Below are 57671 nucleotides of genomic sequence, written 5' to 3'. Positions count from 1 at the left end.
CGGTCAAGGTCGCGGACGACGGCGAGCTGCTGGTCAAGGGCGTCAACGTCCTGCGGGGCTACTTCAACAACCCGGCTGCGACCGCGGACTGCCTGGACGACGGCTGGTTCCACACCGGCGACCTCGGCGAGATCGACTCCGACGGGTACGTCCGGATCACCGGGCGCAAGAAGGAGATCATCGTCACCGCGGGTGGCAAGAACGTCGCCCCGAGCATCCTCGAGGACCGGCTGCGCGCCCACGCCCTCGTCTCCCAGTGCATGGTCGTCGGCGACCAGCGCCCGTTCATCGCCGCCCTCGTCACCCTCGACGCCGAGATGCTGCCGACCTGGCTCGCGAACAGCGGCAAGCCGCCGATGGACGTCGCCGCCGCCGCCCAGGACCCCGACGTCCGGGCCGAGGTGCAGCGCGCGGTCGACCACGCGAACCAGGCCGTGAGCAAGGCCGAGTCGATCCGCTCGTTCATCGTGCTCGACACCGACTTCACGGAGGCGGGCGGCCACCTCACCCCCAAGCTCAGCCTCAAGCGGCAGGTCGTGCTCAAGGAGTTCGCCGAGCAGATCGAGAAGATCTACTCCTAGCGGTGCGCCGACTCGCCCCGTTTCGTCACGGTTCGCGCCGCTTATCACAATCACCCTGACTCCGACAAGACGACGGACAACCACTCCCCCCGTGAGGCACACTGTCGGCGGATCACGGGGGCGTGTTCCAGGCGCGGATCGTGAAGAGCGGGTGACGACGGATGGGCCGCAGGGGTGCGTTGCGGCGTGGCTGCTGTGCTGCCGCGCGCCGTGACCGCGGTGCCGCGGCGGTCGAGTTCGCGCTCGTGGCCATGCCGCTGTTCGCGCTCGTCTTCGGGATCCTCCAGTACGGCTTCCTCTTCTTCGAGGTCCAGGGCGCGGCGGCCGCCGCCAAGGACGGCGCCCGCGCCGCGTCGCAGGGCATATCGAGCTGCGCCGCCTGGCGGACCTGGACCTTGGCCCGGGCGTCCGGCAACGGGGTCACGAGCGACCTGTCACCGACGGTCACCGCCACCTTCCAGCGCTTCGACACCGGGGATCCGGTCGTCACGGTCACCTTGCGCTTCCTGCCGCGCAAGCTCGTCCCGCTGGTGCCGGTGCCGACGACCGTGACCCGCACAGCCGTGACCGATGTCGAGAACGTGCCCGCCGGCGGCGTCACGAGCGGGTGCCCGTGATCAGGGCCATGTCCCGTGGGCGCGCGGACGGCGAGGACACCGGCGCCGTCGCCGTCCTCGTGGCGATCCTCATGTCGGCGGTCCTGCTCACCGCCGGAGCGCTCACCGTCGACCTCGGGTCCGCGTGGGCCGAACGAGTCGGCCTGAAGGGTGTGGCCGAGGCTGCCGCGCTCGCAGGCGCCGCGCTGCTCCCCGAGGACCCGACCGCCGGCCCCCAGATAACCTCGCAGCTCAGGGACGACGTGGTGAAGGCCGCCGTGGCCGTGCTCTGCGAGCCCGGGAACCGGCGCCCGCAGTGGGACACCGCCTGCGCGACGGCGTCGTCCCCGGCCTGGGCCGCCGACCTCGACCCGGCGGACGGCGAGGTCTTCATCGAGGTCGCCGAGCCGAACGCGTACCCGGACGGCGAGGACGCCCGGCTGCCGTGGGTCGTCCGGGTCGTGACACCACCGGTCCGCGTCGACTTCGGCCTGGCCCGGATCTCCGGCACCGACCACACGGACATCCAGACCTCCGCCGGCGCCCGGCGTGGTCTCCCCTGGCCGGCCGCGGAGAAGCCGTTGCCGGCGTCTCCGTACTACGTGACCGTCGACGACCTCGAGCACAACGACACCGGGTCTGTGTGCCTGCGCACGACACCGCGGCCCAGCGCCTCGACCTTCACCGAACCGGCAGCGACGTCGGGCTTCGTGTTCGGCGACTGGGAACGTGGCAGCAGCGGCGCGGTGATCGGTGACGGGGACGGCAACGGCGACCCGGACATGCCGGACAGCAACTCCCGGCAGTTCACGATCGTCGGCGCGACGTTCCCCGACCCGCCGGTGACCGACCCTCTCGCCGTCACGCCCGCACAGGTCACCGTGTACGTCGGGGTCGGGGACACGTCGCACGCCGCCCGGACGGACTCGGTCGAGTACGACTCCGCGACCAGCACCTGGCGCATCCGGATGACCACACCTGACCTCCGGACCCAGCCGCTCTACGGCAAACAGGTCCCGGTCTGGTGGGTCTACGACGACGGCTCCGGCACCATGGCGGGCCGCGGGACCTCCGACCACCGGCACCTGGACTTCCCACCGGTGCCGGGTGTCCCGCCGAGCGACTGCGACGCAGCCGCTCCCGCAGGCCGGGGCCTCGTCGACTCCACGAGCCTTGCGGGCCAGGGGGTGCGTGCGTCGGTGCGGGACGGGCTCGCCACCCCGCTGCGCGCCTTCGGGTCGTGGCCCTACGCCCAGGTGGGCCCGGACCACGACGACGACTGCTACTCGGTCGACACCGGTGACAACATCGCCCCGGCCGATCCCGGGGACCCTGCGACCGAGGCCAACTGCGTCCCGCTCCGCAGCGCCGGGTCCATCTCGACGCAGGAGCTGACCGACGCGTGGCTGGGCACCGAGATCCCCGACGACCCCCTGGGAAGGCTCCAGTCGACGTGCTCGACGCAGGTCGGCTCCCTCTCCGGCCGTACCGGCCTGTTCGACCAGACCAGTCTGTTCCGCCGGACGAACGGGCTCGTCACCGCCACCGTGGACACGACGTCCCTCCGCAACCGGATCGTGGCGGGCGAGGCGGCCGACGCGACGTTCCGCGGGCAGATCACCCGGAAGATCTTCGAGTGCCCGCGACTGCTCCTCGTCCCGGTGCTCGACACGAGCAGACCACCGAGCCCGTCCGGTCACTACGCCGTGGCCGGCATGACGTACTTCTGGGTCTCCGAGAGCTTCACCTTCCGGCCGCGCCCGCTGCGGGGGCTCATCACGGACTCCGCCGGCCAGGTCGTGGGGATCAGGGGCTGGGTCGTGGACCCGGCCTACGTCCAGGGCGGCGACTGGGTCGCACGGACGACCGATCCGGACACCGCACTGCCGATGTCGGTGCCCAAGCGTGCCGTCCTCGTCAGGACCCTGGCCTGCAACGACCACCCCGATGCCCCCGTATGCCCACCGTGACCGGACCGTTACGCGAGTCCGGTTGACCGTCGCCCGTTCGCGATAGCGTCGATCCGGCCGCGGAGACGGTCACCTGACGCCGAACAGCCCACCGCCCGAACGCCTTGACCGACCGAAGAGGAACCCCGATGGGACGCCGTACCCTCCTGCTCGTCGCAGCCGTGCTGCTGGCTGCGATCGGCACCGGTGTGCTCTTCGTCTACGTCAACGCGAAGCAGAACTCGCTCGGCGCGGTGGGCAACGGCGAGGCCGGCATGACGGCCGTCCTCGTCCCCGTGCAGGCGGTGCCCGCCGGAGCCCGGATCTCCGCCTCGCTGCGCAGCCAGTTCCAGTCCGTCGAGGTCCCGGTCGGGCTCGTCGGGCCCGGCCGGCTCGTCACGAAGTTCGACGACATCCAGGACAGGGTGACCACCCAGGCGCTCCCCGCCTTCGTCCCGGTCTCGCTCGGTCAGTTCGGCGGAGCGGTGAAGCAGGGAACGGAACTGGAGATCCCCAAGGGCCAGATGGCACTCACGATCGACGTCGACGACTCCGCCAGGGTGTCCAGCTTCCTCAAGCCCGGCCTCGACGTCGCTCTCTTCGTCGTCGACCCGGACACCCGACCCGGCACGACGAAGCACCAGGCCCGCCTCGTCCTCCCGAAGGTCACCGTGCTCACGACGGGGACGAGCGCCACGATCCTCCCGGAGGGCACCCCGACGGCGGGCACCGCCGACGAGCGTGGGGCCCAGTCACTCGTGACCCTCCTGGTCAACCAGGAGGACGCCGGCGCGATCCTGGTCGCCCAGGCGGCCGGCGAGCTGCACCTGGCCCTGCTGGGCGCCGGGACCACCCCGCGTCCCCAGACGTTCAACGACGACGTCATCGACGTCGGCTGACACCGGACGACGTGCACCGCACCCACCACCAGCCCACCGACGACCTTCAGGAGCCGCCCGCATGACGACGATCTGCGACCTCGACCCGACGACGGCCGACGCCCTTCGTGGCGCCGTCGGGGAGGCGCGCGTCGTCACGTCCCTGGAGCAGCTGCGGATCGTCCTCGACACCGACCCGTACGAGGACGTCGTCGTCCTGGGGCCTTCGGTCGACCCCGGCTCGGCGTTCCGGCTCGCCGCGGCGCTGCGGATCTCCAGGCCGACGCTGTCCCTGATCCTCGTGCGGCAGCGGATCGACACGAGTCTGCTCGCTGAAGCGATGCGCGCGGGCTTGCGCGACGTCGTCGACGAGCGGGACCTCTACCGGCTCAACGCGTCGGTCCGGCAGTCCCAGTCGTTCTCCGCGGCCCTGCGTGAGTCGGCCGCTCCGTCGGGCGGTGACGGCGCCCCCGGTCCGCGCGGAAAGATCGTCACGGTGTTCTCCGCCAAGGGCGGCTGCGGCAAGACGACGCTCGCGACGAACCTCGCCGCGACGCTGGCCGACCGCGGCCGCCGTCAGGTGTGCCTCGTCGACCTCGACCTGGCCTTCGGCGACGTCGCGATCGCGCTCCAGCTCTTCCCCGCGCACACGATCGCGGACGCCGTGCCGCTCGCGGACGTCGACTTCACCGCCGTCCAGGCGCTGCTCACGCCCCACTCCCCCGGGCTGACGACGCTCGTCGCCCCCGTCGAGCCGGGCAGTGCGGAGTCCATCCCGGCGTCGCTGGTCGCACACATCCTGGAGCTGCTCCGCCAGCACTTCGACTACGTCGTCGTCGACACCCCGCCGGCGTTCGACGACCAGGTGCTCGCCGCGTTCGACCTCTCCGACGTCGTGGCCCTCATCGCGACCCTCGACATCCCGGCGCTGAAGAACCTCAAGCTGACGCTCGAGACGATGGCTCTGCTCAACTACCCGCGCGAACGCTGGCGCATCGTCCTCAACCGGGCGGACTCCAAGGTGGGTCTGGCGATCGGCGAGGTGGAGAAGACGCTCCGGGCACCGATCTCGGTCGAGATCCCCAGTTCCCGCGACGTCCCCGCCTCGATCAACCGGGGCGTCCCGATCGCTCTCGACGACCCGCGGCACCCGGTGAGCCTGGCCATCAAGGAGTTCGCCGACCGGCACATCCTCGGTGGATCGGCGTCCACGAACCGGGACGCCGCCGTCCCGCCCGACCTCCGCACCGATCGCCGTGGGTTCTTCCGTAGGAGGCCGCAGTGAGCCTTGCTGATCGGCTCGCACAAGCCAGGAACGACCGCACCCAGGTCGCCTCGCCCGTGGGCACAGTCAACGGTCCGGCCAAGGGTGGCCGGCCGGTGAGCTCGGACGCCTTCGGCGAGCTACGGCGCCAGGTGCACACCGCGCTCCTCGAGACCCTCGGCCCGACGCTCTACGACGCCAAGATCCAGCCGGACGAGCTCGAGCAGCGGGTCCGGCAGACCCTCCAGGAGGTGCTCGCCACCGGCGACACCCCGCTGACCGCCGCGGACCGGGCCCGGATCGCCCAGGAGATCGCCGACGACATCCTCGGCTACGGGCCGATCGAGCCGTACCTGCGCGACGTCGACGTCACCGAGATCATGGTCAACGGGCCGCACCAGATCTTCGTCGAGCGCGGTGGTCGGCTCTACCCGGTCCAGGGCCAGTTCACCGACGAGGACCACCTCCGCCGCACGATCGACAAGATCGTCGCCCGGGTCGGCCGACGCGTCGACGAGTCGAGCCCGATGGTCGACGCACGTCTGCCCGACGGCAGCCGGGTCAACGCCGTCGTGCCGCCGCTCGCCGTCGACGGCTCGCTGCTGACCATCCGCAAGTTCGCCGCCGAGGCGCTCCAGGTCGACGACCTCATCTCGTTCGGAACCGTCCCCCGGCACGTCGCGGTCTTCCTCGCGGCGTGCGTGCTCGGTCGCTCGAACATCCTCGTGAGCGGCGGCACCGGCGCGGGCAAGACGACGACGCTCAACGTGCTCTCGAGCTTCATCCCCGCCGACGAGCGGGTCGTGACGATCGAGGACGCCGCCGAGCTCCAGCTCCACCAGGACCACGTGCTCCGGCTGGAGTCCCGGCCGCCGAACATCGAGGGCAAGGGCGAGGTCAAGATCCGCGACCTCGTCCGCAACGCCTTGCGGATGCGGCCCGACCGGATCGTCGTCGGTGAGATCCGGGACGCCGCAGCCCTCGACATGCTCCAGGCGATGAACACCGGCCACGACGGCTCGATCTGCACCGTCCACGCGAACAGTCCGCGCGACGTCGTCTCCCGCGTCGAGACGATGGTGCTCATGGCCGGGATGGACCTGCCGATGCGGGCCGTCCGCGAGCAGATCGCCGGTGCTGTCGACCTCATCGTGCACCAGGCCCGGTTCCGGGACGGCTCCCGCCGGGTCACGCACGTCACCGAGGTCGTCGGGATGGAGGGCGAGGTCATCACGCTCCAGGACATCTTCGTGTTCGACCACCGGGCCGGGGTCGACGAGCAGGGCCGGGTGCTCGGCGAGCTCCGAGCCACCGGGCTGCGGCCGACCTTCATGGAGGAGCTCACGGCGCAGGGCATCCAGGTGGACCCGGCGACCTTCATCCCGCCGGGCGGCCAGTGGTGAGCGCCGCCGCGCCGGGCTCGCTGGCAGCAGCTTTCCTGGGGCCGTCCCCGGACGACCGCAGCGTCCTCGTCGCAGCCCTGATCCTCGTCTTCCTCGGGCTCACCACGGCCATCGCGGTGATCATCGGCATGGTGACCCGGAGCCAGAGCCCCGGCGAGCAGATGCAGCGCAGGCTGTCGATCTACACCCTGACCGGTCGCCCCACGGCCCGTCGTGGGCCCAGCGCAGCACCCGCGGCACCGTCGGTCCTCGGGGACACGGCTCTCGCGCGTTCAGCCGTCGACCTCGCCGGCAGGGTGACCCGCAGCCGTGGACTGGACACCTCCGTCGACGCCCAGCTCGAGGCCGCCGGCCTCCCCCTGCGCACCGCCGAGTGGCTGCTCATCCAGGTCGGGATCGCGGTCGGGATCTCCGTGGTGTTCCTCGTGATCTCCGGCGGCAGCCTGCTCGCCACGGTTCTGGGGCTCGTCATCGGTCTGACCGGTCCGTGGATCCTCCTGACGATCCGGCGTGACCAGCGCGAGAGCGCCTTCCTCGCACAGCTGCCCGACACCCTGCAGCTGATCGCGGGAAGCCTCCAGGCGGGCTACTCGCTGCCGCAGGCGCTCGACACCGTGGTCCGGGAGGGCCGCCCGCCGATGTCGGCGGAGTTCAACCGGGCACTCATCGAGACCCGGCTCGGCCGCACCGTCGAGGACGCGCTCGAGGGCATCGCGTCCCGCACGGCGAGCGACGACTTCTCCTGGGTCGTCATGGCGATCCGCGTGCAGCGCGAGATCGGCGGGAACCTGGCTGAGCTGCTCCAGACCGTCGGCGACACGATCCGGGAACGCCAGCGGCTGCGCCGGCAGGTCAAGGTCCTCTCCGCCGAGGGCCGGCTCTCGGCGTGGATCCTCGGCTCTCTCCCCCTCGTCTTCGGCGTCTACCTCGTGCTCGTCAAGCCGGAGTACGTGCGGCCGATGTTCGGCAGCCCGATCGGGCTCGCGATGGTCGGTCTCGCGGCGCTGCTCCTCGCCGTCGGCGCGTTCTGGATCAGCCGCGCCGTCAAGGTGGAGGTCTGATGTCCGCAAATGTCCTGCTGGCTCTGGGCCTGCTCCTCGTCTTCCTCGGCCTCGCCTGCGCCTTCGCGTGGGTCGCGCTGCGACTGGTCGGCCCGACGGGGGTCGAGAAGTCCCTGGCCGCGATCGGCGAGGTCCAGGTCGCCTCGCGCGACCTACGTGCCCAGCAGCTCCAGCGGCCCTTCTCCGAGCGGGTCGTCGACCCGCTGCTCTCGTCGTTCGTGCAGGTCGGGCGCCGCTTCACTCCCGACGAGCGGATCCTGCGGATCCGCCGCCGGCTGGACCTCGCCGGCAACCCGGTCGGGTGGGACGCAGACCGGATCCTCGGGCTCAAGGCTTTCGGCGGTCTCGCCGGCGCGGTCGTCGGTCTCGTCGTGGCCCTCGTCTTCGGTGGCGGACCGTTCTGGGTGCTCGTCGCGAGCGTCCTCTTCGGTCTGCTCGGGTGGGCGGTTCCTTCGCTGTGGCTGTACCAGACCGCCTACGACCGGTCCGAGCGGATCCGCCGCGAGCTGCCCGACGCGATGGACCTGCTGACGATCTCCGTCGAGGCAGGAATGGCGTTCGACGCAGCGGTCGCCCAGGTCGCCCGTAAGACGACGGGTCCGGTCGCCCAGGAGTTCACCCGGGTCCTCCAGGAGATGCAGATCGGGACAGGTCGGGTCCAGGCGTTGCGTGCCCTCGCCGATCGCTCGGACGTCCCTGAGCTCCAGTCCTTCGTGGGCGCTATGGTCCAGGCAGACGCTTTCGGCATCCCGGTCGCGAGCGTCCTGCGGGTCCAGTCGAAGGAGACACGGACCAAGCGCAGCCAGCGCGCGGAGGAGGCGGCGCAGCGGGTGCCGATCAAGATCCTGCTCCCGCTCATCTTCTGTATCCTTCCGTGTCTGTTCATCATCATCCTGGGCCCGGCGGTGATCACCATCCTGCAGAACCTGAAAGGTCTCTGATGGCTCGGCTCCTCGTCGTGTCCCGGTCCATGGCGCTCGCGCTCCGACTGGCGGACTCGCACGAGGTCGTCGAGCACCCTGCCGAGGCTCTGGACTCCCTCGACCCCGACGGCCAGATCGACGTCGTCGTCCTCGACGTCGGCGAGCCGGCGACCGCGGTGTCGGTGCTCGACACCCTCCGGCGGCGCGGCACCGCCGTGCCGGTCCTCATCGTGTCCGGGTACCAGCCGGCCTGGGCCGGTCTCGCCGCTCTCGACCTCCCCGGGGTCGTCGTCGTGCCCCTGCCGATCACCCGGACGGCGCTCCTCACCGGGATCGAGCGTCTGGAGTCCGGCCGTCGCGCCCGCTCCGGTGTTCCCGCCGCCGGGTCCGTCGGCGTGGGCCGACCGGTCGCGCCGCCCGCCGACGAGCTCCCGACGATGGTCGTGCCCGCTCCCGAGACGCCTGCGTCCACGCCCGCCCCGTTCCACGGCCCCGGCCTGCCACCACCCGGGTACTACACCGAGACCGGTCAGCCGGTGCTGCGCGCGGCGGCCGAGACCCCGGAGCCTGCAGCCCCGGTGCTGACCGCGGTCCCCGCCCTGACCGACGACGCCGACGACGCCGTCGACGCCGCGCCCGACCTGCCGGCGCAGGTGGCGCACCCGCAGGAGGAGCACGAGCCGCTCGTCATGGATGCACCGACCCCGGACGCCGAGCAGCCCGCCGAGGTCGAGCACTCCGTGGAGGTCCAGGGCACCGCTGACGTCGCCCCGTCGGCCGATGCGGAGGAGCCTGCCGCCCTCACGGACGCAGTGACCACGTCCGACGAGCCGCAGGCGTCGTCGGCGTCGCCCGGCACCGCCGAGGCGGACGCCCCGGACGAGCGCGGTTCCGCCGACGAGGACGGGGCCCCGGCGACGATGTCCGAACCCGCCGCGTTCACCGTCGAGGCGGACCAGGGTCCGCTCGTCGTCGAGGCGCAGGTCGACGACGCGCCGCCGCCGCTGCCCGTCCGCTCCGCCGGCGCGGCCCTGCGCGCGGAGCTCGCACCGCCTGCTGTGCACGGCGGGCAGTTCAGCTGGTGGCCGTCGGACCGCGGCCGGCCCGAACCGGCCGACCTCTTCGTGCCGGCCCGCCCGATCAGCCCGCACGAGGCGCTCACCGAGGCCTTCGACCTGTCGTCGCTCCAGGCGGCCGCGGCGGCCGCCGGGATCCGGCTCGGAGCCGGCACCCGCGACGAGCAGGAGCCGGCGCAGACCTCCGGCCACGCCCCGGCCGTGTCCGAGGCGCCGGGCGACGGCGCGCCGGAGACACCCGACGCCGACGCCCCCGTCGGAGCTGCCGAGACCACCGACGTGGACGCGGTGGCGGACCTCGACGAGCGCGACGACGTCGTCGTGGAGCAGTCCGTCGGAGCCATCGACGACGCCGACCTGCCCGAGGGCGGCGACGACCCGGACGACGCCCCGGAGCAGGACCTGCCCACGCTGGTACCTCCGGTGGCCGCACCACGCCGCCCCGAGGTCGTCGACCTGCCGTCGACCTTCCTCACCCCGGGTGAGGCGACCGTCGACTGGGCCCCCGTCAACGGCGTCACGCACCACGCACCCCCTGTCGACGTCCCTGTCGTGGCACCCGCCGAGCAGGTCGTCGACCTCGGGCCCGCCCAGCCGGTCGAGGCGGTCGACGCCTCCGACGAGGAGCCCTCCTCGACCGAGGCGGCCGAGACTGCGGCCGCCGCGCACGAGGTCCCGTCGCCCGCCGAGGACGCCGGCACCACCGGCACCACGGACGGCACCGTCGCCGTCGGTGGTGACACCACGGTCGAGGAGCCGCAGGGCGAGGCAGCGGCCGCCGCTGGCGACGAGCCCACTGCTGCCGACGAGCCCGCCGTGGTCCCTCCGGAGCACCTCCTGCCGGAGTCCGGCACGCCCGGTCCGGAGCCCGGCGAGTCGGTGTCGGCCGTCGCCGGCGGGGCCACGCCCTCCGTCGACGCCGGACGGACCGGCTCGCCGTCGTTCGACGACGTCCTGTTCGGCACGGCACCGCGGACCCGCCGCGCCGCCGCTGCCGCCCGGCACGCCTCGGGCGAGATCCCGCTCCCCGGCGGCCCGGCCGAGCAGGACCTCCCCGCGCCCGTCGGCGCCCACCGCGATCCGCAGGGTCTGGTCGACGAGCAGGCCCCGGTCGCCCCGGCGACGTCCCCCGAGGCATCCCCCGGGGCACCGGTCCACGCGCCCGTCGCCGCAGCCGTCCCGCCGCCGCTGCCGGCGTACGGCACCCCGCCGCCCCTGCCTGCCGTCGCGGGCCCGTCACCGCTGCCCGCCTACGGGACGCCGCCGCCGCTGCCCACGCGCCGCGGTCTGCGGGCCGACATCCTCGCCGAGGTGCTCCCCGGCGCCGGCCGCCCGCAGGAGCAGCGTCGCCCCGAGCCGGTGGACCTCGTCCCCGAGGCCGTGCCGCAGCCTGCCCAGGCGGCGGAGGCCGCCGCACCCGCCGCACCCGCCGCACCCGCCGCGGTCGTCGGCGGGAGCGGCGCCGGGACACCGACCGTCACCGTGGAGGCGCCCGGCGCGCGGTCCGCGACCGACGGCAGCGGCCCGGGCACGACCGTCGACCTGACCGACGCCGCGGCCGACGAGACCTCCTCCGCGCAGACGGACGACGACGGCACCGTCATCGACGTCCGCACCGACCACACCGCCGGCACGACCGGCTGGACCCGGGAGCGTCCCGACGAGGAGGACCACTGGTCGCGGGAGGACACCGAGGCGATGGTGGCCCGGCGCCGGGCCATCCTCGGCCGGGAGGCTCCTGCCCAGCAGCCGTCGGCGCTCCAGCGCCGGCTCGGCGACCGCCGCGTGAGCACAGGGCTGTCCACCGGTGGCGCCTCCCCGGAGCTCGTCGCGCTGAGCCGCACCGTCGAGGACCGCACGGTCCCGCCGACGCGGCGCAGCCTCTGGGGCAAGCAGGGGGGCGACGTCCCGGCACCGCCCGCTGGACCGCCCGGCGACGCTGACCGCCCCGACACCCCGGACCTCGCGGACTCCGCAGACGCGACGGACGCGGCGGAGCTGCCCGTTGCCGCGACGCCCGCGGAGGCCACGGAAGCGGACAGCGCTCCCGGCCCGTGGGGCGCCGTCCCGCCGGCGCCGCCGGCACCTGCTGCACCGTTCGCGCCCGTCGTCGACAGCTCGCCGTGGCCGCGACCGGCCGCGTTCCAGCCGCCGCCCCCGCCGGCCTGGGCACCGCCCGCGCCAGACCTGCAGTCCGCCCCGCCGTCGGGGGCACCGGTCGCGCTGCCGCCGCCGGCGTCCTCGCCGGCCGCCGCGCAGGCACCGTCCGCCGTCCCTGCGGCGACCATGGCACCTCCGCTGCCCACGGTCGACCGCGCCCCGGGGCCGCTCGACCGGCTCCCGGCTCCTCCGCTGCAGCCGTTGCAGCGTCTCGAGCCTCCCGCCGGGCTCGCGGGGCCGACGGTGCCGCTCGCACCGGCGCTCGCCGTCCCCGGTCCGATGCTCGCGCCGCCACCCGCTGCCCTGCCCCCCGCTCCGACCGAGATTCCGACCGAGGCGCAGCCGGAGCAGGCTGCGGCCGCACCGGTCGCAACCGCCGGAGCGCCGTACGGGACCGGGCTGAACGGCAGCCCGAGGAACGGCACGGAGCACCCCGGCCCGGAGCTCAACGGGCACGCCCTCAACGGCAACGGCTTCCGCGCGACGCCTCTCGACGCCGGGCCGGAGTCGGCTCCCGCCGACGAGGAGCCCGGGCTCGACGAGCTCCTCGTCGTCGACGCCGCGGTCGAGCGCCGCTCCGCGCCGTCCGTCCGCGAGCTCGTCCGTGCGCTCAACGAGCGGAGCATGGAGCTGTTCGGGGTCGCCGACACCTGCCAGGTGCTCGCCCAGGAGGTCGTCGAGCGGGCCGGGGCGGACGCCGCCGCGATCGTCGTCCCCGACGGGTCGGTCTGGCGCGTCAACGGCGGTGTCGGGCTGCGGCCCATCGAGCGCCGGCTCGTCCTGGACGCCCGGCACTGGCTCGTCACCGAGGTCGCGATGGGCGGGCGCGCCCTCGTCGTCGGCGACTCGGCGAGCGTCCGGCCGCGGCTGGCCGGCGCCCCGCTCGCCGGCTGGGAGCACCTGCTCGCCGTCCCGGTGCCGGACGTCATGGCCGCCGTCGTCGTCGCCCGGTCCCGGACCGGGCGGCCGTTCACCGAGGACGACCTCGCCGCCGTCGTCGGCCCCGTCCACGAGGCCGCGGGCCTGCTCTCCGCCGCGATGGCCACCCGACGCCTCGCCCGCGTCCTCGCGCCGCTCACGGAGGACGACGAGACCTGATCGTCGTCCGCCGCTCGGCCCATCCGGGCATGGGCCGAACGACGGGGACAAAACGGCAAGGGTCCGGCCCGGACGCCTCCCGGTGTGGGAGATTGTCCGGGTGATGCCGCGGCTCAGGGTCGACAGCGTGTACGTCCCGCTGTTCGTCCGTGCTGCGCTCATCGGGCTCTGCGGGCTCGCGACGACGTTCGTCGAGGACCTCGGGCCGCGCGGCGCCATCGTCCCGACGCTGCTGCTCCTGCTCATCGCGGGGCTCGCGTCGATCCCCCTGCCCGAGGGGCTGCCGCGCGCCGTGCAGGCGCTCGCCGAGGGGATCGGCGCGGCGATCATCGTCGGCGCCCTCGCCGGCAAGGCGGACCTGTTCCTGCCGTACCTGCTCGTACCGCTCGTCATCGCCGGCCTCGGCGCGGGGGTCCTGGCAGCCCTTGCCGTGGCCGTCACATCGTCGCTCGTCCTGTTGCTCGTCTCCCAGCTCGCGACGACCACTGTCGAGGCGGGCACAGCACTCACCCCGACGCTCCTCGTCTGGTGGATCCCGCTGTTCCTCGCGGTCGGACTGGTCTCGGCCTGGGTGCGACGGGTGATCTTCCCCTTCGCCGACTCCCCCGAGCCTGCCTACGCCGACGCCCACCGGCTCCTCTCCGAGCTGCACGTCGTCGCCCGACAGCTCAGCCTCGGCCTCGACCCGCAGACGCTCGCCGCGGCCCTCGTCGACGAGAGCGTCCGCGAGGTCCCCGGCTCGAGCGGGACCGTCCTCGTGAAGTCGCCGGCGGGCCGGTTCGTCCCCATCCTCGGCGAGCACCCGACGTCGTTCGCGGAGGCAGTCGTCCTCGACGCATGGGTCGCCGCCGACGCCGTTCGCCGCGCGCGCGACGGCATCTGCTGCGCCGCCCTCCCGGTTCTCATGGGCGAGCGGGTCGTCGCCGTCCTCGTGCTCTCCGGCCGGGAGACCTTCCAGGACGGACAGCTCGAGAGTGCGCGGCGCAAGGTCGCCGCGGCCGGGCCGCGGCTCGCGTCCGCCCTCCTCTTCGACGACGTCCGGCGGCTCGCGACGGACGACGAGCGGGTCCGGCTCGCCCGGGAGATCCACGACGGCATCGCCCAGGACATGGCTTCGGTCGGCTACCTCGTCGACGACATCGCGCGGGACGCCACCCCCGACGTCGCCTCCCGCCTCGTCAAGCTCCGCGAGCACATCGGCGGCCTCGTCGGCGAGCTGCGGCTCTCGATCTTCGACCTGCGGGCCGGTGTCGACGAGAAGGTCGGCCTGTCCCGCACCCTCGCCGACTACGTGCAGCGGGTCGGTGGCCAGGCCGGCCTCGTCGTCCACGTCTCGACCGACGAGTCGTCGAGCCGGCTCCCCGTCGCCGTCGAGGTCGAGATCCTGCGGATCGTCCAGGAGGCGGTGACGAACGTCCGAAAGCACGCGCAGGCGACGAACCTGTGGCTGTCGGTCGTCGTCGACCCGCCCCGCGCGAGGATCACCGTGACGGACGACGGGTGCGGCTTCCAGGACCGGCACACCGGTTTCACCCCCGTCCAGGGCATCCGGATGGGCGGCATGGGCGTCACCGGCATGCACGAGCGGGCGCGGCGGATCGGGGCCCGGCTCAGCGTCGGCGACCGGACCGAGGGCTCGGGCACCGTCGTCGAGCTGACCATCGACCCGGAGATCGCCCTGCGCCGTGCACGGGCCCGGGGCAAGATTCCGAACGAGTCACGAACCGTGACAGACTCACAAGCCACAGACCAGGTCGTGGTGACGGCGGACGCTGGGGCACGGGGAGAGTCCTCCCTCGCCCGCCTGCTGCGCAACCTGCCGAGGAACGGGGAGGTGAACCGTGGGCGGTGAGCACCGCATCACGGTGCTGCTGGTCGACGACCACCAGCTCATCAGGGAAGGTCTTCGCCGCGCGTTCGACCGCGCCGGCGACCTCGAGGTGGTCGGCGAGGCCGGCTCCGTCGGCGAGGCGACCGAGGCGCTGCGCACGTTGAACCCGGACGTCCTCGTCACCGACATCTCACTGCCGGACGGCGACGGCGTGGCCCTCGCCCAGCGGGCCCGGGCCAGCGTGCCGGACCTCGGCATCGTCGTCCTCACCATGCACGCGGGCGACGAGAAGCTCTTCGCCGCCCTCGACGCGGGCGCCTCGGCGTTCGTCGGCAAGGACTCCCCCGCGGAGGAGGTCGTCGCCGCCGCGCGGCACGCCGCGGCCAGCCCGCGGACCTTCACCGCCCGGGACCTCAGCGAGGCGCTCCAGCGCCGGATGCACGCCCCGGCGGGGCCGCGGCTGTCGCCGCGAGAGAAGGAGGTGCTCGAGCTGCTCGTCGACGGGCTCGTCATCTCCCAGATCGCGCGCCGGCTCTACATCAGCGAGTCCACCGCCAAGACCCACGTCGCGAACATCTACGACAAGCTCGGCGCGGGCAACCGCGCGCAGGCGGTCATGGCTGCGGTGCGGCTGGGGCTCGTCCCTCCGAACGACAGCGCCGGCTGAGCACGGCCTTCGAGTGATCCGAGGCGGCGTCCACACGGACGCCGCCTCGTTCCATGTCCGGACGACACCCTGCGACTACGCACCGTGATAATTTCGGCAGCCCCATCACCAGGCGTTATCGTTCGCCGAACACGTCGCTCGTCGGCCCGGAACCGCTCCCCCAGGCCGCATCGGCGGAACGGAGGAGACTTCGCGGGACATCCGCGAACTGACCACGTACGGTCACACCCGGTGCTAGTTTCGTAGTCGAGCACGGTCCGTCGATCACTCGTCACACAAATAGCTCCAGCCGCCCCCGGAATCTGAACGTGCGCGCCCTTCACGCTCGGTCAGACCTCCAGCAGCGATCGGCCGTTCTCCCGATTTCCCCGCCCGGGGGTCGGAACATCCCCTGTCGGAGTGAGAGGGTTCCCTTGGTGCATACCGCCACGGGGGCCTGAAAGGACATCACCAGATGCTCGCGTACATCCGCAAGATCAGCCGCAAGACCGCTGACCGCGGCGCAACGGCTGTCGAGTACGGCCTCATGGTTGCCGCCATCGCCGCCGTCATCGTGGCGATCGTGTTCGGTCTCGGGACGCTCGTGAACAACGTCTTCTCCAGCGCTTGCTCGTCGATCGACGTCAAGGCGACCACGGCTTCTGGCTGCTGACGAAATGCGCAGATGGCTCGTTCCTCGGAGTGATCGGGGCGCGTCTGCGGTCGAGTACGGCCTCATGATCGCCGCGATCGCCGCCGTCGTCGTCGTCGCCGTCTTCGCACTCGGGAACATCGCGAAGGCGACGTTCGAGCAGACGAGCGTCTGTATCGAGGCGCAGGCGAATTCGCCCTGCTGAGTCCCTCCTCGATCGAGCCAACGGGCGACTCCGGCGTGACTGCATCTGACGGCGTCACCGGACCCCAGCCCGCTGAACTGCACATCGACGGCCCCTCGGCTCGCGCCGAGGGGCCGTCGATCGCTCAGGCGACCGACAGCGAGCTGGAACACCGAGGCCTGCTGCACGGTCTGCTGCGAGCGCTCTCGCCGCTGCACGTCGTGGCGGCCGTCGGTCTCCTCGTCGCGAGCCTCTCCGTGCGACGGACGCTCGGAGACGTCGACTCACCGGTCCACGTCGCCGTAGGACGCGAGATCCTTCGAGAGCACAGGTTCTCGGACCTCGGGAGCGCCTGGCTCGGAGTCCCTGCACCGTCCTGGCGGACGTCGCAGTGGCTCAGCGAGGTCCTCATGGCGGGCGGTGTCGACGCCTTCGGCTGGCATGCCCTCGTCGCCTCACGACTCGTCCTGCTTCTCGTGCTCGCCGCGCTGCTGGCAGCGACACTCATGCCGCGACGGCCCGCGGCACTCAGCGTTCCGATCTTCCTCGTCATGCTCGTCGTCCTCACAGGGCTCGTCCAGGACCGTCCGCAGACCCTGTCGTTCGTCTTCGTCCTCGGCCTCGGCTGGTGCGGCGTGCGGTTGTGGACGCACGCCGCGAGACCGCCGGTACTCGCGGTGGCCGCGGCGTCGTTGCTCTGGGCGCAGATCCACGGGTTGTGGATCCTCGCCCCGTTCGCCTTCGCGCTCGTCGCCGTCGGGGCGAGCATCGACCGGCGCACGACTCCCGTCGTCCGGCCCGCCCTGGTGTGCGCGGGGGCCTCGCTCGCAGGTCTGGTGAACCCGTGGGGACCGGAGTCCTTCCTCCTGCCGCTGCGGTTCCGGGGAGCGACGTCCGGAGTGATCGGTGAGTGGCTCCCGACGACACTGACGCATCCGTTCACCGTGGCGTTCGCGCTGCTGCCCCTCGTCGCCGTCGTCGCCTGGCTCAGTCGGCCCACCGACGAGATCCCCCGTGTCGAGATCCTCTGGGTCCTGCTCTGGACAGCCTTCGGGATGCTCGCCTTCCGGAACGTGGCGGTCGCGGCACTCCTCATCGCGCCGGCCGCGCTCAATGCCGCGGACCGGGCCTGGGGACGAGCCGCCCGCAAGCTCACCCATCCGTCCGGGCCTCGTGAAGGGGCCGCCCTGCTGGCGCTGGCGCTCGGCATCGTGGTCTCCGGCGCCGTGTACGTCGGCGCGTCGATGGCCCGCACCGACCCCTGGAGCACGCTTCCGGCCGTCGGGATCGCCGACCACCTCGCGGCGTCGGACCGTCCCGTCCGGGTGTTCAACGGCTACAACGCCAGTGGCGTGCTCGCGCTGCGCAGTGAGGGCAAGGCTCTGCTCGTCATCGACGGCCGGGCCGACATGTGGGGGGCGGAGCGGATCACGGCGGTGACCGACGCCCCCAACCTGGGCCCCGGCTGGCAGACGACGGTCGACTCCTTCAGGCCGGACGCCTTCGTCCTCCCGGCCGACGCTCCCCTCGTCCAGCTCCTCGTCCGGGAGAAGAGCTGGCGGGTCGAGCTGCGCGACGGGCAGGACGTTCTTCTCGTTCCGAACCGCTGACCCGGCCTCGCTAGGCTCACCCGGTGCCCCTGCTGACCCGCACCGAGCCCGCGGCACCCGCCCGCGAACCGTCCACCGGCAGCGCGCACGCCGTCATCGGGGTCGTCGTCCTCGGGGCCGTCACCGCGGCGATGACGCACAGCGTCGTCCGGTACCGGCTCTGGATCGTCGCGGTCTACGTCGCGGCCGCGGTCCTGCTCGCGGTGCGGCTCGGGCGGGACGGTGCGCCGGTCCGGCTGGCCCGGGCGACCGGCGCGCTCGCGCTCGCCGTGTGCGGCGTCGTCACGGCCGGCGTCCGCGGCTACTCCTACGTCCCGCCGGACGCCGCCGTCGGCGTCCGGGTCGCCATGGCCGGGACGGCGTTCCTGGCGGCCGGGGTGCTCCTCGTGCCGTGGCGGCGTGCGGCGGACGCCGCGCTGCTCGTCGCGGCGCTCGGCCACACCGCGGTCGTGGCGGCGCTGGTCCGGCTCGACCCGGCCCCGCGGATCGACGTCTGGTACACCCTCCAGGGCTTCGCCGACGCGCTCGGCTCGGGGCACAACGCGTACTCCGAGGTCTGGGTCGGGCCGCCGGGGATCATGCGGGCCTTCACCTACCTGCCGTGGACCGGTGCGCTCGTCTCCCCCGGCCGCTGGCTGCTCGGCGACGTGCGCTGGGCGCTGCTCGCGGCGATGCTCCTCGCGGCGCTCGCGCTCCGCGCCGCGTCGCGGACGACGGCCGCCGCCGCTCCGGACGCCGCGACGCCCGTCGCCGGCCCAATCGCTGGCGCCGTCCTGCTCCTGCTGCCCGGGACGGCGACCCAGGCCGAGCAGGCCTGGACCGAGCCGCTGCTGCTCGCCTGCCTCGCCGGTGCCGCGGTCGCGCTGCTCCGGCACCGGACCTGGGTCGCCGTCCTCCTCGTCGGTCTCGCGCTCGCGAGCAAGCAGCACATCGCCGTCCTGCTGCCGGTGCTGGCTCTCTGGCACCGGTTCGGGCTGCGCCGCACGGTCCTCGCCGGGCTCGTCGCGGGCGGGCTCGTCGCCCCGTGGTTCCTCACGGCGCCCGCCGACATGTGGCACGACACCGTGACGTACCTCGTGACCTTCCCCGCGCTGAAGTTCTCGAACACCCTCTACCTCGCGGCGGTCAACGACCTCGGCTGGAGCCCGCCGTTCTGGCTCACCGGGCTCGTCGTCGTCGGCACCGTCGCCGCGGTCGCCCTCACGGTGCGGCGCAGGCGGCCCGGGGTCGCCGAGCTGCTGCGCTGGTGCGCCCTCGTCCTCGCGGCGGCGAACCTCGTCAACAAGCAGGCCTTCTACAACCAGTACTGGCTCGTCGTCGCGCTCGTCGTGCTGTCCTGGGCGCTCCCGCAGGAGCACCCGGCGGACGGCGCGACAGATGAGGCAACAGACGACGCGACGGAGGACGCGGCCGTTCAGCCGCCGACCGGCTCCCCCGCCAGCAGCCCCTGAAGCCGTAGCGCGAGGTCGTCCCAGCGCCACTGCCGGGCGACCCACTCCCGCCCGCGCATCCCGAAGGCCGCCGACAGCTCCCGGTCCTCGAGGAATGTCGCGCACGCGTCCGCGACGGCCCGCGCGTCCCGGCCGTCGACGACGAGCCCGTTGCGCCCGTCGAGGACGGCGTCCGGGGCCCCGCCGGAGTCGCCGGCGACGACCGGGATGCCGGTCGCCGCAGCCTCGAGGTAGCAGATCCCGAGCGCCTCGGGCTCCAGCCCCATGAGCCTGGTCCGGGTCGGCATGCAGAAGACGTCGCCGGCGTCGTAGTACGCCGGTGTCTCGTCCCAGGGCACCCGGCCCGTGAGGACGACGTGCTCGCGCAGCCCGAGCGCGTCGACGAGGGACTCGACCCTGCGGCGGTAGGGACCGTCGCCGACGAGGAGCAGCGCGGCGTCCGGCACCCGGCGGCGCAGCAGCGGCAGCGCCCGGACGAGCACGTCCTGCCCCTTGCGGGCGACCATCCGCGAGATGCAGACGACGACGGGCCGGTCGGCCAGGCCGAGCCGGCGGCGCACCTCGTCGCCGCCGCAGCCGGGCCGGAACGTCGAGTCGTCGACGCCCGGGGTGAACTGGACCATCCGCTCCCGGGCGGCCGGGCTCAGCGCGGGTGCGATCCGGCCTCGGCAGTACTCGCCGAGGTAGGTGACGACGTCGTTGACCTCGCCGATGCGACGCATGAGCGGCCTGGTCGCGGGGACCGTCGACCACCACACCTCGTGGCCGTGGGTCGTCGCGACGGTCCGCCCGACGCCGGCCGCGCGCAGCGTCGGCGCCATGAGCCCGAGCGGTGCGGCGGCCCCGAACCACACCCGGTCGCAGCCCTCGCTCCGGGCGATCTGCGCGGCGCGGCGGGCGATCTGCGGCGTCGGCACCATGAGCGGCGACGGGTCGCGGACGACGGGGAAGTCGAGGGTCGCGTCGAAGGCCGCGTCGCCGCGCTGGCGGGCGGTGTGGACGACGACCTCGTCCGGCGGGAACCGGCGCGCCATCGCGAGGACGAACGACTCGATGCCACCGGTGCGGGGCGGGAAGTCGTTCGTCACGACGAGAGTGCGGGCCATCAACGGCTCCCGGGTAGTGGTCCGACGAGGTCGACGACCCGACGATGCCATGCCGCGACGAGCCGCGCCTCGTCGGTCCCCACCGAGGCCAGCGCGGCCCTCAGGGCCGCGGCGTCCGCGGCGTTCGGGTCCTGGCCCGGGGTCGGCGGGTCCGACGGCGCCGGCCCGGACGACGACCCGGACGACGACCCGGCGGCGCCGCCCTCGACGCCCCCGCGCAGCCCTTCGAGGACCGGCCCCGCCCACGGCGCGGCCGCACCGGCCGCGGGCGGCACCGCAGCGGGGTCCACCGTGCCGGCCGCGGTCCGGTAGACCCGGGCGAGCCGCCCCGGCCGGTGACCGTCACCGAGCGCGAGGCACGCGGCGTCCGAGAGCGCGTAGGCGGCGGCCACCTCGCCGAGCGCGGGGTCGAAGGTCGCGACGTCCGGCAGGGACGCCGGCAGCCGGTCGAGGTCCGCGGCGCGCAGGTCGGCCTCGACGTACCGGTCGACGTCCGCGGCGGAGGCGCCGATCGCCGAGAACCCGACGACGTCCGCGAAGCACTCGGAGAGCCAGATCGGCACGGAGAAGCGTGCCCCGCTCGCGGTCGCCTCGTGGGTCAGCTCGTGCGCGAGGACGAACCGGCGCCCGGTCGTCGTGAGCGAGGTGAGCGCCCCGGGCACGAAGAGCACCCGCTGGTCGCCGAACGCGGAGCCGTCCTGGCCGTGGGCGGACGACGGCCCGTAGGTCACGGCCGCGAGCTGGGCCATCGAGGCCGCGTCGCCCCGGGAGAGCACCGCGGCGTCCTCGAGGGTGCCGGGCAGCAGCAGGACGGTGTTCCGGCGCCAGGCGGTCCCCCAGACGGCGTCCACGCCCTCCGCGGCGGCCTCGGTGTCCCCGGCGACCTGCCGGACGAGCCCGTCGTCGAGCCGGGCCGACGCGACCGCCACGACCCGCCCGGACCGCTCGACCCGGAGCGGGCCGAGGTCCCACAGGTCCGGCACCGCACCGGTCGCCCGGTCCGGGCCGTCGGCCGCGAGCCGCCAGCAGCCGGCCGCCGCGGTGGCGACGACGAGCCGGTCCCGGACCGTGTCGTGGACGTCCCCCTCGAGCCGGTACCGCACCTCGACCCGGACGGCGACCCGCACGTCGCTCCCCCGCCCCGGCACGGGCGCCGCGGCGGACCCGTCGGGCGGGGCCGGGACCGCGACGACCCGGGACGACCACACCGTGACGGGGACGTCCCGCAGCCGTGCCACGACCTGCGCCGCGGTGCCGGTCAACCCCTGGGCGGGGACGCCGCCGACGACGGCACGGTCCCGGCCCGCGAGCAGCGCCGCGACGGGGCCGAGAGCGGCCCGCTCCCCCTGATCCGGGACCCCCGCCGGGTCGACCGGCACCCCGGCGGTGCCGCGCAGCGCGAGGGCCGGCACGCAGGTGGCCCGGTCGGCGGCGGCGCCGGCCGGCACGGCGGCCAGGCCGACCACGAGGACGCTGCCGGCGAGCACGGCGCCGGCCCGGAGCCGCCGGGTACCGCGGCGGGACGGCCGCGCGGCGCCGGCCGCGAGATCGTCCGGCCCGGGCACGCCGCTCAGCGTACGACGCACGGAGGGCGCCCCCGCTCGCGCGGGGACGCCCTCCGTGAGGTCGTGCGGTCGGGCCGGGTCAGAGCCGGGTGGCCGCGGTGAGGTTGCTGTGCAGCGGCGCGATCTTGACGACGTCACCGCTGTGCGGGGCGTGGATCATGAGGCCGTTGCCGACGTAGATGCCGACGTGGCTGATCGGGCTGTAGAAGAACACGAGGTCGCCGGGGCGCAGGTTGGCCCGCGAGACCCGCGTGCCGTAGCCCGCCTGGAGCCGCGAGCTGTGCGGGAGCGAGACGCCGCCCTGCTGCCACGAGCGCATCGTGAACCCGCTGCAGTCATAGCTGCCGGGGCCGTCGGCCGCCCACACGTACGGCTTGCCGAGCTGGGCGCATGCGAAGTCGAGGACCTTCTTGACCCGCGCGGTCGGGGCGTCGATGCCGATCGAGCCGCAGTCGAGCCCGCCACCCGCGCCGCCGCCGTCACCGGAGTCGCCGCCGCCGGCGTTCTCGAGCGCCTGGCGGGCCGCGTCACGGCTCGCCCGCTCGAGGGCCGCCCGCTGCGCCGCGGTGAGCCGGGACAGGAGGGCCTTGGCCTCGGAGAGCTTGCGCTCGACTTCCTTCTTCTTCGCCGCGAGCTTGGCCTGGCCGGCCTTGACCTTGGCCTCCTGCCGGCCGAGGTCGGCGGTGTCGGCCGCGAGCTTGCGCTGCGACTCCTTGAGCCGCGCGATCGCGGAGACCTGCCGGTCGGCGAGGGTCTCGACGACGCCGGACTGCGCGAGGAGCGCGTCGGGGTTGTCACCGAGGTAGAGCTCGAGGGTGCCGAGGTCGCCGTTGCGGTAGGACTCGGCCGCGAGCCGGCCGACCATCCGGCGGGACTCCTGGACCCGGGCGCGCTGCTGCTCCAGGCGGGTCTGCGCCGCCTTCACGCGCACCTCGAGGCCCTTGAGCTCCTCGCGGGTGTCGTTGTACTCCTCCGAGGCCACCTCGGCCTGGTGCTGCAGCGTGTCGACCTTCTTCTGCACCGCCCGGATGTCGGCGGCGGGCGACGCCTGCGCGGCGCTCGCCAGGCCCATCAGGGGGACGACGAGGGACACAGCCACAGCGAGTCGGACGAACCTCGTGGGCGTGGACGATCTGGGGTCGGCCTTGCTCAACGACACGTGCCTTCGCTCCGTTCGTCGGACCCGCCCGAGCGGGTCTGCCGTCACGCAGCGACGCCGTGATGCCTCTGACCCCGCGAAGCAGGGCGGTCGCTGCGCGTCCGAGCGGGGAAGGTCGTCGGGGGACCGACGAGCCCGGACGGGTACTCCGAGGCCCTTGGGATACCAGGTACGTGACCTCGTCGTGATGTAGCGACCCAGACACTAGCCCGAACGGCCGATGCGGTCCAAGTTCCACCGCCCTAACGGCACGTTAAATGACCCCTTGTCCGATTCCGACTCCGTTCCGTGACACCCGAGGCCGTTCTCCCAGGTGACCGGTCACACGGTGTGACACGCGACACCCTGGTGGGCCCGGGACCGGCGTGCCCGAACGGCTCAGCCCGCCTCGGCCGCGCGCCGTGCAGGCGCCCCGTGGTGCGGCGTCGGGGCCTCCCCGGCGGCCGCACCGGGCACGAGCCGCAGCGGCGGCACGAGCCCGGAGCCGGCGAGCACGGCGATCGCGGCCTGCTCCGCCTGGTCGAGGTCGAGGGCCTCGGCGGCGACGGTGTCGCCGACGTCGACGCCCTCCGGGACACCGGGGCCGTCGTCCGGCCCCTGCCGGCCGAAGACCGGGAACCCGAGCAGCACGGTGACCACGCAGTCCCCGCACGCCGGGCCGCGCACCACGCACGTGTCGCAGTCGATGAGCATGCCGAACTCCCTGGGACGGACCGTCGCGGGCGCCCGTCGGGCACCGTCGTCCGGTCTCGTCGACCGGCAGGACAGACGCTAGGCACCACCACCGACAACCAGCCCTCGACCACAGGTCGAGGGTCAGGTCGAGGGTCAGGTCGAGGGGTCAGGTCGGGCGGCGTGCCGGACGGTCAGCCGCGGGCGAGCAGCCGCGCGAGCGCGGCGGACGCGACCGGCCGCGCACCGGACGCCCGCACCCCGGACGCCACCTCGCCGTCCGAGGACACGACGACGACGACCCGGCCGCGCGGCTCGGCCCGGACGAGCCGGCGGATCTTCTCGTCCGCCGTCACGCCGGGCTCGGAGAAGACCACCCGGACGCCGCGGACGATCGACGTCGGGCGCGCGTCGACGTCCGCGCCGTCGAAGACGCACGTGACCTCCGCCCCCGTGCGGGCCGCGAGCGGTGCGAGGCCCTCGACGAGCCGGCGGCGCTGCTCCACGAGCGGCAGCGCCGGGTAGGCGGACTTCGTGACGTTGTAGCCGTCGACGAGCAGGTGCGCCTGCGGCAGCGTGAGGAGGTTGTCCAGCGCCGCCGGGTCGTCACCGGCCAGCGCCCGGGCCCGGACGGCGTCCGCGGCCGCCGCGTCCTCGGCCCCCGCACCGGCCGGTGACTCGAGGTCGGCGGGCCGCAGCGCGGTCGGCGGCAGCGCGAGCTCGCGCCGCAGCCCGGAGGCCGCGTCGACGATCGTGTCGAGGAGCAGCCGGGCCCGCACGTCCGCGAGCGAGCGGCCCTCCCGGGCCGCCCGGCGGGCGTGCTCCTCCCGCTCCCGGGCCGCCCGGACCGCCTTGTCCGCGGCCTCCACCTGCTCGCGCGCCCGCTCGGTCGCGGCGAGCGCCCCGGCCCGGACCTCCTGCGCCGCCTGCTCGGCGGTGCGCGCCGCGGCCCTGGCCCGGTCGGCGTCCGACCGGTGCCGGCGCAGCTCGCGCCGCAGCCCGGCGACCTCCTCGTCGAGCGCCGCGGCGCGCGCGGTCGCCGTCTCGAGGGCGGCGCGCACCCGGGCGAGCTCGCGGCGCGTCGCCTCGAGCTCGTGGACGGCGTCCTGCTGCTCGCGGTGCCGGGCCCGGTCGCCGCCGTCGTGCGCGAGCGCGGCCGCCGCCGCGGCCGCGACCTCCTCCCAGCCGTCGCGCCGCAGCAGGTACGCCCCGGCGAGCACGGTGTGCGGGTCGGCGGCGGGCGGCACCTCCCCGGCCTCGAGGACGGCGGCCAGCTCGGGGTGCAGCGCCCGCCAGGCCGCCGCGACCCGTTGCCGGAACAGGGGTTCACGCTCGAGCGCGACACCGATCGGGGTCGCCGCGACCCGCGCCCGGCGGGCCGGGGCGAACCCGCGCACCCGCCGCAGCGCGACCGGCGTCTCGGCGTCCTCGAGCTCCCCGAGGACCGCCGCGCCCAGCTCGACGAGCTGGCGCCGCACGCCGTCCGGGAGGACGGCCGGCCCTCCGGAGGACTCCTGCGGCCCGTCGTCCACGTCGCGGCCCGTCAGGCGCCGGGGCCGGCGGGGCGGTCCGCGGCGGCGGCGCGGGCCTCGCCGAGCGCCGCCTCCTCGACCGCGCGCCCGGCGAGCTCGGCCTCGACGTCCGCGCGCGGGACCAGCTCGACCGCGTCGACGGCGTCGCACCACCGGCAGCGCACCTGCTCGAGGACGTCGCTGTGCACCGTGCGCTCCTCGACCGTGGACGTGCCGGCGAGGTCGAGGTGGAGGAACTCGGTGACCCGGCTCGTGCGCGTGACGTCGAAACGGGTGAGGTTCCCGCACGAGGTGCAGCGCCAGCGGGTCGTCGCGGTCGGCAGGGGCACGGTCACGCACCGAGCGTACTGACGGCGGCCGGACGCCGTGCCCGGCGGCAGGGACGACGCCGTGGACGGCGGCACGAACGACGACACGGCCCGCGTCCGCCGTGGATGTCGGTACAGGGGCCTACGGTGCCGGGCATGGCGCCCCGGCCGGTCCAGACGACCCTCGACGAGCTCGGCACCCCGCTCGCCGAGGTGACGTTCGTCGTCGTGGACCTGGAGACGACCGGCGGCTCCCCCGCGGACTGCGGCATCACCGAGGTCGGTGCGGTCAAGGTCCGCGGCGGCGAGGTGCTCGGGGAGTTCCACTCCCTCGTCAACCCCGGCGAGCCGATCCCGCCGTTCGTCGCGCTCCTCACGGGCATCGACGACGCGACGGTCGCGTCCGCGCCGCGGGTCGAGGGCGTGCTGCCGGCCTTCCTCGAGTTCGCCGCCGGCGCCGTCCTCGTCGCGCACAACGCCGGCTTCGACGTCGGCTTCCTCAAGGCGGCCTGCGCGCGGGCCGAACGGGCCTGGCCGGGCTTCCCCGTCGTCGACACGGTCCGGCTCGCCCGGCACGTCCTCACCAAGGAGGAGGCGCGCGACGTCAAGCTCTCGACGCTCGCGCGGCTGTTCCGCGCGGGCACCCAGCCGGACCACCGGGCGCTGCACGACGCCCGCGCGACGGTCGACGTCCTCCACGGGCTCATGGAACGCGTCGGCAACCTCGGCGTGCACTCCCTCGAGGAGCTCACGACGTACACGTCCCGGGTCCCGGAGACGACGCGCCGCAAACGCCATCTCGCAGAAGGCCTCCCGAGCGCCCCGGGGGTCTACGTCTTCCGGGACCACGCGGGCCGCCCGCTCTACGTCGGCACGTCGGTCGACATCCGCACCCGGGTCCGCACGTACTTCACGGCCGCCGAGCAGCGCACCCGGATGGCCGAGATGGTCGCCGTCGCGACAAGCGTCGACGCCGTCGTCTGCGCGACGCCGCTCGAGGCGCGGGTGCGCGAGCTGCGGCTCATCGCCGACCTCGCGCCGCGCTACAACCGGCGGTCCCGGTTCCCCGAGCGGGCGCCCTGGGTCAAGCTCACGGTCGAGCCCTTCCCCCGGCTGTCCGTCGTCCGCGAGGTGCGGGACGACGCGGGCGACGGCGCGGTGTACGTCGGGCCGTTCGGGACGACGCAGCAGGCCGAGCTCGCGATCGCGGCGCTCCACGAGACGCACCCGGTGCGGCAGTGCACCAAGCGGCTGCCGAAGCGGGCCTCCCCCACCGCGTCCACGTGCCTGCTCGCGGACATCGGCCGCTGCGGGGCGCCGTGCGTCGGCCGCCAGCCCGTCGAGGAGTACGCCGTCGTCGCCGACGCGGTCCGGGCGGCGATGACCGCTGACGTCCGGGGCGTCCTGGAGACCCTGCTCGCCCGGGCGTCGACGCTCGCCGGCCAGCAGCGCTTCGAGGAGGCCGCCGTGACCCGGGACCGGCTGCTCGCCTTCGCCCGGGGCGCCGCCCGGTCCCAGCGGCTCGCCCCGCTCGCGGCCACCCGTGAGCTCGTCGCGGCGCTGCGGACGGCGCGCGGCGGCTGGGAGCTCGTCCTCGTCCGGCACGGCCGGCTCGCCGCGACGACGACGAGCCCGCCGGGGGCCGACCCCCGCCCCTACGTCGAGGCGATGCGCAGCAGCGGCGAGCACGTCCGGCCGCGGCCCGCCCCGCTGCCCGCGGCGCACCCCGAGGAGACCGAGCAGGTGCTGCGCTGGCTCGAGCAGCCGGGGGTACGGATCGTCGACCTGGACGGCGAGTGGGCCTCGCCGATCCACGGCGCCGGGGCCGCCCGGGCCCGGCTCGACCCGATGGCCGCGGCGCGGTCGTGGACGCCCCCGTTCGGCGAGCCGCGCGACTGGTCGCGAGCCGCCCCGTCGCCGGAGCGGGAGGCGGCTACGCTCGGGCGCAGCGCAGCCGTGGGCCGACCGGCCCGGCGCGGCCGCCCGAGCGACAGGAGACCCGCGTGATCACCGCGATCGTTCTCGTGGAGACGGACGTCGACCGCATCCCCGAGGTGGCCGCGCAGATCGCCGACCTCGAGGGGGTCAGCGAGGTCTACTCGGTCACCGGGGACGTCGACCTCGTGACCATCGTGCGGGTGCACGAGCACGAGCAGCTCGCCGACGTCATCGCCGACCGGGTGAGCAAGGTCGAGGGCGTCCGCTCGACGAAGACCTACCTCGCGTTCCGCGCCTACTCCCGGCACGACCTCGACGCGGCGTTCTCCCTCGGCTTCGAGAGCTGAGCCGCCCCCGGCGCCCGGCTCAGGCCTGCGTCGCGTCGACCCAGCGGTCGAGCACGGCCGCGGCGGCCCCGGAGTCGACGGCCTCGTTCACCTCGGCGTAGGCCGCCCGCAGCGCCTCGACGAGAGCGCCGTCGCCACCGGTGGTGGGGACGCCGTCCGCCGCGACGACCCCGGCCGCCGCGTTGAGCAGCACCGCGTCCCGCACCGGGCCGGTCTTGCCGGCGAGCAGGTCGCGGACGACGCCCGCGTTGTGCGCCGCGTCGCCGCCGCGCAGGTCCTCGAGCGTCGCCCGCGGGATGCCGAGGTCGGCCGGGTCGAGCGTCTGCTCGCGCACCGTGCCGCCGCCGACGACCCAGACCCGCGACGGCGCCGTCGTCGACAGCTCGTCGAGGCCGTCCTCGCCGCGGAAGACGAGCGACGACGAGCCGCGGCCCGCGAGCACGCCCGCGACGATGGGCGCCATCCGCGCGTCGGCGACGCCGATCGCGCCGGCCCCCGGCTGCGCGGGGTTCGTCAGCGGGCCGAGGAAGTTGAAGGCCGTCGGCACCCCGAGCTCGCGGCGCGCCACACCGGCGTGCCGGAAGGACGGGTGGAAGTGCTGCGCGAAGCAGAACGTCACCCCGACCTCGGTCGCCAGCGCGGCGACCCGGTCGTGCGACAGGTCGAGCCGGACGCCGAGCGCCTCCAGGACGTCGGCCGCGCCGGACGACGAGGACGCCGCCCGGTTGCCGTGCTTGACAACCCGGCGGCCGGCGCCGGCGACGACGAGCGCGGCGGTCGTCGAGATGTTGACCGTGTGCTGGCGGTCGCCGCCGGTGCCGACGACGTCGACGCACGGGCCGGGCACCTCGATCCGGACGGCGTGCCGCAGCATGACGTCGGCGAAGGCGCCGATCTCGTCGACCGTCTCGCCCTTGGCGCGCAGCGCGACGAGGAAGCCGGCCAGCTGCACCGGCGTCGCCTCGGCCGTCATGACCTGCTCCATGGCCCACGCCGCGGCGTCGCGCGAGAGGTCCTCGCGGCCGAGCAGCGAGGTGATGAGCCCGCTCCACGTGGGTGCGGCGGCGGCCCCGGGCGTCGTCGCGCTCACGGGGCTCAGCCGAGCCGGCGGCGCGCGAGCTCGGCGACGGTCTCCGCGACGGCGACCGGGTCGAGCGGGTGCGGGACGGCGGCGTCCGCCCGGGACCACGTCGCGAGCCACGCGTCCTGCGGGCGGCCGGTGAGGACGAGGATCGGCGGGCAGTCGTAGATCTCGTCCTTGAGCTGCTTGCACATCCCCAGGCCGCCGGCGGGGGCCGCCTCGCCGTCGAGGACGAGGACGTCGATGCCGCCCGCGTCGACGGCCTCGAGAAGGGCGGGCTTGGTCGCGATCTCGGTCCACGCGACGCGGGGCAGGTCCGCGGCCGGGCGACGGCCTACGGCCAGCTTCACCGACTCACGGGTGTTCACGTCGTCGCTGTAGACGAGGACGGACAGCGTGCGGGTGCCCGCGGCGTCGTGCCCGGCCGGGGCGGGGGTGCTCGTCATCGGTTGCTCTCCGTCGTGGGAGCGGTCACCGGACCGCCGAGGGGAGTGTCGCGTTCCGGCCCCGATGCTACCGGTGAGCACCTGCGCGACCGCGCACGGCACGGCGGGCCGCGACCTCGGTCCCGGCTCCCGCCGCGCCGACGGGGGAAGAGTCGGTGCCGGACGGCCCGCCGCGGACCCGCGGGCCCGTCCGGGACCGCCTGGCACCGGGTGCCGGTCGCGGCCGGAACAGGGGCGTACCTCGGGACGTTGGTCCCTTCCGGGCCGTCGGGACACAGCCGCCGGGAGGCCCGCAGAGCCGGTGGAGGCGTCGTCGTCACCGGAATGTGACCAGGACGGCACGCCGAGCGCCCTACCCCCGCACGCGCCACGACCTGCGTGCCGCAATAATGACGCCGTGGCGACCGCATCCGTGGCTGAGGCCCCTCACGCGCACACGACCGTCAACCGGCCGAACATGGTCCAGGTCGGCACCATCGTGTGGCTTTCCAGCGAGCTCATGTTCTTCGCAGGGCTCTTCGCGATGTACTTCACGCTCCGGGCGGTGCTGCCCGACCTCTGGGCGACCGAGCCGGAGAAGCTGAACATCCCCTTCTCCACGGCGAACACGATCAACCTCGTGCTCTCCTCCGTGTGGTGCCAGATGGGCGTCTTCGCCGCCGAGCGCTTCCAGGCCTCGGCGCTCGGCGCCTGGTGGACGCCCTGGACCCGTGAGCACGGCTGGCGCAACTGGGGCATGCGCGAGTGGTACACGCTCACCTACATCGCCGGTGCGATCTTCGTCGCCGGCCAGGTCTACGAGTACGCGCACCTCGTGCAGGAGGGACTGACGATCGCGTCGAGCGGCTACGGCTCGGTCTTCTACCTGACGACCGGTTTCCACGGCCTCCACGTGACCGGCGGCCTCATCGCGTTCCTCCTCATCATCGGCAGGGGCTTCGCCGCCAAGCGGTTCGGCCACGCCGAGGCGACCAGCGCGATCGTGACGTCGTACTACTGGCACTTCGTCGACGTCGTGTGGATCGGCCTGTTCATCGTCATCTACGTCCTCAAGTAGTCGCCGCGTCATGACCGACCCGACGTCCGACCCACAGCCCGCCGGCACCGTCGCCGGGCAGCCCAGGAGAACCCCTGTGACCGCACTCGCAGCCCGTCGGAGGCACCCCCTCGCCGCCGCGGCGATCGTCCTTCTCGGCCTCCTCGTGACGGGCGTCGCGTACGCCGCGGTCACCCCCGGCCGCGCGCAGGCGACGACGGCGTCCGCCGACGACGTCGCCGCGGGCAAGAAGCTGTTCCTCGCGAACTGCTCGACGTGCCACGGGCTCAACGCCGAGGGGCGCAACGAGTTCCCCTCGCTCATCGGCGTCGGTGCCGCCGCGGTCGACTTCCAGGTCGGCACCGGCCGGATGCCGCTGCAGGCGACCGGGCCGCAGGCGCCCAAGGTCGTCAACAAGTTCAGCGACGAGGAGGTCAGGCAGCTCGCCGCGTACGTGGCCAGCCTCGCCCCCGGCCCGGCCGTCCCGAGCGCCGAGGACGTCGACGCCTCGAAGGGCGACGTCTCCAACGGCAGCCTGATCTTCCGCACCAACTGCGCGATGTGCCACAACTTCAACGGCAAGGGCGGCGCGCTGACCCGCGGCAAGTACGCCCCGAACCTCGAGGGTGTGACGCCGACGCACGTCTACGAGGCGATGGTCACCGGCCCGCAGTCGATGCCCGTCTTCAACGACAGCACGATCACCCCGCAGGAGAAGCGCGACATCATCGCCTACCTCCAGGCCGTCGAGACCGACACGCCCCCGGGCGGTGTCTCGCTGGGCTCGATCGGCCCGGTGAGCGAGGGTCTCGTCGCCTGGGCCGTGGGCCTGTCGCTGCTCGTCGGGTGCGCCGTCTGGCTCGGGGCGAAGGCGTCGTGACGCGCCGCCCCGCGCCGCGCACCGCGGCCCCGCAGTCCGTCCTCAGTCCGTCGTGTGGATCAGGAGCCCCGATCCGATGAGCATCGACCAGTCGCACGGTCACCCCGGCTCGGACGTCGCCACGACGTCCGAGGGCGGGCTCCCGGAGCGCTTCGAGAACCCCGGCCTCGAGCCGCACCGGCACCGGATGGCGGACGTCGACCCGAAGGCCGCCAAGCGTGCGGAGCGTCAGGTCGCCGCCCTCTTCGGGCTCTCCACGCTCGGCACGATCCTGCTGATCGTCGCCTACTACGCGGTGAGCATCGAGGGCGACAGCTGGGCGGAGATCGCCCGCCAGCTGCGCATCTCGACGACCCTGCTCGGCGTCGGGCTCGCGCTCGCGACGTTCGGCATCGGCGCCGGTGCGGTGCACTGGGCCAAGACGCTCATGCCGGACGAGGAGCGGATCGAGCTCCGGCACCCGATGCGCGGCACCGACGAGGACCGCGAGGACGCGCTCGCGATCCTGCGCGAGGGCTCCGCGGAGGCCGGCGTCGGCCGCCGTCCGCTCATCCGCAACTCGCTGCTGGCGGCCCTCGTGCCGCTCACGGTCGGCCCGCCGATCGTGCTGCTTCGCGACACCGGCCCGCTGCCGGGCAACGACCTGTCGACGACGTTCTGGAAGCAGGGCATGGCCCTGGTCCACGACCCGATCACCGACGAGACGGGCCGCAAGATCAAGCCCGAGGACCTGACGATCGGCTCCGTCGTGCACGTCCTGCCCGAGGGCATCCAGGACGCCGAGCACGAGCTCGACGAGATCGCCAAGGCCGCCGTCCTGCTCATCCGGCTCAACCCGGACGACCTCGACGAGACGTCGCGGGCGGGCTCCTACGAGGGCATCGTCGCGTACTCGAAGATCTGCACCCACATGGGCTGCCCCGTGGCCCTCTACGAGCAGCAGACGCACCACCTGCTGTGCCCCTGCCACCAGTCGACGTTCGACCTCAAGCAGAACTGCAAGGTCATCTTCGGCCCGGCCAAGCGTCCACTTCCTCAGCTCGCGATCACCGTGGACGACGCCGGATACTTGGTCGCGAAGAGCCCCTTCACCGAGGCCGCCGGCCCGAGCTTCTGGGAGCGCGGATGAGCACCACGACCACAGCCAAGGCCGCGGGAAACCTCGGCAACTGGGCCGACGAGCGCGTCGGCGCGAGCAAGGGCGTCAAGTTCCTCGCCCGCAAGATCTTCCCCGACCACTGGTCGTTCATGCTCGGCGAGGTCGCCCTCTACAGCTTCATCATCCTGCTGCTGACGGGCGTCTTCCTCACCTTCTTCTACATCCCGAGCGTCGGGCACACGGTCTACACCGGGTCCTACGAGCAGCTCGCCGGGCAGACGGTCTCCGAGGCCTACGCCTCGACGCTGTCGCTGTCCTTCGACGTCCGTGGCGGTCTGCTCATGCGGCAGATCCACCACTGGGCGGCGCTGATCTTCGTCGCGGCGATCGTCACGCACATGTTCCGGGTGTTCTTCACGGGCGCGTTCCGCAAGCCGCGTGAGATCAACTGGGTCATCGGCTCGGTGCTCGCGCTGCTCGCGATCATCGAGGGCTTCGCGGGCTACTCGCTCCCCGACGACCTGCTCTCCGGCACCGGCCTGCGGATCGCGTCGAGCATCATCCTCGCGATCCCGGTCGTCGGCTCGTACATCAGCTTCTTCCTCTTCGGCGGCCAGTTCCCCGGCGAGGAGTTCATCCCGCGGCTCTACACGATCCACGTGCTGCTGCTGCCGGGCATCTTCCTCGCGCTCATCACGGCGCACCTCATCCTGCTCGTCGTCCAGAAGCACACCCAGTACCCCGGGCCGGGCCGCACGAACGAGAACGTCGTCGGCTACCCGCTCTTCCCGGTGTACATGGCCAAGGCCGGCGGCTTCTTCTTCATCGTGTTCGGCATCACCGCCCTCATGGGGGCGCTGTTCACGATCAACCCGATCTGGGCCTACGGCGCCTACCACCCGTCGCCGGTCACCGCGGGATCGCAACCCGACTGGTACATGGGCTGGCTCGACGGCGCCGTCCGGCTGACACCGGGCTTCCTCGAGTTCCAGGTCCTCGGCTTCACCGTCTCGGGCAACATCCTGCTGCCCGCCCTCATCATCCCGGGGCTCGTGACGATGCCGATGATCCTCTACCCGTGGATCGAGCAGTGGGCCACCGGTGACAAGCGCGAGCACCACCTGCTCGACCGCCCGCGCAACGTCCCGACCCGCACCGGCCTCGGGGTCATGGCGATCACGTTCTACCTGCTGCTGCTCGTCAGCGGCGGCAACGACATCATCGCCACGCACCTGCGGCTGTCGATCAACGACATCACGAACAGCCTGCGGCTGCTCGTCTTCGTCGTCCCGCCGCTCGCGTACGTCGTGACGAAGCGGATCTGCCTCGGCCTGCAGCGCAAGGACCGCGAGAAGGTGCTCCACGGTCGCGAGACCGGGGTCATCTACCGCACCGAGGAGGGCGAGTTCTTCGAGGTGCACGAGCCCCTCGGCGAGCACGACCGCTGGCTGCTCGTCCAGCACGACAGCTTCCGCCCGCTCGACCCCGCGCCGGCCGAGGACGAGCGCGGCGTCAAGCGCCCCGGTGCCCGCTTCGACAAGGTGAAGGCGAAGCTCTCGAGCTTCTACTTCGAGGACCGCATCGAGCCCGTCACCCCGGCGGAGCTCGAGGCGGCCCACCACGAGCACCACGGCGGCCACGAGGCCGTCGAGGGCTCCGACGAGGCGGAGCGGCCCGCGCTCGCCGGTCACTGACCGGCACGCCCTGCCGCACCGCACGCACGACCCCGCAGCACCGGACCACGAGGGCCCGGACGACGCCACGGCGTTCGTCCGGGCCCTCACCCGTCCCGCCGCCACCCCGTTCGTCCCCGAGGTCGTCCTCCACGTCGCTGCGGAGCCCTACGGCCTCTGGGAGGCCACGGAGGACCGCTCCGGCGTCCAGGGCGCTCCCCCGCCGTTCTGGGCCTTCCCGTGGCCCGGAGGCGCCGCCCTGGCCCGCCACCTGCTCGACGCCCCGGCCGCCGTGGCCGGACGCGTCGTCGTCGACCTCGGGTGCGGCTCCGGCCTCGTGAGCATCGCGGCCGCGCTCGCCGGGGCGGCGCACGTCCTGGCCCTCGACCTGGACCCGCTGGCGCTCACCGCCACCACGCTCAACGCCGGGCTCAACGGCGTCCCCGTCGGCGCTCTCCCGGCCGGCCGGCTCGCCACGGCCGTCGCGGACGTCCTCGCGGCGGCGCAGGCGCCGGACGACGACCCGCTCGTCGCGCGCCTGCTCGCCGCGGACGTCGTGCTCGCCGGCGACCTGTTCTTCGAGCGGTCGCTCGCGGCCGCGACGCTCACGGTGCTGCGCCGGTCGACCGCCGCGGGGGCACTCGTCCTCGCGGGCGACCCGGGCCGCACCTACCTGCCGGCCGGCACCTTCACCGAGGTCGCCGCGTACGACGTCCCGGTCGCCGCCGCCCTCGAGGACGCGCCGGTGCGGCGGACCCGGGTGCTCACCCTCCCCCGGCCGACCGGCTGACGCGCCGGCCCGGGCCCGCGGCCGGTTTCGCGGGGCTCAGGCGTCGGCCCACTGGTCGTAGGACATGTTCCAGGCCGTGTACCCGTTGCCGTCCTCGAGCTTGCGCGACCCGTGGACGTACTTGACGACGTCCCCGACCTTGGAGCGCTCGAAGATCCACGCGGCGTTCGCCGTGCTCATGCCGGTGCAGCCGTGCGAGACGTTGGCCCGCCCCTGGGACCCGACGGACCACGGTGCGGCGTGGACGAACTCACCGCTCCAGGTGAGGCGCATCGCGTACTTCACGACGAGGTTGTAGTACTCCGGGGAGTCCTGGGAGACCCCGGTCGTCGCCGCGTCCATCCGGTGCGTGGTCTCCCGGCTGATGATGACCTTCGTGCCGTTGCGGGTCGCGAGGCCCGGCTTGCCCGTCGTCACCGGGATCACCTTGATGACCTTGCCGTTCCTGCGCACGGTCATGGTGTGCGCGGCGATGTCGACGGTGCTCACCATCGACGAGCCGATCTCGAACTCGGCGGTGCGGGTGCGCTTGCCCCAGACCCCGGGCGACACCTCGACGCCCTTGAGGTCCGCGACGACCTTGACCTTCGTGCCGGTCTTCCAGAACTCCTTGGGGCGCCACTGCACCTGCCGGCTGCCGGTCCAGCGCCAGGCCCCCTCGACGGCGGGCGTGGCGGTGACCTCGAGCGCCTTCTCGACCTTCGCACGGTTCTTCACGGTGCTGTCGAAGGTGACGACGACGGGCATCCCGACGCCGACGACCCAGCCGTCGGAAGGCTGCAGCGAGGCCCCTGCGAACGCAGCCGGCCGGATCGTCCTGAACGTCGACGTGACGGTCTTCGCGACGCCGTCCGCGTTCTGCGCGACCACCTTGACCGTGTACGTCGCCGCCGGCGCGAGGTGGGCGGTGTTCTTCCAGCTCGCGCCGTCGTCGGAGAGGTCACCGGCGACCTTGGTGCCGTCCGCGGCGGTGACCTTGACCGAGGTGATCCGGCCCTGCGCGGCCGCCACGGAGACCCCGGCGTCGGGGCGCACCTTCGTGGCGTCGTCCGCGGGGGTCACGGTGACGGAGACCGGCTGCGCGGGCGGGGACGAGGTCTGGCCCTGGCTCGCCCCGGCGGACGGCGAACCGCTGCCCGCGGCGTCCGCCTGCGTCGACGTCCCTGCCCTGCACCCCGAGAGGGCCAGGACGGCGACCAGCCCTGCTCCCCAGATCCTCACGCTCGTACGCACGGTCCCGTGACTCCCTCGGGTCGTGACGACCCTCTCGACGTGCTGCCCCGACGTCTGTTGACGCCGGCCCCCGACGAAAGGTTGCCCTTGGCTCAGGATAGGTGGGAACGACACCGCCCGCCGGGTCCCGGAGGACGCCGACGGGCGGATGACGCAGCGGTACGTGCGGTCAGTGCGCGTGCTCGCCGCGGTAGTACTCGAAGACCCAGCCCACGAGGCCCACGGCCCCCAGGCCCAGCCCGATGTAGAAGAGCCACCAGCCGACGGCCATGCCCGCGAAGATGACGGCCGAGCCGAGGGCGAGCCAGAACGGCCACCACGAGTACGGCGCGAAGACGCCCTGCTCGCCGAAGCCCTGACGGATCTCGCCGTCCGGGTCGTCCTCCGGACGGTCGTCGATGCGCCGTGCGGTGAGCCAGAAGTACAGCCCGATGAGCAGCGCGAGGCCGGCGGTGAGCAGGAGGGCAGCAGCACCCACCGGCTCGTTCCACTGGGTCACGATGCCGTAGACGATCGCGATCGGCGTGAAGAACAGCACGCCCGAGGAGAAGAGCAGGGTCTCGACCTTCACCGCAGCAGGCCTCTCAGTCGTTCTTCACGTCGGCGCCGCCGTACACACCGGCGAGCAGCGAGTTGTCCGGCGGGGTCGCCGCAGCGGCAGCGACCTCCGGGTGGTGCAGGTCGAACGCGGGCCGCTCCGAACGGATCCGGGGCAGCGACGAGAAGTTGTGCCGCGGCGGCGGGCAGGACGTCGCCCACTCGAGCGATCCGCCGTAGCCCCAGGGGTCGTCGACGGTCACCTTCGGCGCGTTCTTCGTCGTCGTGTAGATGTTCCAGAGGAACGGCAGGAAGCTGATCGCGAGGATCGCCGCGCCGACCGTGGACACCTGGTTCTCGAGGGTGAAGCCGTCCTCGGGGAGGTAGTCCGCGTAGCGGCGCGCCATGCCCTCGACGCCCAGCCAGTGCTGGATGAGGAACGTCGTGTGGAAGCCGATGAACGTCAGCCAGAAGTGGATCTTGCCGAGCCGCTCGTCGAGCATCTGCCCCGTGAGCTTCGGCCACCAGAAGTAGAAGCCCGCGTACATCGCGAACACGACGGTGCCGAAGATGACGTAGTGGAAGTGGGCCACCACGAAGTAGCTGTCGGACATGTGGAAGTCGAGCGCCGGCGTCGACAGGATGATGCCCGTCAGACCGCCGAAGAGGAACGTCGCGAGGAAGCCCAGCGACCACAGCATCGGTGTCTCGAAGGTCAACGACCCCCGCCACATCGTGCCGATCCAGTTGAAGAACTTCACGCCCGTCGGGACGGCGATGAGCATCGTCATGAAGGCGAAGAACGGCAGCGCCACCTGGCCGGTCACGTACATGTGGTGCGCCCACACCGCGACGGACAGACCCGCGATCGAGATCGTCGCGAAGATGAGGCCCTTGTAGCCGAAGATCGGCTTGCGGCTGAACACCGGCAGGATCTCGGAGACGATGCCGAAGAACGGCAGCGCGAGGATGTAGACCTCAGGGTGCCCGAAGAACCAGAAGAGGTGCTGCCACAGGATCGCCCCGCCGTTCTCGGGTTCGAAGACCGTGGCGCCCAGCTTGCGGTCCGCGCCGAGCGCGAGCAGCGCGGCGGCGAGCGGCGGGAAGGCCATGAGCACGAGCACGCTCGTGATGAGGATGTTCCAGGTGAAGATCGGCATCCGGAACATCGTCATGCCCGGTGCACGCATGCACACGATGGTCGTGATGAAGTTGACGGCACCGAGGATCGTGCCGAAACCACCGAGCGCGAGGCCGAAGATGCCGAGGTCGGCGCCCAGTCCCGGGGTGTACGTCGCGTTCGACAGCGGGGCGTAGAGGAACCACCCGAAGCCGGGGGCGCCCTGCGGCGTGAGGAACGACGAGGCGGCGATGAGGCCGCCGAACAGGTACAGCCAGTACGCGAACATGTTGAGCCGCGGGAAGGCGACGTCCGGCGCGCCGATCTGCAGCGGCATGATCGCGTTCGCCCAGCCCGCGAAGGCCGGCGTCGCGAAGAGCAGCAGCATGATCAGGCCGTGCATCGTGAAGAACTGGTTGTACTGCTCCTTGGTCTGGAAGACCTGCATGCCGGGCTGGAACAGCTCGGCACGGATCGCCAGCGCCATGAGGCCGCCGATGGCGAAGAACGCCATCGAGGTGATCAGGTAGAGGTTGCCGATGACCTTGTGGTCGGTCGTCGTGAGCCACTTGACGACGATCTGGCCCTTGGTCGCGCGGCGGACCGGGACACCGAAGGTCGCCGTCTGGCCGCCGCTGTCGAGAGTCGTCATGAGTTGCTCCCCAGGTCGTTCGCGCCGCCGTTCCTGCCGCCGCCCGGGATCGCCCCGCGGCCACCCTCCGGAGTGTCGCTCCGGCCGAGGTTCGCGTCGAGCGTGCCCGTCTGACCCTTGGCCTTGAGGTCAGCGAGGTGCTGCTGGTACTCCTCGGCGGAGACGACGCGCACGTTGAAGAGCATCTCCGAGTGGTACTCGCCGCAGAGCTCGGCGCACTTCCCCTTGTACAGGCCCTCCCGCTGCGGCACCACCTGGAAGCGGTTCTCGATGCCGGGGATGACGTCCATCTTGTAGAGGAACGCCGGCACCCAGAACGAGTGGATGACGTCGCGCGCCGTGAGGACGAACTCGACCCGCTGGTTGACCGGCAGGTACAGCGTCGGCAGGCCGGCCTCGGCGCCCGGCGTGCCGTCGAGCTGGCCCTGCAGGCCGACCTCGTAGACGTCGTCCGCCGGGTCCTTCGCGTCGGGGCCGAGGTAGTTGAAGTCCCAGGCCCACTGCTTGCCGACCACGTTGATCGTGATGTCGGGCTTCGCGGTGATGCTGTTGATCTCCGACTGGTCCCGCGCCGTGAAGTAGAAGAGGACCGACACCATCATCAGCGGGACGACGGTGTACAGGATCTCGAGCGGGATGTTGTACCGGATCTGCGCCGGGTAGCCCGTCTCGTCGCGCCGGCGCCGGTAGGCGACGATGCACCAGAGCAGCAGGCCCCAGACGAGGGCACCGACGGCCAGGGCGGCGATCCAGGAGCCGTTCCACAGCTCCATGATCCGGCCGGTCTGGTTCGTCGTGTCCTTGGTGGACGGCATCCAGCCCCGCTGGGCTGCTTCGGAGCAGCCGGAGAGCAGCATGACGCCGGGAACAGCCAGCAGAGCCAGCCCAGCCCGGCGCGATCGCCCGCGCGTGGCGCGGGCCTCCTCGTGGAGTCGCAAGAGTGGCCTTCCAGCGGATCTCGCCCGGCGACCTCACCGGGGGGACGGTCCTCGACGTGAGCACACTACTCCCTGCCACCGGACAGTTCCGTGCGGGGATGCCCTTGCTCGGCGTGGCGCACCGCACACCCGCCGGGAGCGGCTCCGGTGCAGGTCAGGGACCAAAGCCCCTGGACGGCAACGGAGGTGGCGGGGCGTCGGCGAACGCCGCCGGCAACGGCGCCGCCAGCGCCGCGGGCAGCCGTGCGAGGTACTCCTCGCGCGGCACGTCGACGACACCGAGCGTCGCGAGGTGCTCGGTGCGCCACTGGACGTCGAGGAGGCGGCGCGGGTCGTCGTCCGCCCACAGCATCCGCGCGAGGGCGACGAGCGCCGCCTTGCTGGCGTCGCGCTCGGTGTGGAACATCGACTCCCCCGCGAACAGGCCCCCGACAGCGACGCCGTAGAGGCCGCCGACGAGCCGCCCTGCGGTCCAGCACTCGACGGAGTGCGCCCATCCCAGCCGGTGCAGCCGGCCGTAGGCGTGCGCGACGTCCGGGGTGATCCATGCCCCCGGTCGGGCCGGGTCGCCGCACGCGGCGACGACGTCGTCGAACGCCGTGTCGAGGCGCACCTCGAACCGCTGCAGCGACCTGCGCAGCGAGCGCGACACCCGTAGGCCTCCGGGCAGCAGGACGCCGCGCGGGTCCGGGGACCACCAGCCGAGCGTCCCGCTGCCGTGCCGGCCGAGCCCCATCGGGAACAGGCCCGTCCTGTAGGCCTGCAGGAGGGTGCCCGGCTCGAGGTCGGCGCCGGCCCCGACGAGGTCCTCGCCCGGTTCGGCCCCGGCGAGGTCGAAGACGAACCGGCTCGGGGCCGGCTCGACGGGCTGCGGCACGGGTCAGGAGCCGAGGGCGGCCGTCAGGTGCGGGGTGACCTCGGCCGCGGCGTCGTCGCCGTAGGCGGCGGCGAGGCGGGCGAGGAAGCCGGCCGAGGCGAGGTCGTACTCCTGCGGCCCGACGGTCTCCAGGACGAGCGTCGCGAGGGTGGCGCCGACCTGCGCGCAGCGCTCGGGCCCGAGCCCCCAGACCAGCCCGGCGAGGAAGCCCGCGCGGAACGCGTCGCCGACGCCCGTCGGGTCGGCGATCCGCAGCGGCGGGACGGCCGGGACCTTGAGGGTCTCGCCGTCGACGCTGTCGATGACGACACCGTGCTCCCCGTGGGTGGTCACCCGGACACCGACGCGGCGCAGGATCTCCGCGTCGTCCCACCCGGTCTTCTGCTGGATGAGGGCGGCCTCGTAGTCGTTGCTGAACAGGTACGCGGCGCCGTCGACGAGCCGGCGAATCATCGCGCCGTCCGACCACGCGAGCTGCTGGGAGGGGTCGGCGGCGAACGGGTAGCCGCGCGTACGGCACTCGTCGGTGTGCCGGAGCATCGCGTCGGGGTCGTTCGGGCTCACGACGACGAGGTCGAACGCGGCGGCGCGGGCGAGCGGCCCGAGCTCGATCTGCCGGGCCTCGCTCATCGCGCCGGCGTAGAACGACGCGATCTGCGCCTGGTCGTCGTCCGTCGTGCAGATGAACCGCGCGGTGTGGTGGACGTCGGAGACGTGGACGCCGGAGCAGTCCACACCGTGCCGCTCCAGCCAGGAGCGGTAGTCGGTGAAGTCCTCCCCCACCGCCCCGACGAGCAGGGGCGAGGTGCCCAGCCGGGCGAGGCCGAAGGCGATGTTCGCCGCCACGCCGCCGCGCCGGATCTGGAGGTCCTCGACGAGGAACGACAGGCTGATCTTCTGCAGCTGCTCGACGACGAGGCTGTCGGAGAACCGGCCCTTGAACGACATGAGGTGGTCCGTCGCGATGGACCCGGTCACAGCGATGCGCACGGGGCGTCACGCTACCGGTACGGCGAGCCCCGGCACGCCGAAGGCCGGGACGACGACGGCCGCGGTCACCCGCTCGGGGTGACCGCGGCCGTCGCGCGGACCGTGTGCTCCGGCGGACCGGAGCGGTCGGTCAGTGGAAGCTGTCGCCGCAGGCGCAGGACCCGCCGGCGTTCGGGTTGTCGATCGTGAAGCCCTGCTTCTCGATCGTGTCCGCGAAGTCGATGGTCGCGCCGTCGAGGTACGGCGTGCTCATCCGGTCGACGATGACCTCGACGCCGCCGAAGTCACGGACGGCGTCGCCGTCGAGCTGACGCTCGTCGAAGTAGAGCTGGTAGATGAGCCCCGAGCAGCCACCGGGCTGGACGGCGACCCGCAGGCGCAGGTCGTCGCGACCCTCCTGCTCGAGCAGGCTCTTGACCTTCGTGGCCGCGACCTCGGTGAGGAGCACGCCGTGCTCCTTCGTGGCCTGCTCGGTCGTCTGGGTCGTGGGGTCCTGGACGGTCATCTGATCGTCTCCATGGGTTCGGGAGGTCACGCTGGCTCGGGCGCGGGGCCCGTCGGTGGACTCAGCGCAGGTTCTCCGCGCTGCATTCCCGACCAGGGTACGTCCCGCCACGGGGCGCCGCGCGGGGCCCGCCCCGAGAGGCGGCCGTCACGACAGCACCTTGTCGTCGGGCCAGGCGCCCACCAGCGCGGCGCGGCCGAGCGCGGCGCCGTCCGCGCCCTCGAACGTGACCGCCACCGCCCCCTCCGGGACGGGCTCACCGTCCGCCGCCGCGTCACCGTCGAGGGCCCGGCGGCCCCCGAGCGGACGGTCGTCCCGGTCCACCCAGCGGAACGAACGGGCCTGCGCGGGCCCGACGACGACGGCCGTGCCGACGACGGAGCGCCACGCCGCGCCCGTCCCGTCGAGCCCGTCCCGTGCCACCGGCGCCGGTCCGTAGGCCGCGAGCCGGAAGCCGCCGCCCTCGACGACACGCTCGACGGCGACCCGGAGCCAGCCGCCCGACACCGTCCCGAAGGCGAGGACGGCCCGCGCGACCGTGCCGTCGGCGTTCTGGTCCGCCCACACGACGCGACTGCGGGTGCCGTCCCCGGTCGCGGCGCCCGCCGCCCGGGCGGCCGCCATGACGAGGTCGCCGCGCACGTCGCCGAGGTCGGAGAAGCCCCTGACCCCACGCCCCCGGGACGCGGACGCCGAGGCGACGTCCCACCACTCGTCCGGGGCGAGCCCCGACCCGCTCGCGTCCCAGGTCCGGACGGTGCGCCCCCCCGGCGGTGTCACCGCGACGTCGATACGCACCGGCGGGACGGTGAGCGGGCCGACGAAGACGCCCGGCCAGCGTTCCTCGGCGGCGACCTGGAGCGGCCGCAGCACGCCGTCCGCGGTGACGTCGTTGCCACCGCGGAGGACGACCCGCGACCCGGGTTCGGTGGCGACGACCGCGCCGTCGCCGCGCGCGCCGACGAGCTGCGAGGACCCGTCGGGCTTCGTGTCGACGTACGAGGTCCAGCCGAGGCCGTAGCGCAGCCAGCACACGTCGTCGCCGACGCACCAGTTCCCCAGGTCCATCCCGCTCACCGGCGCCCCCTGCGGGCCGGTCACCCACACCCAGCCGTCCCGGCCCGGCATCCGGGCCAGGGCGAGACGTGCCCCGGCGACGTCGGTCGCGAGCGCGACCTCGACGACGCTCGGGTCGGTGCCGGCCGGCAGGACGGCGCGGTTGTCCGCGATCCGCTGCCTCAGTCCGTCGAGGAAGGCCGTGTCGGCGGCGAGCGAACCGACCGTGCGGCCGTCGTACGCGGGCACGAAGGGCGAGCCCGCCGTCGGGCTCACGAAACCGTTCACCGAACCGGTGAGCAGCCCCTGACCGACGAGTCCGGCGACGATCGCTCCGGCGACACCGAGGCCCACCGCCGTCCGGTGCCGGCGGGTCGCCGCGCTGCGCCGACGCTCGAGCGAGGACCACGGCACGGCGCCGACGTCCATCGCCTCCTGGCCCACGGCGAGCGCCGAGCGGACGGCCTCCTCCTCGGCCGGCGTCCACGTCGTGCTCATCGGTTCTCCTCCCCCGCGGCGGCGTCGACCGCGGGCACGCCCACGAGGTCACGCAGCGGCGTCCGGTCGCGCAGCCGGGCCATCGCCCGGTTGGTCTGGCTCTTGACGGTGCCCGGCGAGCAGCCGAGCAGGGCCGCCGTCTCGGCCTCGGAACGGTCCTCGAGGAACCGCAGGACGACGACGGCGCGCATCCTCGGCGGCAGGAGGGCGAGCTCGGCGGCGACCGAGTCGGCGACCGCCCGGTCCTCGGCGGCGTCCCCGGCCGGCACCGGTTCGGGGCGCTCCCCCGTCCACGGCAGGACCACCTCGCGCACCCGCCGCCGGCGGGCCCGGCTCACGGTCTCGTTGACGACCGCCGCCCGCACGTACGCCTCGGCGCCGTCGAGCCGGATCCGGCCCCAGCGGCGCCAGGTGCGCACGAGCACGGCCTGGACGACGTCCTCGGCGTGGCCGCGGTCGCCCGTCAGCGACCAGGCGAAGCGCACGAGCGCCGGCCACCTGGCGTCGACGAACGCGCGGAAGCCGTCGTCGGTTGCGTCCCTCATGCCTGCCATACGCCTGCGGGGCCGGTGCAGGTTGTCAGCGGGTCGTCAGCGCGACCAGGTACGGGCGACCCGCTCGGCCCGGTCGGCCAAGGTCCGGAACGGGTCGGCGAGCGCCGCCTCCACCTGCGACGCCGTCTCGGCGACCGGGTAGGCGGCGTCGACGCCGATCGTCTGCGCCTCGCGCCGGCCGACGAGCACCTGGCCGGCGACGACGACGACGGGCGTGCCGACGTCCATGGCCGCGCGGGCGACGCCGGCGACGACCTTGCCGCGCAGCGACTGCCAGTCGAAGCAGCCCTCCCCGGTGACGACGAGGTCGCTGCCGCGCAGCCGCTCCGGCAGGCCGACCGCCTCGAGGACCGCGGTCGAGCCGGGCACCCGGGTCGCGCCGAGGAGCATGAGGCCGAAGCCGAGGCCGCCGGCCGCGCCGGCGCCGGGCGTCGCGGTGAGCTTGGGGTCGAGCCCGAGCGCCGTCGTCGCGGCGGCCGCGAGGTCGCCCAGGCAGCGCTCCAGCGCCTGTGCCTGCTCCGGGCCCGCCCCCTTCTGGGCGGCGAAGCCGGCGCTCGCGCCGTGGAACCCGAGCAGGCCGATGTCGACGTCGCTCGCGACGACGAGGTCGACGCCCGACCAGTCCGACCGGACGTCGGCGAGCCAGGCGAGGTCCGCCGCCGTGAGGTCGCGCAGCGCCTCGCCACCGGCGGCGAGCCGCTCGACGACGGCGCCGGTCACCGGGTCGGCGACGACGTGCGGCGGGGCGAGCGCCGCGAGCACCCCGGCACCGCCGTCGTTGGTCCCCGAGCCGCCGAGGCCGACGACGACGCGGCGGGCCCCGGCGTCCAGGGCGGCCCGCAGCAGGTCGCCGACGCCCCGGGTCGTCGTCCGGCCCGGGTCGCGGCGGTCGGCGGGCACGAGGTGCAGCCCGCACGCCTGGGCGGACTCGACGTACGCGGTGACGCCGCCGTCGGCGCCGGGGACGACGAGCAGCCCGGCGGGCACCGGCTCCCCCAGCGGTCCGGTGACGGTGACCGCCTCGAGCCGGCCCGCGGGCAGCGCCGCGGCGAGCACCTCGAGGAAGCCGGGACCGCCGTCCGAGAGCGGGCAGACGTCCAGGACGTCGTGCGGGGCGTGCCGGCGCCAGCCCTCGGCGAGCGCGGCGGCGGCCTGCGGCGCGGACAGCGTGCCGGTGAAGCAGTCGGGGGCGAGGAGGACGCGCACCCGCCGATCCTGGCACGCGGGTCGGGTCGCGGCCGGGCCGGGCCGCCGGCGGCGCTCCGGCCCCCTCGGGCTGCACCCCGCCGGGTGAGCGCGTCACCGGGTCGGCCCACGGCCGCCGCGCCGGGGGTCAAGGTCCCGGGCCCTCGCGCCGACGCACCCGGGGAGGCCGGGCACCCGCCCGGCGCGGCGTCGCGCGCCCGACCGGGAAGGAGGCGGCATGGACACCCTCCTGTGGCCCGGCATGCTCCTCATCCGCCGGCTGCGGGTCGCGACGAAGTTCGCGGCCGTCCTCCTGCTGCTGCTCGTCCCGCTCACGGTGAGCCTGGCGCTCAGCGGTGCCCGGGCGACGGGCCAGATCACCGACGCCGGGCTCGAGCGCGACGGCCTGACGTACGTCGAGCCGCTCGTCCGGATCGTCGCCGAGCTGTCCGAGGTGCGCCAGCACGCCGCGGCCGGGCAGCCGACGACGGCGGCGGACCTGCCCGCCCGCCGCGACGTCGAGGAGGTCGACGCCCGGCTCGGGGACGTCTTCAACGTCCACCCGCAGTGGCTGCGGCTGCGCGACCAGCTCACCCGGATCACCGACGGCAGCCTGACCCCGGCCCAGCAGGCGGTCGCCGCCGCGACGGCGCAGGAGACCGCGCTCGACCTCATCGACTCGGTCACCGACGCGAGCAAGCTCATCCTCGACCCCGAGCTCGACACGTACCACGTGCTCATCGCCCTCGCGGACCGGCTGCCACGCCTGCTCATCGCGGCCGGCACGGCGCAGGAGCGCTACACGGCCGACGCCACGCCCGACATCCGCGAGGACATCCGCTGGCAGCTCGCCGTCGCGGACCTGCGGACGACGCTCGACCGGCTCGTCGAGGACGTCCGGACGGCGCAGGCCGCGACGTCGTGGACCGGCTTCTCGGACAACGTCTCGCCGCAGGTCAACGCCCTCTTCATCGCCGTCCGGCAGTACCTCGCGGTCGGCGACCAGGCGGCGGCCTCCGGTGGCACCCGGGCTGACCTCGGCTCGGTGACCGCGTCGTCGACCGCCCTGTCGAGCGCCCTCATCGGGACGATGGACACCCTCCTGGCCCAGCGCCAGGACCGCCTCGCGGGCGAGCGGAACCGGCCCGTGCTCCTCACCCTGGGGATCCTCGCGATCACCGTCTACCTGCTCGGCGCACTGTGGCGGGCGACGTCCCAGGACGTCCGGACCGTCCTCGAGGACATCTCGACGGTGACGACCGGCGCCCTCAACCAGACGGTGCCCCTCACCGGGTCGGACGAGTTCGCCCAGATGAGCAGCGCGATGGTCTACGCCCGGGACCGGCTCACCGCCCTGCTCGGGGAGCTGCGCTACCAGGCGACCCACGACGAGCTGACCGCGCTGGGCAACCGGGCGCAGTTCATCGAGAAGCTCACCGAGGCCCTCGCCGAGGGCGAGCCGCCGCTCGCCGTGGTGCTCGTCGACCTCGACGGCTTCAAGGACGTCAACGACAGCTTCGGCCACGAGATCGGCGACCGGCTGCTCCGTACGGTCGGCGCCCGGCTGCACCGTGCGGCCGGCCGCGGGGACGTCGTCTGCCGGCTCGCCGGCGACGAGTTCGCCGTCCTGCTCCAGGACGTCGGCACCCAGGCCGAGGCCCGGCAGCGGATCGACGCGCTCATGACGAACGTGGCCCGCAACGTCGACATCCGGGGCCGCAACCTGCACGTCGCCGCGAGCGCCGGCTTCGCGCTCGCCGCGCCGGGGACGGCGACCGTCGTCGAGCTCATGCGGGACGTCGACGTCGCCCTCAACGCGGCGAAGGCCGCGGGCAAGGGGGCCGTGACGGCGTTCGAGCCGGCGATGCGCGAGGCGACCCAGGAGCGCACCGAGCTCTCCGGGGACCTCGTCACGGCGCTCAGCGCCGGGGACCAGATGTCCCTGGCCTACCAGCCGATCGTCGACATCGCCTCGGGCCGCATCCTCGGCGTCGAGGCCCTCGTCCGCTGGCAGCACCCGACCCGCGGGCCGATCTCACCGGTCGTCTTCATCCCCCTCGCGGAGGCGACCGGGCTCATCGTGCCGCTGGGCCGCTGGATCCTCGGCGAGGCGGTCCGCCAGCTCGCCGCGTGGCGCACCGAGTTCCCCGACGGCTACCCGCTGACCCTCGACGTGAACATCTCCGCCGAGCAGCTCGAGGACCCGGCCCTCGTCGGCGAGGTGCTCTCCCTCATCGACGAGACGGGCATCGACCCCGGCCGCCTCGTGCTGGAGATCACCGAGTCGGCGCTCGTCCAGGACCTCGACGCCGCGCTGCGCCGGCTGCGCCAGATCAAGGCGATGGGCGTGCGGCTCGCGCTCGACGACTTCGGCACCGGGTACTCGTCGCTGAGCTACCTCAAGACGCTGCCCGTGGACATCCTCAAGATCGACCGCTCGTTCGTCGTCGACCTCGAGGACGACGGCCCGGGCGCGGCCATGATGAAGGGCATCGTCGAGCTCGGCGCCGGGCTGGGCATCGAGCTCATCTGCGAGGGCGTCGAGACCGTCGAGCAGCGCCGCCGGATCGCCTCGGCCGGGTGCCGGATGGGCCAGGGCTTCCTCTGGGCGACGCCGCAGACCGCGCCGGCGATCAGCGAGATGCTCCGCTGGGGCGTCCTGGGCCCTGCCGACCGGCCGGCCGACGCGAAGGACCTCCCGTCGTCCGCCGCCGCGCTGCCCGCCCAGCGGTCGCGGGCCGAGGACCGCGAGACGCCCTGACCCCGGTCGGCCGGACGACGCCCGCCCCGACGACGGTCAGCGGGCGCCGAGCGCGGCGAGCAGCAGCGTCTCGGCGACGCAGGCCCGGGCGAACTCGGCGAGGTGCAGCGACTCGTTCGTGCCGTGCGCCCGGGTGTCCGGGTCCTCGACGCCGGTGACGAGGACGGTCGCGTCCGGGTAGACCTCGCCGAGCGCGGCGATGAACGGGATCGACCCGCCGACGCCCATGTGCACGGGTGCCCGGCCCCAGGCCTGCTCGAGCGCCCAGCGGGCGGTGTCGTAGACGTCGTTCCCGAGGTCACCGGCCCACGGGTGGCCCGCCTCCCCGAGCGTCACCGTGACGTGCGCGCCCCACGGCGCCGCCGCCAGCAGGTGCTTCTCGAGCGCGGCGAACGCCTGCGCCGGGTCCTGCCCGGGGGCGATCCGCATCGTGAACTTGGCCCGGACCGCCGGGAGCAGGGTGTTGGACGCCGTCGCGACCGACGGCGCGTCGATCCCGGTGACGGTGATCGCGGGGCGGGTCCACAGCCGGGTCTCCAGGCTGCCCGTGCCGACGAGGGCGACCCCGTCGAGGACGCCCGCGTCGGCGCGCAGGGCGTCGTCCGAGTACCCGAGGTCGTCGGCCCCGCCGCTCACGAGGCCGGGGACGGCGACGTCGCCGTTCTCGTCCCACAGCCCCGCGAGGAGCCGGAGCGTCGCGGTCATCGCGTCGACGACGGCCCCGCCGTACATCCCGGAGTGGATCGCGTGGTCGAGCGTGCGGACCTCGACGACGCCGTCGACGAGCCCGCGCAGGCTCGAGGTGAGGGCCGGCTCGCCGACCCGCCAGTTGGTGGAGTCCGCGACGACGATGACGTCGGCGGCGAGCCGGTCCCGGTGCGCGGCGAGGAACGCCTCGAAGGTCGGCGAGCCGATCTCCTCCTCGCCCTCGACGAAGACGGTGACCCCGACGGGCAGGTCGTCGCCGAGCGCCCGCAGCGCCGCGAGGTGGACGGCGATGCCGGCCTTGTCGTCGGCGGCGCCCCGGCCGTAGAGCCGCCCGGCCCGCTCGACCGGCTCGAAGGCCGGGCTGTCCCACAGCGCCGGGTCGCCGGGCGGCTGGACGTCGTGGTGGGCGTAGAGCAGGACCGTCGGGGCGCCGTCCGGGGCCGGGCGGCGGGCGACGACCGCGGGCGCCCCGCGGACGACACCGTCGACGGCCCCCTCGGAGCCGGGACCGGCCGGCACGTCGACGGAGAGCACCTCGACGTCGTCGAACCCGGCACCGCGCAGCAGGTCGGCGACCCGGGCCGCGCTCGCGTCCAGGTGCGCCCGGTCGAACGCCGCCGCCGAGACGCTCGGGATGCGGACGAGGTCCTCGAGGTCGGTCCGCAGGGCCGGCAGGGCGGCCTCCACCCGGGCCCGGAGCCCCTCGACGTCGACGACGGGGGCACGGAAGGACGGTGCGGTCATGGCCGACACCGTATCCGGGGCCGCGGCTGCGTACCCTGGTGCCGTGTTCGGACGGACGAAGACCTCAGGCAAGACCTCGGCCACTGCTGCCGCCACGACGGACCACGAGGTCCGCGAGGGCGCCAAGGGCCGGCCCACGCCCAAGCGCCGGGAGGCCGAGCAGCGCAACCGGCGCCCGCTCGGCTCCCCCGCGCGCGCCGCCGCCGTCCGCCCGGGCGCCACGAAGGAGGAGAAGAAGGCCGCCCGCGAGGCCGAGCGCAAGGTCTTCGCCGAGGAGCGCGCCCTCCAGCGGCAGGCCCTCGTGACCGGCGACGAGCGCTACCTGCCCGTCCGGGACAAGGGCGTCGCCAAGCGGTTCACCCGCGACTACGTCGACGCCCGCCGCAACGCCGGCGAGCTGTTCATCCCGGTCGCCATGGTCATCCTGCTGTCGAGCCTCATCCCCGTCGCGGTCGTCGTCCAGGCCTCGCTCGTGGCGCTCTACGCGCTCGTGCTGTGGGTCATCGTCGACAGCTTCCTGCTGCGCCGCAGGCTCAACCGGATCACCGTCGACAAGTTCGGCGACAAGGCGACCGGCTGCGCGACCTACGGCATGATGCGGGCGCTCCAGATCCGCCGGACCCGGCTGCCCAAGCCGCAGGTGAAGCGCGGCGAGTTCCCGGTCTGACGTCGCACCTGACGCCTCACCCGTGGTCTCACCCGACGTCTGCATCTGAGCGGCGGGGCCGGCGCACGTAGGGTCGGCCCCATGGACTTCCGCTACCTCGGCAACTCCGGGCTCAAGATCTCGGAGATCACCTACGGCAACTGGCTCACCCACGGCTCCCAGGTCGAGAACGACGTCGCGACGCAGTGCGTGCGGGCGGCGCTCGACGCGGGGATCACGAGCTTCGACACGGCCGACGTCTACGCGAACACCGCCGCCGAGACCGTCCTCGGCGACGCGCTCGCCGGTGAGCGGCGCGAGAGCGTCGAGATCTTCACGAAGGTCTACTGGCCGACCGGCCCCGGCGGCCCCAACGACACGGGCCTGTCCCGCAAGCACGTCATGGAGTCGATCAACGGCTCGCTGAAGCGGCTCAAGACGGACTACGTCGACCTCTACCAGGCGCACCGGTACGACACCGAGACGCCGCTCGAGGAGACGATGGTCGCCTTCGCCGACATCGTCCGGCAGGGCAAGGCGCTCTACATCGGCGTCAGCGAGTGGACGGCCGACCAGATCCGCGCGGGCCACGCGCTCGCCAAGGAGCTGCGGATCCCGTTCGTCTCGAGCCAGCCGCAGTACTCGATGCTGTGGCGGGTCATCGAGGGCGAGGTCGTCCCGACCTGCCAGGAGCTCGGGATCAGCCAGATCGTCTGGTCGCCGATCGCCCAGGGCGTGCTCACCGGCAAGTACCTGCCCGGTCAGGCACCGCCCGCGGGCTCGCGCGCGACCGACGAGAAGGGCGGCGCGACCTTCATCAAGCGGCTCATGACCGACGAGATCCTCGAGCGGGTCCAGAACCTGCGGCCCGTCGCCGACGAGCTCGGGCTCACCCTCGCCCAGCTCGCCGTGGCGTGGGTGCTCCAGAACGACAACGTGGCGGCCGCGCTCGTCGGCGCGTCCCGACCCGAGCAGGTCACGGAGAACGTCAAGGCCGCCGGCGTGAAGATCCCGGCCGAGCTCATGAAGCGGATCGACGAGATCCTCGGCGACGTCCCGGTCACCGACCCGGGGATGACGGCACGGTCCGCCCCCGCGGGTCGCGTCGCCTGACGACCAGGCACGTCACGCGGCGGGCGAAACGTCTCGCCCGCCGCGTGACGGCGTCCTAGAGTCGCGGGCGATGAGTGCATCGAGCGCGTACCTGAGGTTCCCGTCGATCCGCGGCACGCAGGTCGCCTTCGCCGCCGAGGACGACGTCTGGCTCGCCCCGGCCGACGGCGGCCGGGCCTGGCGGATCACCGCGGACGACGCCCCCGTCGCGTACGTGCGGCTGTCGCCCGACGGCGGCCGGGTCGCGTTCACGAGCCGCCGCGACGGGCCGCCCGAGGTCTGCGTCGCCGACCTCGACGGCGGCGGTGCCCGCCGCCTCACCTTCTGGGGCGACGACACGACCCGGGTCCTCGGCTGGCTCGACGACTCCCGCGTCGTCGCCGTCTCCGCGGTCCGCGCCGCCGACCGGGCGATGACGTGGGCGTGGGTCGTGCCCGTCGACGGCGGCGTCCCCGAGCGGCTGCCCTACGGCCCGGTCACCGGCTTCGCGCCGGGCCCGGACGGCGCGCTCGTCCTGGGCGCCGACCAGAGCCGCCGCTCGGCCGCCTCCTGGAAGCGGTACCGGGGCGGCGACGGCGGCAAGCTGTGGGCCGACCCGGCCGGCACCGGCACGTTCGCCCCGCTGCTCACGGCGCTCGGCGGCCAGCTCGAGGACCCGACGTGGGTCGGCGACCGGCTCGTGCTCCTGTCCGACCACGAGGGCTGGGGCAACGTCTACTCGGTGCTGCTGCCGCGCGACGCCGACCCGGCCGCGCTCGCCTCCCCCGTCGACCTGCGCCGGCACACCGACCACGGCGACGCCTACGCCCGGGCGCTGTCCGGGGACGGCGAGCGCCTCGTCTACCAGTGCCTCGGCGACCTGTACCTGCTCGACGACGTCAGCGCCGGCAGCGCGCCGCGGCGGCTCGAGGTCACCCTCGGCGGCCCGCGCTCGGCCCGCCGGCCGGCCCCGGTCGACGCCGAGGACGCGCTGGCCGACCTCGCTCCGGACCGGACCGGGCGGGCCAGCGCCGTCGAGGTCCGGGGCACCGTGCACTGGCTCACCCACGCCGACGGCCCCGCGCGGGCGCTCGCCGAGACCCCCGGGGTGCGGGCTCGGCTGCCGCGGGTCGTCCCGGCGGCGGGTGCCCCCGGCAGCGCCGGCGACCCCGCGCACCCGGTGGTGCTGCGGGTCACCGACGCCGACGGCGACGACGCGCTCGAGGTCGGGCCCGCCGACGGTGCGACGCCGCCCCGGAGGCTCGCGGGCGGCCGGCTCGGGCGGATGCTCGAGCTCGTCGGCTCCCCGGACGGGCGGCTCGCCGCGGTCGCGACGCATGACGGCCGGCTCCTCGTCGTCGACCTCGCCGCGGCCGACGGTGCCGAGGACGGCGCCGCCGACCCCGTGACGACCGTCGTCGACGACGCCCCCGGCGACGTCAGCGGGCTGGCCTTCTCCCCCGACTCGCGCTGGCTCGCGTGGTCGCACCCGGGGCTGCCGCCGCTGCGGAACATCCGGCTCGCCGACCTGCGGCCCGACGGCACCGCGGCGACGGCCGGCCCGGTCGTCCTCGACGCGACCCCGCTGCGCTTCCAGGACAGCGACCCCGTCTTCACCCCGGACGGGAAGTACCTCGCCTTCCTCTCGGTGCGCACCTTCGACCCGGTCTACGACGCCCAGGTCTTCGACATGTCGTTCCTCGCGGCGCAGCGGCCGTACCTGCTGCCGCTGGCCGCGGCGACGCCGTCGCCGTTCGCGCCCGAGAACGACGGCCGTCCGGTCGACACCGACGACGACAAGGACGACGACCCGCACGAGCACGACGTGCCCGCAGCCGCCTCCGACGACGCGGACGGCGGCCCCGACGGGGACGGCAAGGACACCAAGGACAAGGACCACCCGCCCGCGGTCGTCGTCGACGCCGAGGGCCTCGACGCCCGCGCGGTCGCCGTCCCGGTGCCGGCCGGGCGGTTCCGCAGCCTGCTCGCCGCGAAGGGCGCGCTGCTGTGGCTCGACGTCCCGCTGACCGGTGAGCTCGGCGACGCGCGCGCCGGGGACGACGAGCCCTCCGCGACGCTGCGCCGCTTCGACCTGCGCCGCCGCCGGGCGACGACGCTCGCCACCGGCGTCCAGGACGTGTGGCCGAGCGGCGACGCCAGGCGGCTCGTGCTGCGCGACGACGACGGGCTGCGCGTCGTCCCCGCCGACCGCAAGGTCGACGAGGACGACGACGCCGGTGACGCGGTGCACGTCGACCTCGGCCGGGTCCGGGTCGTCGTCGACCCGGGCGCGATGTGGCGGCAGATGTACGCCGAGCAGGGCCGCCTCATGCGCGACCACTTCTGGATCGAGGACATGGGCGGCGTCGACTGGGACGCCGCGCTCGCGAAGTACGCGCCGCTCGTCGACCGCGTCGGCTCCCGGGACGACCTCTCCGAGGTGATCTGGGAGGTCGTCGGCGAGCTCGGCAGCTCGCACGCCTACGAGGTGCCGCCGCGGCGCCCGGTCGACCCGGCGTTGCGCGTCGGGCACCTCGGCGCCGACCTCGACCGCGCCGAGGACGGCTCCTGGGTCGTCGCCCGGGTCGTGCCGGGCGAGCCGAGCGTGCTCGCGGCCCGGTCGCCGCTGCTCGCACCCGGGGTCGGGATCGGTGCCGGGGACGCCCTCCTCGCCGTCGACGGCCGCCCCGTCGACCCGGTGGCCGGGCCGTGGCCGCTGCTCGTCGGGACCGCGGGCCGGCCGGTCGAGCTCACCGTGCGCCCCGCGGGAGCCGCCGCGGACGCCCCGCCGCGCCGCGTCACCGTCGTCCCGCTGCGCGACGAGCGCGCGCTGCGCTACCACGACTGGGTCGCCGGGCGGCGGGCCGCGACCCACGCCGCGTCCGGCGGCCGGGTCGGCTACCTCCACGTGCCGGACATGATGGCGAGCGGCTGGGCCCAGCTGCACCGCGACCTGCACGCCGAGCTCGCCCGGGACGCGCTCGTCGTCGACCTGCGGCAGAACGGCGGCGGGCACCTGTCCGAGCTCGTCCTGGAGAAGCTCGCGCGGCGGATCCGGGCCACCTCGGTGAACCGGCACGCACCGACGGAGACGTGGCCGAACGCGGCGCCGCGCGGGCCGCTCGTCGCGCTGACGAACCAGTGGGCCGGCTCGGACGGCGACATCGGCACGTCGATGTTCCGCGCCCTGGGGCTCGGCCCCGTCGTCGGGACCCGGACCTGGGGCGGCGTCATCGGCATCGACGGCCGCTACTCGCTCGTCGACGGGACCGGCGTCACCCAGCCGCGGTACGCGTTCTGGATGCTCGAGGAGGGCTGGGGCATCGAGAACCAGGGCGTCGACCCGGACGTCGAGGTGGCGATCCCGCCGGACGCGTGGGGCCGCGGCGAGGACCCGCAGCTCGACACCGGCGTCCGCCTCGCCCTCGAGGCGCTCGCGGCCGCCGCCCGGGTGCCGGAGCCGGACCCGGCGACCCGGCCGGACCGCTCGGCACCCGCCCTGCCGCCGCGGCCCGCGGGCTGACGGGCTACTCGACCGGGCGCAGGCTCATGTGCTCGTAGACCGGCGTGCCGTCCTCGAGGAGGGAGACGCTCTCCACCCCGGCGGCGAGCAGGTCGCGCCACGCCTCGCCGACCCAGGTCTCGGCGTCCGCCTGGCTCGGGAACGCCGTCTCGGCCAGCCCCTCGCCCTGCATGACGCTGCCGTCGACCGCCTCGTACCGCCAGGTCCACCCGCTCATGGCGTCACCGTACACACGCCCCCGGACGAAGCCCGCCGCCGAGCCCTCACGCCGCCGACGGGACGCGCCGATACCCTCGCCCGGTGACCCCCGCGACGCCCGGCCCGCTCCTCGCCGGTGCCGCGCTGCTCGGCGGTGCGGCCGGGGCCTGGCCCGTCGACGGCTGCGGCTGCGTCACGTGCACGGCCGGCCCGGCGGGCTGCGGTGACCTGCTCGGCCTGGCGCTCGGCAGGTCCCTCGTGCTGGACGGCGGCCGGCGGGCCCCGGACGGCGCGGCGCACCTCGCGAGCGGCTCCGTCGACGCCGTCGCGGCGGGTGCCCGCACCCTCGAGGTCGGTGACCAGGTCGTCGCCGGCCCGGTGCGGGCCGTCGCGCTGCCCGGCCCGGCCGGCTCGCCCGGCGCCGTCGCCGTCGTCGTCTCCGACGGGACGTCGACGCTGCTGTGGTCGCCCGGGCGCGGGCCGCTGCCCGACGAGACCCTCGACGTCCTCGGCGACGCCGGGCTCGCGGTCGCCGTCGTCGACGTCCGCGACGCGACCGGGGCCGCGTCGGCGACGTCCGCGGCGCACCGGGTTGCGGACCTGCGCCGCAGCGGCGCGCTCGGGCCGCAGGCCCGGCTCGTCGCGGTCGGGCTCGACCACACCGGCCCCGCGGCGCACCGGCTCCGCGCCGACCTGGCCCGGCACGGCTTGACGCTCGCCGTGGCGGGCGACCGGCCCGCGGCGCTGCCGGTGCCCGACGCCGTCCCGCCGCCGCGCCGCACGCTCGTCCTCGGGCCCGCGTCGTCCGGCAAGTCGGCCGCCGCCGAGGACCTGCTCGCCGCCGAGCCCGCCGTCGACTACGCGGCGACCGGCCCGGAGCCGGACGCCACCGACGCCGACTGGACCGCGAAGGTCGCCGCGCACCGCGCCCGGCGGCCGCGCGGCTGGACGACCGTCGAGACCTCGGCACCCGGCGCGCTCGCGGCGCTGCTGCGCTCCCCCGGACCGCCCGTGCTCCTCGACAGCCTCGGCACCTGGGTCGTGGCCGTGCTCGACCGCGCCGGTGCCTGGAACGACCCGACGGACGACCCGACGGACGACCCGACGGTCAGCGACCCGCACGCGTGGCGCGCCGCCGCCGACGCCGAGGTCGCCGACCTCGTCGACGCGTGGCGCGGCACCCGCCGCGTCGTCGTCGCCGTCGGCGAGGAGGTCGGCTGGGGCGTCGTCCCGGCGACACGGGCGGGCCGGCTCTTCGCCGAGACCCTCGGCGACCTGTCCCGGCGCCTCGCGGCCCAGACCGAGCGCACGCTCCTCGTCGTCGCCGGCCGCGTCGTCGACCTCGACTCCCCCGCCGGACCCGCCGGGTCCCCGGACCCCGCTGCAGGAGGCCCCCGATGAGCGCCGTACCGCTCGACTTCGACGACGCCGACGACGACCCGCTCGAGGCGATCGGCACCGAGGTCGTCCAGCCGCCGGTCGAGGCCGGCGACGAGGTCCGCGAGCGGTTCGCCGCATCCGGGGCCGACGAGGCGCTCGGCCGGCTCGCCGCGCTCGCGGTGTGGTGGGCGGAGGTCCGCGGCGACGCCCGCGCCGGCGCACCCGCCCGGGTCGTCGCGCTCGGGGCCGCCGACGACGCGCCGCTGCCCCCGACCGTCACCCGCCGGGCGCTCGACCCCGCACCGGAAGGCGTCCCGACCGCCGTCGACGCGGCGGTCGCCCGGGGTGTCGCCCTCGCCGACGAGCTCGCCGACGCGGGCACGGACCTCGTGCTGCTGCCGCTCGAGCTCGGCATCCCGGGGCGGGCGCTCACCGGCTACCTCATGGGGCTGGACCCGGTCGAGACGAACGGGTGGCAGACGACGGACCTCGACGACGAGCGCTGGATGGACGAGGTGACGCTCGTCCGCGACGTCCAGTGGTCGCTGCGCGGGCTGCGCGGCCGGCCGATCGCCATGGTCCGGGTGCTCGCGGACCCCCGGCTCGCCGCCGCGACCGCGTTCCTGCTGCGCAGCGCCGTCCGGCGTACCCCGGTCGTGCTCGACGGCCCGGGCGCGGTGACGACGGGGCTGCTCGCCGCCCGCTGCTCCCGGCTCGCGTCGCGCTGGTGGCTGCCCGCCGAGGTCGGTGACGCGCCCCTGCACGAGCGCAGCCTCGGCTCGCTCAACCTCACCGCCGTGACCCGGCTCGGGCTGCGCGTCGAGGACGGGACGGCGTCCGCCGGGGCCCTGGGCCTGCTCGGGATCGCGGCGACGCTGCTGGCCCGTGACTGACCCGGCCGGAGCGCCCCCGCCGCCGGCACGGCCCGTGCCGCGGCGCGGCCGGTTCGACGGCGCCCGGCTCGCGGTCGGCACGCTCACGGTGCTCCGGGTCCCGGCGCCCGGTGTCGTCGACGCCCGCTCGGCGCGGACCGCGATGCTGCTCGCGCCGCTCGCCGGACTGCTCCCCGCCGCCGGCGCAGCGGCCGTCGTCGTGGGTGTGCAGGCCGCCGGGCTCTCCCTGCTCGTCGCCGCCCTGCTCGGCCTCGGCGCGGCCGCCCTGCTCACCCGCGGCCTGCACCTCGACGGTCTGGCCGACACCGCCGACGGCCTGGCCGCCGCTTACGACCGGGCGAAGGCGCTCGACGTCATGCGCCGCGGGGACGTCGGCCCGGCCGGCGCGGTGACGCTCGTCCTCGTCGTCGGCGTCCAGGTCGCGGCGCTGGCCCAGGCCGCCGCCCAGGTCGTCGCGCACGCGGGCGGGCCGGGCACGGTCGGGGCCGCCGTCGCGGTCGGGGCCGTCGTCCTCGTCGGGCTCGGTGCCGGCCGGGTCGCGCTGCCGCTCGCCTGCAGCCGGGGCGTCCCGGCGGCGCGGCCGGGC

At 74.4% G+C, this 57671-nt stretch carries 47 protein-coding genes and 1 pseudogene (1 of these 48 running past the window's edge); 28 read left to right on the top strand and 20 right to left on the bottom strand.

All coding sequences use genetic code 11. The annotated features are described in order from the left end of the window. The 14 genes from ECOMGDLI_RS05670 to ECOMGDLI_RS05600 all read left to right on the top strand — a co-directional run. On the top strand, window positions 1-581 hold the end of the coding sequence (locus ECOMGDLI_RS05670) for a long-chain fatty acid--CoA ligase (RefSeq protein ID WP_088314947.1). The gene continues 1207 nt to the left of window position 1, outside the view; the window shows 581 of its 1788 coding nt (coding positions 1208-1788); its start codon lies off the left edge, out of view; it ends in the stop codon at window positions 579-581. A 161-nt stretch (window positions 582-742) separates the two neighbouring features. Then, window positions 743-1198, top strand: coding sequence for a TadE family protein (locus tag ECOMGDLI_RS05665; protein WP_088314944.1), 456 nt, complete (start codon window positions 743-745; stop codon window positions 1196-1198). A gap of 8 nt (window positions 1199-1206) precedes the next feature. Continuing rightward, window positions 1207-3147 (top strand): hypothetical protein, encoded by a 1941-nt coding sequence (locus tag ECOMGDLI_RS05660; RefSeq protein WP_143447531.1) that lies wholly within the window; start codon window positions 1207-1209, stop codon window positions 3145-3147. Between the two features lie 128 nt (window positions 3148-3275). Next, complete coding sequence (gene cpaB, locus ECOMGDLI_RS05655) at window positions 3276-4025, top strand: Flp pilus assembly protein CpaB (RefSeq protein WP_088314939.1); 750 nt, start codon at window positions 3276-3278, stop codon at window positions 4023-4025. A 61-nt stretch (window positions 4026-4086) separates the two neighbouring features. Continuing rightward, window positions 4087-5289, top strand: a complete 1203-nt coding sequence (locus ECOMGDLI_RS05650) for an AAA family ATPase (protein WP_088314936.1) — start codon at window positions 4087-4089, stop codon at window positions 5287-5289. Next, entirely contained in the window at window positions 5286-6671 is a 1386-nt protein-coding gene (locus tag ECOMGDLI_RS05645) for a CpaF family protein (protein ID WP_088314933.1), read from the top strand. Before ECOMGDLI_RS05650 ends, ECOMGDLI_RS05645 begins: the two co-directional genes overlap by 4 nt. Then, on the top strand, window positions 6668-7732 hold the full coding sequence (locus ECOMGDLI_RS05640; RefSeq protein ID WP_143447530.1) for a type II secretion system F family protein: 1065 nt from the start codon (window positions 6668-6670) through the stop codon (window positions 7730-7732). The genes ECOMGDLI_RS05645 and ECOMGDLI_RS05640 overlap by 4 nt, the downstream gene beginning before the upstream one ends. After that, window positions 7732-8673, top strand: coding sequence for a type II secretion system F family protein (locus ECOMGDLI_RS05635; protein ID WP_088314927.1), 942 nt, complete (start codon window positions 7732-7734; stop codon window positions 8671-8673). Before ECOMGDLI_RS05640 ends, ECOMGDLI_RS05635 begins: the two co-directional genes overlap by 1 nt. Beyond that, complete coding sequence (locus ECOMGDLI_RS05630) at window positions 8673-12989, top strand: hypothetical protein (protein WP_088314924.1); 4317 nt, start codon at window positions 8673-8675, stop codon at window positions 12987-12989. The genes ECOMGDLI_RS05635 and ECOMGDLI_RS05630 overlap by 1 nt, the downstream gene beginning before the upstream one ends. Window positions 12990-13092: 103 nt before the next feature. Then, window positions 13093-14841 (top strand): sensor histidine kinase, encoded by a 1749-nt coding sequence (locus tag ECOMGDLI_RS05625; RefSeq protein ID WP_143447529.1) that lies wholly within the window; start codon window positions 13093-13095, stop codon window positions 14839-14841. Then, the gene (locus ECOMGDLI_RS05620) at window positions 14831-15487 is read left to right on the top strand and encodes a response regulator transcription factor (protein WP_088314918.1); all 657 of its coding nucleotides are present in this window, start codon (window positions 14831-14833) and stop codon (window positions 15485-15487) included. Before ECOMGDLI_RS05625 ends, ECOMGDLI_RS05620 begins: the two co-directional genes overlap by 11 nt. 454 nt (window positions 15488-15941) lie before the next feature. After that, the gene (locus ECOMGDLI_RS05615) at window positions 15942-16139 is read left to right on the top strand and encodes a Flp family type IVb pilin (protein ID WP_088314915.1); all 198 of its coding nucleotides are present in this window, start codon (window positions 15942-15944) and stop codon (window positions 16137-16139) included. Between the two features lie 219 nt (window positions 16140-16358). Continuing rightward, window positions 16359-17912, top strand: a complete 1554-nt coding sequence (locus tag ECOMGDLI_RS05605) for a hypothetical protein (protein ID WP_088314912.1) — start codon at window positions 16359-16361, stop codon at window positions 17910-17912. Window positions 17913-17935: 23 nt separating this feature from the next. Continuing rightward, window positions 17936-19363 (top strand): glycosyltransferase 87 family protein, encoded by a 1428-nt coding sequence (locus ECOMGDLI_RS05600; RefSeq protein WP_088314909.1) that lies wholly within the window; start codon window positions 17936-17938, stop codon window positions 19361-19363. Here ECOMGDLI_RS05600 and ECOMGDLI_RS05595 read toward each other — a convergent pair. The 6 genes and pseudogenes from ECOMGDLI_RS05595 to ECOMGDLI_RS05570 all read right to left on the bottom strand — a co-directional run. After that, window positions 19327-20469 (bottom strand): glycosyltransferase family 4 protein, encoded by a 1143-nt coding sequence (locus ECOMGDLI_RS05595; protein WP_088314906.1) that lies wholly within the window; start codon window positions 20467-20469, stop codon window positions 19327-19329. The genes ECOMGDLI_RS05600 and ECOMGDLI_RS05595 overlap by 37 nt on opposite strands. After that, the gene (locus tag ECOMGDLI_RS05590) at window positions 20469-22034 is read right to left on the bottom strand and encodes a hypothetical protein (protein ID WP_088314903.1); all 1566 of its coding nucleotides are present in this window, start codon (window positions 22032-22034) and stop codon (window positions 20469-20471) included. Before ECOMGDLI_RS05590 ends, ECOMGDLI_RS05595 begins: the two co-directional genes overlap by 1 nt. A 79-nt stretch (window positions 22035-22113) precedes the next feature. Continuing rightward, window positions 22114-23127 (bottom strand): C40 family peptidase, encoded by a 1014-nt coding sequence (locus ECOMGDLI_RS05585; RefSeq protein WP_088314900.1) that lies wholly within the window; start codon window positions 23125-23127, stop codon window positions 22114-22116. 444 nt (window positions 23128-23571) lie between these two features. Further along, a complete protein-coding gene (locus ECOMGDLI_RS05580; protein ID WP_233153326.1) occupies window positions 23572-23886 on the bottom strand; it encodes a hypothetical protein in 315 nt (104 codons plus the stop codon). 173 nt (window positions 23887-24059) lie between these two features. Beyond that, window positions 24060-25397: an NYN domain-containing protein gene (locus ECOMGDLI_RS05575; RefSeq protein WP_088314898.1), complete on the bottom strand. Its 1338-nt coding sequence runs from the start codon at window positions 25395-25397 to the stop codon at window positions 24060-24062. Window positions 25398-25510: 113 nt separating this feature from the next. Then, window positions 25511-25732, bottom strand: a pseudogene (locus ECOMGDLI_RS05570) (hypothetical protein); the annotation flags it as partial. Window positions 25733-25861: 129 nt separating this feature from the next. Here ECOMGDLI_RS05570 and ECOMGDLI_RS05565 point away from each other — a divergent pair. Then, window positions 25862-27712, top strand: a complete 1851-nt coding sequence (locus ECOMGDLI_RS05565) for a DEDD exonuclease domain-containing protein (protein ID WP_198954582.1) — start codon at window positions 25862-25864, stop codon at window positions 27710-27712. Next, window positions 27709-27990, top strand: coding sequence for an Lrp/AsnC family transcriptional regulator (locus tag ECOMGDLI_RS05560; protein WP_088314891.1), 282 nt, complete (start codon window positions 27709-27711; stop codon window positions 27988-27990). Before ECOMGDLI_RS05565 ends, ECOMGDLI_RS05560 begins: the two co-directional genes overlap by 4 nt. Window positions 27991-28009: 19 nt before the next feature. Here ECOMGDLI_RS05560 and trpD read toward each other — a convergent pair whose 3' ends face one another. Beyond that, window positions 28010-29089 (bottom strand): anthranilate phosphoribosyltransferase, encoded by a 1080-nt coding sequence (trpD, locus tag ECOMGDLI_RS05555; protein ID WP_369812719.1) that lies wholly within the window; start codon window positions 29087-29089, stop codon window positions 28010-28012. After that, on the bottom strand, window positions 29086-29517 hold the full coding sequence (locus ECOMGDLI_RS05550) for a hypothetical protein (RefSeq protein ID WP_088314884.1): 432 nt from the start codon (window positions 29515-29517) through the stop codon (window positions 29086-29088). The genes trpD and ECOMGDLI_RS05550 overlap by 4 nt, the downstream gene beginning before the upstream one ends. 412 nt (window positions 29518-29929) lie before the next feature. Here ECOMGDLI_RS05550 and ECOMGDLI_RS35810 point away from each other — a divergent pair, with 412 nt between their 5' ends. The 5 genes from ECOMGDLI_RS35810 (at window position 29930) to ECOMGDLI_RS05525 (ending at window position 34995) form a co-directional block, all read left to right on the top strand. Further along, complete coding sequence (locus ECOMGDLI_RS35810) at window positions 29930-30574, top strand: heme-copper oxidase subunit III (protein ID WP_255395977.1); 645 nt, start codon at window positions 29930-29932, stop codon at window positions 30572-30574. Window positions 30575-30650: 76 nt separating this feature from the next. Next, complete coding sequence (locus ECOMGDLI_RS05540) at window positions 30651-31433, top strand: c-type cytochrome (protein ID WP_088314878.1); 783 nt, start codon at window positions 30651-30653, stop codon at window positions 31431-31433. 76 nt (window positions 31434-31509) lie between these two features. Beyond that, window positions 31510-32562: a ubiquinol-cytochrome c reductase iron-sulfur subunit gene (locus ECOMGDLI_RS05535; protein WP_088314875.1), complete on the top strand. Its 1053-nt coding sequence runs from the start codon at window positions 31510-31512 to the stop codon at window positions 32560-32562. After that, on the top strand, window positions 32559-34226 hold the full coding sequence (locus ECOMGDLI_RS05530; RefSeq protein ID WP_088314871.1) for a ubiquinol-cytochrome c reductase cytochrome b subunit: 1668 nt from the start codon (window positions 32559-32561) through the stop codon (window positions 34224-34226). The genes ECOMGDLI_RS05535 and ECOMGDLI_RS05530 overlap by 4 nt, the downstream gene beginning before the upstream one ends. Before the next feature lie 10 nt (window positions 34227-34236). Beyond that, window positions 34237-34995: a methyltransferase gene (locus ECOMGDLI_RS05525; protein ID WP_088314868.1), complete on the top strand. Its 759-nt coding sequence runs from the start codon at window positions 34237-34239 to the stop codon at window positions 34993-34995. A gap of 36 nt (window positions 34996-35031) precedes the next feature. On the opposite strand, the gene ECOMGDLI_RS05520 is transcribed toward ECOMGDLI_RS05525, so the two are convergent. From ECOMGDLI_RS05520 to ECOMGDLI_RS05470, 10 genes are all read right to left on the bottom strand, one after another. Continuing rightward, window positions 35032-36228, bottom strand: a complete 1197-nt coding sequence (locus ECOMGDLI_RS05520) for an Ig-like domain-containing protein (RefSeq protein ID WP_158220906.1) — start codon at window positions 36226-36228, stop codon at window positions 35032-35034. Window positions 36229-36397: 169 nt separating this feature from the next. Then, window positions 36398-36799, bottom strand: a complete 402-nt coding sequence (locus ECOMGDLI_RS05510) for a cytochrome c oxidase subunit 4 (RefSeq protein ID WP_088287331.1) — start codon at window positions 36797-36799, stop codon at window positions 36398-36400. A 13-nt stretch (window positions 36800-36812) separates the two neighbouring features. Next, a complete protein-coding gene (ctaD, locus tag ECOMGDLI_RS05505) occupies window positions 36813-38537 on the bottom strand; it encodes a cytochrome c oxidase subunit I (protein ID WP_088314858.1) in 1725 nt (574 codons plus the stop codon). After that, complete coding sequence (coxB, locus tag ECOMGDLI_RS05500; RefSeq protein WP_233153324.1) at window positions 38534-39352, bottom strand: cytochrome c oxidase subunit II; 819 nt, start codon at window positions 39350-39352, stop codon at window positions 38534-38536. Before coxB ends, ctaD begins: the two co-directional genes overlap by 4 nt. Window positions 39353-39629: 277 nt before the next feature. Beyond that, the gene (aat, locus tag ECOMGDLI_RS05495; RefSeq protein ID WP_088314852.1) at window positions 39630-40352 is read right to left on the bottom strand and encodes a leucyl/phenylalanyl-tRNA--protein transferase; all 723 of its coding nucleotides are present in this window, start codon (window positions 40350-40352) and stop codon (window positions 39630-39632) included. Between the two features lie 3 nt (window positions 40353-40355). After that, entirely contained in the window at window positions 40356-41342 is a 987-nt protein-coding gene (locus ECOMGDLI_RS05490; protein ID WP_088314848.1) for a carbohydrate kinase family protein, read from the bottom strand. Window positions 41343-41472: 130 nt separating this feature from the next. Further along, entirely contained in the window at window positions 41473-41847 is a 375-nt protein-coding gene (locus ECOMGDLI_RS05485) for an iron-sulfur cluster assembly accessory protein (protein WP_088287320.1), read from the bottom strand. Between the two features lie 147 nt (window positions 41848-41994). Further along, on the bottom strand, window positions 41995-43401 hold the full coding sequence (locus tag ECOMGDLI_RS05480; protein ID WP_088314845.1) for a hypothetical protein: 1407 nt from the start codon (window positions 43399-43401) through the stop codon (window positions 41995-41997). Next, a complete protein-coding gene (locus ECOMGDLI_RS05475) occupies window positions 43398-43946 on the bottom strand; it encodes a SigE family RNA polymerase sigma factor (protein WP_088314986.1) in 549 nt (182 codons plus the stop codon). The genes ECOMGDLI_RS05480 and ECOMGDLI_RS05475 overlap by 4 nt, the downstream gene beginning before the upstream one ends. A 45-nt stretch (window positions 43947-43991) precedes the next feature. Continuing rightward, the gene (locus tag ECOMGDLI_RS05470; protein ID WP_088314841.1) at window positions 43992-45161 is read right to left on the bottom strand and encodes a glycerate kinase; all 1170 of its coding nucleotides are present in this window, start codon (window positions 45159-45161) and stop codon (window positions 43992-43994) included. A 217-nt stretch (window positions 45162-45378) separates the two neighbouring features. On the opposite strand from ECOMGDLI_RS05470, the gene ECOMGDLI_RS05465 reads away from it, so the two are divergent. Beyond that, entirely contained in the window at window positions 45379-47901 is a 2523-nt protein-coding gene (locus ECOMGDLI_RS05465; protein ID WP_088314838.1) for a bifunctional diguanylate cyclase/phosphodiesterase, read from the top strand. A gap of 36 nt (window positions 47902-47937) precedes the next feature. Here ECOMGDLI_RS05465 and ECOMGDLI_RS05460 read toward each other — a convergent pair whose 3' ends face one another. Continuing rightward, window positions 47938-49353 (bottom strand): dipeptidase, encoded by a 1416-nt coding sequence (locus ECOMGDLI_RS05460; protein ID WP_088314984.1) that lies wholly within the window; start codon window positions 49351-49353, stop codon window positions 47938-47940. 43 nt (window positions 49354-49396) lie between these two features. Here ECOMGDLI_RS05460 and ECOMGDLI_RS05455 point away from each other — a divergent pair, with 43 nt between their 5' ends. The 3 genes from ECOMGDLI_RS05455 to ECOMGDLI_RS05445 all read left to right on the top strand — a co-directional run bounded on the left by ECOMGDLI_RS05455 (window position 49397) and on the right by ECOMGDLI_RS05445 (window position 54614). Next, complete coding sequence (locus ECOMGDLI_RS05455; protein WP_088314981.1) at window positions 49397-50020, top strand: DUF3043 domain-containing protein; 624 nt, start codon at window positions 49397-49399, stop codon at window positions 50018-50020. A gap of 81 nt (window positions 50021-50101) precedes the next feature. Beyond that, a complete protein-coding gene (locus ECOMGDLI_RS05450) occupies window positions 50102-51112 on the top strand; it encodes an aldo/keto reductase family protein (protein WP_088314834.1) in 1011 nt (336 codons plus the stop codon). 70 nt (window positions 51113-51182) lie between these two features. Beyond that, complete coding sequence (locus ECOMGDLI_RS05445; RefSeq protein WP_088314832.1) at window positions 51183-54614, top strand: S41 family peptidase; 3432 nt, start codon at window positions 51183-51185, stop codon at window positions 54612-54614. A gap of 4 nt (window positions 54615-54618) precedes the next feature. On the opposite strand, the gene ECOMGDLI_RS05440 is transcribed toward ECOMGDLI_RS05445, so the two are convergent. Next, window positions 54619-54831, bottom strand: a complete 213-nt coding sequence (locus ECOMGDLI_RS05440; RefSeq protein ID WP_088314827.1) for a hypothetical protein — start codon at window positions 54829-54831, stop codon at window positions 54619-54621. Window positions 54832-54914: 83 nt separating this feature from the next. Here ECOMGDLI_RS05440 and ECOMGDLI_RS05435 point away from each other — a divergent pair, with 83 nt between their 5' ends. The 3 genes from ECOMGDLI_RS05435 to ECOMGDLI_RS05425 all read left to right on the top strand — a co-directional run. Beyond that, on the top strand, window positions 54915-56213 hold the full coding sequence (locus ECOMGDLI_RS05435) for a bifunctional adenosylcobinamide kinase/adenosylcobinamide-phosphate guanylyltransferase (RefSeq protein ID WP_088314823.1): 1299 nt from the start codon (window positions 54915-54917) through the stop codon (window positions 56211-56213). Continuing rightward, window positions 56210-57085, top strand: coding sequence for a nicotinate-nucleotide--dimethylbenzimidazole phosphoribosyltransferase (locus ECOMGDLI_RS05430; protein WP_088314820.1), 876 nt, complete (start codon window positions 56210-56212; stop codon window positions 57083-57085). The genes ECOMGDLI_RS05435 and ECOMGDLI_RS05430 overlap by 4 nt, the downstream gene beginning before the upstream one ends. Window positions 57086-57119: 34 nt before the next feature. After that, on the top strand, window positions 57120-57671 hold a 552-nt coding region (locus ECOMGDLI_RS05425), incomplete at its 3' end, for an adenosylcobinamide-GDP ribazoletransferase (RefSeq protein WP_143447533.1).

Origin of the sequence: Kineosporia sp. R_H_3, from assembly GCF_002198675.1 — a bacterium.
GTDB lineage: Bacteria > Actinomycetota > Actinomycetes > Actinomycetales > Kineosporiaceae > R-H-3.
The sequence above is the reverse complement of the archived record's forward strand: the minus strand, read 5'-3'. Positions and strand labels throughout refer to the sequence as shown.

Excerpts from the sequence above, each read along its gene's own strand:
- ECOMGDLI_RS05665 (WP_088314944.1), top strand. The coding sequence starts at position 743 with ATGGGCCGCAGGGGTGCGTTGCGGCGTGGCTGCTGTGCTGCCGCGCGC.
- ECOMGDLI_RS05660 (WP_143447531.1), top strand. The coding sequence starts at position 1,207 with ATGTCCCGTGGGCGCGCGGACGGCGAGGACACCGGCGCCGTCGCCGTC.
- cpaB (WP_088314939.1), top strand. The coding sequence starts at position 3,276 with ATGGGACGCCGTACCCTCCTGCTCGTCGCAGCCGTGCTGCTGGCTGCG.
- ECOMGDLI_RS05650 (WP_088314936.1), top strand. The coding sequence starts at position 4,087 with ATGACGACGATCTGCGACCTCGACCCGACGACGGCCGACGCCCTTCGT.
- ECOMGDLI_RS05635 (WP_088314927.1), top strand. The coding sequence starts at position 7,732 with ATGTCCGCAAATGTCCTGCTGGCTCTGGGCCTGCTCCTCGTCTTCCTC.
- ECOMGDLI_RS05630 (WP_088314924.1), top strand. The coding sequence starts at position 8,673 with ATGGCTCGGCTCCTCGTCGTGTCCCGGTCCATGGCGCTCGCGCTCCGA.
- ECOMGDLI_RS05625 (WP_143447529.1), top strand. The coding sequence starts at position 13,093 with ATGCCGCGGCTCAGGGTCGACAGCGTGTACGTCCCGCTGTTCGTCCGT.
- ECOMGDLI_RS05615 (WP_088314915.1), top strand. The coding sequence starts at position 15,942 with ATGCTCGCGTACATCCGCAAGATCAGCCGCAAGACCGCTGACCGCGGC.
- ECOMGDLI_RS05595 (WP_088314906.1), bottom strand. The coding sequence starts at position 20,469 with ATGGCCCGCACTCTCGTCGTGACGAACGACTTCCCGCCCCGCACCGGT.
- ECOMGDLI_RS05580 (WP_233153326.1), bottom strand. The coding sequence starts at position 23,886 with ATGCTCATCGACTGCGACACGTGCGTGGTGCGCGGCCCGGCGTGCGGG.
- ECOMGDLI_RS05565 (WP_198954582.1), top strand. The coding sequence starts at position 25,862 with ATGGCGCCCCGGCCGGTCCAGACGACCCTCGACGAGCTCGGCACCCCG.
- ECOMGDLI_RS05550 (WP_088314884.1), bottom strand. The coding sequence starts at position 29,517 with ATGACGAGCACCCCCGCCCCGGCCGGGCACGACGCCGCGGGCACCCGC.
- ECOMGDLI_RS05535 (WP_088314875.1), top strand. The coding sequence starts at position 31,510 with ATGAGCATCGACCAGTCGCACGGTCACCCCGGCTCGGACGTCGCCACG.
- ECOMGDLI_RS05530 (WP_088314871.1), top strand. The coding sequence starts at position 32,559 with ATGAGCACCACGACCACAGCCAAGGCCGCGGGAAACCTCGGCAACTGG.
- ctaD (WP_088314858.1), bottom strand. The coding sequence starts at position 38,537 with ATGACGACTCTCGACAGCGGCGGCCAGACGGCGACCTTCGGTGTCCCG.
- coxB (WP_233153324.1), bottom strand. The coding sequence starts at position 39,352 with ATGCCGTCCACCAAGGACACGACGAACCAGACCGGCCGGATCATGGAG.
- ECOMGDLI_RS05485 (WP_088287320.1), bottom strand. The coding sequence starts at position 41,847 with ATGACCGTCCAGGACCCCACGACCCAGACGACCGAGCAGGCCACGAAG.
- ECOMGDLI_RS05480 (WP_088314845.1), bottom strand. The coding sequence starts at position 43,401 with ATGAGCACGACGTGGACGCCGGCCGAGGAGGAGGCCGTCCGCTCGGCG.
- ECOMGDLI_RS05475 (WP_088314986.1), bottom strand. The coding sequence starts at position 43,946 with ATGAGGGACGCAACCGACGACGGCTTCCGCGCGTTCGTCGACGCCAGG.
- ECOMGDLI_RS05465 (WP_088314838.1), top strand. The coding sequence starts at position 45,379 with ATGGACACCCTCCTGTGGCCCGGCATGCTCCTCATCCGCCGGCTGCGG.
- ECOMGDLI_RS05460 (WP_088314984.1), bottom strand. The coding sequence starts at position 49,353 with ATGACCGCACCGTCCTTCCGTGCCCCCGTCGTCGACGTCGAGGGGCTC.
- ECOMGDLI_RS05450 (WP_088314834.1), top strand. The coding sequence starts at position 50,102 with ATGGACTTCCGCTACCTCGGCAACTCCGGGCTCAAGATCTCGGAGATC.
- ECOMGDLI_RS05445 (WP_088314832.1), top strand. The coding sequence starts at position 51,183 with ATGAGTGCATCGAGCGCGTACCTGAGGTTCCCGTCGATCCGCGGCACG.
- ECOMGDLI_RS05440 (WP_088314827.1), bottom strand. The coding sequence starts at position 54,831 with ATGAGCGGGTGGACCTGGCGGTACGAGGCGGTCGACGGCAGCGTCATG.
- ECOMGDLI_RS05430 (WP_088314820.1), top strand. The coding sequence starts at position 56,210 with ATGAGCGCCGTACCGCTCGACTTCGACGACGCCGACGACGACCCGCTC.